The 55,520-nt window shown below is 66.1% G+C and carries 58 protein-coding genes and 1 pseudogene (2 of these 59 cut by a window edge); 40 read left to right on the top strand and 19 right to left on the bottom strand.

What is annotated here, in order from left to right; translation table 11 throughout:
- The 3 genes from HBE63_RS26130 to HBE63_RS26140 all read left to right on the top strand — a co-directional run.
- Positions 1–168 carry the 3' portion of a TetR/AcrR family transcriptional regulator gene (locus tag HBE63_RS26130; RefSeq protein ID WP_166907536.1) on the top strand. The gene continues 468 nt to the left of window position 1, outside the view, so 168 of the gene's 636 nt are visible here — the last part of the coding sequence; the start codon falls outside the window, past its left edge; the stop codon is at positions 166–168.
- A 72-nt stretch (positions 169–240) separates the two neighbouring features.
- Positions 241–1,203, top strand: coding sequence for an SAM-dependent methyltransferase (locus HBE63_RS26135; protein ID WP_166907538.1), 963 nt, complete (start codon positions 241–243; stop codon positions 1,201–1,203).
- Positions 1,200–2,132: a class I SAM-dependent methyltransferase gene (locus HBE63_RS26140; protein WP_166907540.1), complete on the top strand. Its 933-nt coding sequence runs from the start codon at positions 1,200–1,202 to the stop codon at positions 2,130–2,132. Before HBE63_RS26135 ends, HBE63_RS26140 begins: the two co-directional genes overlap by 4 nt.
- A 67-nt stretch (positions 2,133–2,199) precedes the next feature.
- On the opposite strand, the gene HBE63_RS26145 is transcribed toward HBE63_RS26140, so the two are convergent.
- Together HBE63_RS26145 and HBE63_RS26150 are read right to left on the bottom strand one after the other, a co-directional pair.
- A complete protein-coding gene (locus tag HBE63_RS26145) occupies positions 2,200–2,397 on the bottom strand; it encodes a hypothetical protein (protein WP_166907542.1) in 198 nt (65 codons plus the stop codon).
- Positions 2,398–2,515: 118 nt separating this feature from the next.
- Positions 2,516–2,695 carry a hypothetical protein gene (locus HBE63_RS26150; RefSeq protein ID WP_166907544.1) on the bottom strand — a complete coding sequence of 60 codons (180 nt, stop codon included), beginning with the start codon at positions 2,693–2,695 and terminating at the stop codon, positions 2,516–2,518.
- Positions 2,696–2,921: 226 nt separating this feature from the next.
- Between HBE63_RS26150 and HBE63_RS26155 the strand changes: the two genes are divergently transcribed.
- The 6 genes from HBE63_RS26155 to HBE63_RS26180 are packed head-to-tail and all read left to right on the top strand — an operon-like array spanning position 2,922 to position 7,253.
- Positions 2,922–3,785: an SDR family oxidoreductase gene (locus HBE63_RS26155; RefSeq protein ID WP_044514433.1), complete on the top strand. Its 864-nt coding sequence runs from the start codon at positions 2,922–2,924 to the stop codon at positions 3,783–3,785.
- A gap of 5 nt (positions 3,786–3,790) precedes the next feature.
- Entirely contained in the window at positions 3,791–4,762 is a 972-nt protein-coding gene (locus HBE63_RS26160; protein ID WP_166907545.1) for an NADPH:quinone oxidoreductase family protein, read from the top strand.
- Positions 4,763–4,795: 33 nt separating this feature from the next.
- Complete coding sequence (locus tag HBE63_RS26165) at positions 4,796–5,491, top strand: haloacid dehalogenase type II (RefSeq protein WP_166907547.1); 696 nt, start codon at positions 4,796–4,798, stop codon at positions 5,489–5,491.
- Positions 5,492–5,500: 9 nt separating this feature from the next.
- Positions 5,501–6,223, top strand: coding sequence for a methyltransferase domain-containing protein (locus HBE63_RS26170; RefSeq protein ID WP_166907549.1), 723 nt, complete (start codon positions 5,501–5,503; stop codon positions 6,221–6,223).
- Positions 6,220–6,726 (top strand): DUF456 domain-containing protein, encoded by a 507-nt coding sequence (locus tag HBE63_RS26175; RefSeq protein ID WP_166907550.1) that lies wholly within the window; start codon positions 6,220–6,222, stop codon positions 6,724–6,726. The genes HBE63_RS26170 and HBE63_RS26175 overlap by 4 nt, the downstream gene beginning before the upstream one ends.
- A complete protein-coding gene (locus tag HBE63_RS26180) occupies positions 6,723–7,253 on the top strand; it encodes a YceI family protein (RefSeq protein ID WP_208301214.1) in 531 nt (176 codons plus the stop codon). The genes HBE63_RS26175 and HBE63_RS26180 overlap by 4 nt, the downstream gene beginning before the upstream one ends.
- A gap of 82 nt (positions 7,254–7,335) precedes the next feature.
- Here HBE63_RS26180 and HBE63_RS26185 read toward each other — a convergent pair whose 3' ends face one another.
- Both HBE63_RS26185 and HBE63_RS26190 read right to left on the bottom strand, forming a co-directional pair.
- Positions 7,336–8,142: a tyrosine-protein phosphatase gene (locus tag HBE63_RS26185; RefSeq protein ID WP_166907553.1), complete on the bottom strand. Its 807-nt coding sequence runs from the start codon at positions 8,140–8,142 to the stop codon at positions 7,336–7,338.
- Positions 8,139–9,383, bottom strand: coding sequence for an acyl-CoA dehydrogenase family protein (locus HBE63_RS26190; protein WP_166910221.1), 1,245 nt, complete (start codon positions 9,381–9,383; stop codon positions 8,139–8,141). Before HBE63_RS26190 ends, HBE63_RS26185 begins: the two co-directional genes overlap by 4 nt.
- Positions 9,384–9,438: 55 nt before the next feature.
- On the opposite strand from HBE63_RS26190, the gene HBE63_RS26195 reads away from it, so the two are divergent.
- The gene (locus HBE63_RS26195) at positions 9,439–9,900 is read left to right on the top strand and encodes a nuclear transport factor 2 family protein (protein WP_166907555.1); all 462 of its coding nucleotides are present in this window, start codon (positions 9,439–9,441) and stop codon (positions 9,898–9,900) included.
- On the opposite strand, the gene HBE63_RS26200 is transcribed toward HBE63_RS26195, so the two are convergent.
- Together HBE63_RS26200 and HBE63_RS26205 are read right to left on the bottom strand one after the other, a co-directional pair.
- Complete coding sequence (locus HBE63_RS26200) at positions 9,846–11,120, bottom strand: MFS transporter (protein ID WP_243858297.1); 1,275 nt, start codon at positions 11,118–11,120, stop codon at positions 9,846–9,848. The two genes, HBE63_RS26195 and HBE63_RS26200, sit on opposite strands and share 55 nt — an antisense overlap.
- Positions 11,121–11,166: 46 nt before the next feature.
- The gene (locus HBE63_RS26205; protein ID WP_166907557.1) at positions 11,167–12,048 is read right to left on the bottom strand and encodes a LysR family transcriptional regulator; all 882 of its coding nucleotides are present in this window, start codon (positions 12,046–12,048) and stop codon (positions 11,167–11,169) included.
- A 43-nt stretch (positions 12,049–12,091) separates the two neighbouring features.
- On the opposite strand from HBE63_RS26205, the gene HBE63_RS26210 reads away from it, so the two are divergent.
- Together HBE63_RS26210 and HBE63_RS26215 are read left to right on the top strand one after the other, a co-directional pair.
- Positions 12,092–12,742, top strand: coding sequence for a response regulator transcription factor (locus tag HBE63_RS26210; RefSeq protein ID WP_166907559.1), 651 nt, complete (start codon positions 12,092–12,094; stop codon positions 12,740–12,742).
- Position 12,743: 1 nt separating this feature from the next.
- Positions 12,744–13,910, top strand: a complete 1,167-nt coding sequence (locus tag HBE63_RS26215) for a sensor histidine kinase (protein ID WP_166907561.1) — start codon at positions 12,744–12,746, stop codon at positions 13,908–13,910.
- Positions 13,911–13,916: 6 nt separating this feature from the next.
- Here HBE63_RS26215 and HBE63_RS26220 read toward each other — a convergent pair whose 3' ends face one another.
- On the bottom strand, positions 13,917–15,548 hold the full coding sequence (locus HBE63_RS26220) for an LCP family protein (RefSeq protein WP_166907563.1): 1,632 nt from the start codon (positions 15,546–15,548) through the stop codon (positions 13,917–13,919).
- Between the two features lie 91 nt (positions 15,549–15,639).
- Between HBE63_RS26220 and HBE63_RS26225 the strand changes: the two genes are divergently transcribed.
- A complete protein-coding gene (locus HBE63_RS26225; RefSeq protein ID WP_166907565.1) occupies positions 15,640–16,554 on the top strand; it encodes an alpha/beta fold hydrolase in 915 nt (304 codons plus the stop codon).
- Here the strand turns inward: HBE63_RS26225 and HBE63_RS26230 are convergent.
- Together HBE63_RS26230 and HBE63_RS26235 are read right to left on the bottom strand one after the other, a co-directional pair.
- A complete protein-coding gene (locus HBE63_RS26230) occupies positions 16,529–17,668 on the bottom strand; it encodes an acyl-CoA dehydrogenase family protein (RefSeq protein ID WP_166907567.1) in 1,140 nt (379 codons plus the stop codon). The two genes, HBE63_RS26225 and HBE63_RS26230, sit on opposite strands and share 26 nt — an antisense overlap.
- A 105-nt stretch (positions 17,669–17,773) precedes the next feature.
- Positions 17,774–18,934, bottom strand: a complete 1,161-nt coding sequence (locus HBE63_RS26235; RefSeq protein ID WP_166907569.1) for an ROK family transcriptional regulator — start codon at positions 18,932–18,934, stop codon at positions 17,774–17,776.
- A gap of 123 nt (positions 18,935–19,057) precedes the next feature.
- Between HBE63_RS26235 and HBE63_RS26240 the strand changes: the two genes are divergently transcribed.
- On the top strand, positions 19,058–21,874 hold the full coding sequence (locus HBE63_RS26240; protein ID WP_166907571.1) for an Ig-like domain-containing protein: 2,817 nt from the start codon (positions 19,058–19,060) through the stop codon (positions 21,872–21,874).
- Positions 21,875–21,948: 74 nt separating this feature from the next.
- On the opposite strand, the gene HBE63_RS26245 is transcribed toward HBE63_RS26240, so the two are convergent.
- The 5 genes from HBE63_RS26245 to HBE63_RS26265 form a co-directional block, all read right to left on the bottom strand.
- Positions 21,949–22,329 (bottom strand): RidA family protein, encoded by a 381-nt coding sequence (locus HBE63_RS26245; protein ID WP_166907573.1) that lies wholly within the window; start codon positions 22,327–22,329, stop codon positions 21,949–21,951.
- 163 nt (positions 22,330–22,492) lie between these two features.
- On the bottom strand, positions 22,493–23,932 hold the full coding sequence (pntB, locus tag HBE63_RS26250) for a Re/Si-specific NAD(P)(+) transhydrogenase subunit beta (RefSeq protein ID WP_166907575.1): 1,440 nt from the start codon (positions 23,930–23,932) through the stop codon (positions 22,493–22,495).
- A gap of 35 nt (positions 23,933–23,967) precedes the next feature.
- Positions 23,968–25,491, bottom strand: a complete 1,524-nt coding sequence (locus tag HBE63_RS26255) for a Re/Si-specific NAD(P)(+) transhydrogenase subunit alpha (protein ID WP_166907577.1) — start codon at positions 25,489–25,491, stop codon at positions 23,968–23,970.
- A gap of 117 nt (positions 25,492–25,608) precedes the next feature.
- Positions 25,609–26,622, bottom strand: coding sequence for a magnesium transporter CorA family protein (locus tag HBE63_RS26260; protein WP_166907579.1), 1,014 nt, complete (start codon positions 26,620–26,622; stop codon positions 25,609–25,611).
- Complete coding sequence (locus HBE63_RS26265; RefSeq protein WP_166907581.1) at positions 26,619–27,281, bottom strand: TetR/AcrR family transcriptional regulator; 663 nt, start codon at positions 27,279–27,281, stop codon at positions 26,619–26,621. The genes HBE63_RS26260 and HBE63_RS26265 overlap by 4 nt, the downstream gene beginning before the upstream one ends.
- Before the next feature lie 122 nt (positions 27,282–27,403).
- Between HBE63_RS26265 and HBE63_RS26270 the strand changes: the two genes are divergently transcribed.
- From HBE63_RS26270 to HBE63_RS26290, 5 genes are all read left to right on the top strand, one after another.
- The gene (locus HBE63_RS26270; protein ID WP_166907583.1) at positions 27,404–28,717 is read left to right on the top strand and encodes a cytochrome P450; all 1,314 of its coding nucleotides are present in this window, start codon (positions 27,404–27,406) and stop codon (positions 28,715–28,717) included.
- A 55-nt stretch (positions 28,718–28,772) separates the two neighbouring features.
- Positions 28,773–29,387: a DUF3159 domain-containing protein gene (locus tag HBE63_RS26275; protein ID WP_166907585.1), complete on the top strand. Its 615-nt coding sequence runs from the start codon at positions 28,773–28,775 to the stop codon at positions 29,385–29,387.
- Between the two features lie 147 nt (positions 29,388–29,534).
- Positions 29,535–30,398: an ABC transporter permease gene (locus HBE63_RS26280; RefSeq protein WP_166907587.1), complete on the top strand. Its 864-nt coding sequence runs from the start codon at positions 29,535–29,537 to the stop codon at positions 30,396–30,398.
- Positions 30,395–31,426 carry a glycine betaine ABC transporter substrate-binding protein gene (locus tag HBE63_RS26285; protein WP_166907589.1) on the top strand — a complete coding sequence of 344 codons (1,032 nt, stop codon included), beginning with the start codon at positions 30,395–30,397 and terminating at the stop codon, positions 31,424–31,426. The genes HBE63_RS26280 and HBE63_RS26285 overlap by 4 nt, the downstream gene beginning before the upstream one ends.
- Positions 31,407–32,204, top strand: coding sequence for an ABC transporter ATP-binding protein (locus tag HBE63_RS26290; RefSeq protein WP_166907591.1), 798 nt, complete (start codon positions 31,407–31,409; stop codon positions 32,202–32,204). The genes HBE63_RS26285 and HBE63_RS26290 overlap by 20 nt, the downstream gene beginning before the upstream one ends.
- Here the strand turns inward: HBE63_RS26290 and HBE63_RS26295 are convergent.
- Positions 32,126–32,800 (bottom strand): annotated as a pseudogene (locus tag HBE63_RS26295) (alpha/beta fold hydrolase). The gene HBE63_RS26290 and the pseudogene HBE63_RS26295 overlap by 79 nt on opposite strands.
- Here HBE63_RS26295 and HBE63_RS26300 point away from each other — a divergent pair.
- Positions 32,770–32,991, top strand: a complete 222-nt coding sequence (locus tag HBE63_RS26300; protein ID WP_371814821.1) for a CGNR zinc finger domain-containing protein — start codon at positions 32,770–32,772, stop codon at positions 32,989–32,991. The pseudogene HBE63_RS26295 and the gene HBE63_RS26300 sit on opposite strands and share 31 nt — an antisense overlap.
- Here the strand turns inward: HBE63_RS26300 and HBE63_RS26305 are convergent, their stop codons facing one another.
- Positions 32,992–33,102, bottom strand: a complete 111-nt coding sequence (locus HBE63_RS26305; protein WP_088305440.1) for a hypothetical protein — start codon at positions 33,100–33,102, stop codon at positions 32,992–32,994.
- A gap of 126 nt (positions 33,103–33,228) precedes the next feature.
- Between HBE63_RS26305 and HBE63_RS26310 the strand changes: the two genes are divergently transcribed.
- Together HBE63_RS26310 and HBE63_RS26315 are read left to right on the top strand one after the other, a co-directional pair.
- The gene (locus HBE63_RS26310; protein WP_166907595.1) at positions 33,229–33,906 is read left to right on the top strand and encodes a TetR/AcrR family transcriptional regulator; all 678 of its coding nucleotides are present in this window, start codon (positions 33,229–33,231) and stop codon (positions 33,904–33,906) included.
- 3 nt (positions 33,907–33,909) lie between these two features.
- Positions 33,910–34,683 (top strand): SDR family oxidoreductase, encoded by a 774-nt coding sequence (locus HBE63_RS26315; RefSeq protein ID WP_166907597.1) that lies wholly within the window; start codon positions 33,910–33,912, stop codon positions 34,681–34,683.
- Here the strand turns inward: HBE63_RS26315 and HBE63_RS26320 are convergent.
- The gene (locus tag HBE63_RS26320; protein WP_166907599.1) at positions 34,676–35,056 is read right to left on the bottom strand and encodes a DoxX family protein; all 381 of its coding nucleotides are present in this window, start codon (positions 35,054–35,056) and stop codon (positions 34,676–34,678) included. The genes HBE63_RS26315 and HBE63_RS26320 overlap by 8 nt on opposite strands.
- A gap of 79 nt (positions 35,057–35,135) precedes the next feature.
- Here HBE63_RS26320 and HBE63_RS26325 point away from each other — a divergent pair, with 79 nt between their 5' ends.
- Positions 35,136–36,020, top strand: a complete 885-nt coding sequence (locus HBE63_RS26325) for a sigma-70 family RNA polymerase sigma factor (RefSeq protein WP_166907601.1) — start codon at positions 35,136–35,138, stop codon at positions 36,018–36,020.
- Between the two features lie 9 nt (positions 36,021–36,029).
- Positions 36,030–37,748, top strand: coding sequence for an acyl-CoA dehydrogenase (locus tag HBE63_RS26330; RefSeq protein ID WP_166907603.1), 1,719 nt, complete (start codon positions 36,030–36,032; stop codon positions 37,746–37,748).
- 8 nt (positions 37,749–37,756) lie between these two features.
- Here the strand turns inward: HBE63_RS26330 and HBE63_RS26335 are convergent, their stop codons facing one another.
- On the bottom strand, positions 37,757–38,848 hold the full coding sequence (locus HBE63_RS26335) for an alcohol dehydrogenase catalytic domain-containing protein (protein WP_166907605.1): 1,092 nt from the start codon (positions 38,846–38,848) through the stop codon (positions 37,757–37,759).
- 36 nt (positions 38,849–38,884) lie between these two features.
- Here HBE63_RS26335 and HBE63_RS26340 point away from each other — a divergent pair, with 36 nt between their 5' ends.
- Together HBE63_RS26340 and HBE63_RS26345 are read left to right on the top strand one after the other, a co-directional pair.
- Positions 38,885–39,349, top strand: a complete 465-nt coding sequence (locus tag HBE63_RS26340) for a thioesterase family protein (RefSeq protein WP_166907607.1) — start codon at positions 38,885–38,887, stop codon at positions 39,347–39,349.
- Positions 39,318–39,758, top strand: coding sequence for an SRPBCC family protein (locus tag HBE63_RS26345; protein WP_166907608.1), 441 nt, complete (start codon positions 39,318–39,320; stop codon positions 39,756–39,758). The genes HBE63_RS26340 and HBE63_RS26345 overlap by 32 nt, the downstream gene beginning before the upstream one ends.
- Before the next feature lie 80 nt (positions 39,759–39,838).
- Here HBE63_RS26345 and HBE63_RS26350 read toward each other — a convergent pair whose 3' ends face one another.
- Complete coding sequence (locus HBE63_RS26350) at positions 39,839–40,531, bottom strand: GntR family transcriptional regulator (protein WP_166907610.1); 693 nt, start codon at positions 40,529–40,531, stop codon at positions 39,839–39,841.
- Between the two features lie 126 nt (positions 40,532–40,657).
- Here HBE63_RS26350 and fadD5 point away from each other — a divergent pair, with 126 nt between their 5' ends.
- From fadD5 to HBE63_RS26420, 14 genes are all read left to right on the top strand, one after another.
- The gene (fadD5, locus tag HBE63_RS26355) at positions 40,658–42,247 is read left to right on the top strand and encodes a fatty-acid--CoA ligase FadD5 (protein ID WP_166907612.1); all 1,590 of its coding nucleotides are present in this window, start codon (positions 40,658–40,660) and stop codon (positions 42,245–42,247) included.
- A 304-nt stretch (positions 42,248–42,551) separates the two neighbouring features.
- Positions 42,552–43,289 (top strand): ABC transporter permease, encoded by a 738-nt coding sequence (locus HBE63_RS26360; protein ID WP_165610635.1) that lies wholly within the window; start codon positions 42,552–42,554, stop codon positions 43,287–43,289.
- A 1-nt stretch (position 43,290) separates the two neighbouring features.
- A complete protein-coding gene (locus HBE63_RS26365; RefSeq protein WP_166907614.1) occupies positions 43,291–44,160 on the top strand; it encodes an ABC transporter permease in 870 nt (289 codons plus the stop codon).
- A gap of 4 nt (positions 44,161–44,164) precedes the next feature.
- On the top strand, positions 44,165–45,385 hold the full coding sequence (locus tag HBE63_RS26370) for an MCE family protein (protein WP_166907616.1): 1,221 nt from the start codon (positions 44,165–44,167) through the stop codon (positions 45,383–45,385).
- Positions 45,382–46,413 (top strand): virulence factor Mce family protein, encoded by a 1,032-nt coding sequence (locus HBE63_RS26375; protein WP_166907618.1) that lies wholly within the window; start codon positions 45,382–45,384, stop codon positions 46,411–46,413. The genes HBE63_RS26370 and HBE63_RS26375 overlap by 4 nt, the downstream gene beginning before the upstream one ends.
- A complete protein-coding gene (locus HBE63_RS26380; protein ID WP_166907620.1) occupies positions 46,410–47,987 on the top strand; it encodes a virulence factor Mce family protein in 1,578 nt (525 codons plus the stop codon). The genes HBE63_RS26375 and HBE63_RS26380 overlap by 4 nt, the downstream gene beginning before the upstream one ends.
- A gap of 9 nt (positions 47,988–47,996) precedes the next feature.
- A complete protein-coding gene (locus tag HBE63_RS26385; RefSeq protein WP_166907622.1) occupies positions 47,997–49,640 on the top strand; it encodes a virulence factor Mce family protein in 1,644 nt (547 codons plus the stop codon).
- Between the two features lie 35 nt (positions 49,641–49,675).
- Positions 49,676–50,827 (top strand): virulence factor Mce family protein, encoded by a 1,152-nt coding sequence (locus tag HBE63_RS26390; protein ID WP_166907624.1) that lies wholly within the window; start codon positions 49,676–49,678, stop codon positions 50,825–50,827.
- 6 nt (positions 50,828–50,833) lie between these two features.
- Positions 50,834–52,384 (top strand): MCE family protein, encoded by a 1,551-nt coding sequence (locus tag HBE63_RS26395; protein WP_166910225.1) that lies wholly within the window; start codon positions 50,834–50,836, stop codon positions 52,382–52,384.
- Entirely contained in the window at positions 52,354–53,010 is a 657-nt protein-coding gene (locus HBE63_RS26400; RefSeq protein WP_166907626.1) for a hypothetical protein, read from the top strand. The genes HBE63_RS26395 and HBE63_RS26400 overlap by 31 nt, the downstream gene beginning before the upstream one ends.
- Positions 53,007–53,984, top strand: coding sequence for an RDD family protein (locus HBE63_RS26405; protein WP_166907628.1), 978 nt, complete (start codon positions 53,007–53,009; stop codon positions 53,982–53,984). The genes HBE63_RS26400 and HBE63_RS26405 overlap by 4 nt, the downstream gene beginning before the upstream one ends.
- On the top strand, positions 53,981–54,541 hold the full coding sequence (locus HBE63_RS26410; protein WP_166907630.1) for a mammalian cell entry protein: 561 nt from the start codon (positions 53,981–53,983) through the stop codon (positions 54,539–54,541). Before HBE63_RS26405 ends, HBE63_RS26410 begins: the two co-directional genes overlap by 4 nt.
- Complete coding sequence (locus HBE63_RS26415) at positions 54,508–55,422, top strand: mammalian cell entry protein (protein ID WP_166907632.1); 915 nt, start codon at positions 54,508–54,510, stop codon at positions 55,420–55,422. Before HBE63_RS26410 ends, HBE63_RS26415 begins: the two co-directional genes overlap by 34 nt.
- 16 nt (positions 55,423–55,438) lie before the next feature.
- Positions 55,439–55,520 carry the 5' portion of a YoaK family protein gene (locus HBE63_RS26420; RefSeq protein ID WP_166907634.1) on the top strand. The gene runs 605 nt beyond the window's last position, so the window shows 82 of its 687 coding nt (coding positions 1–82); its start codon is at positions 55,439–55,441; the stop codon falls past the right edge of the window.

Genomic DNA, 55,520 nt, shown 5'->3' on the forward strand with positions numbered 1-55,520 from the left:
GAGCTGACCACCGACACCGACATCCCGGCCATCGTGGAGATGCTGGTGGCGGTGATGTGGGGGATGGGCTTTTATGCCGGCTACGTGGGGCAGCGTGACGAGGTGGCCGTCATCGTCGACAAGTTCGAGCTGCTGATGGCGAACAAGCTCTGGCAACTGCGCGATTGAGGCGTCGGCGCCGTGAGGTGCCCCACATCACCGCATAGCCTGCCTAACTTAGTCGGTAGCATTGTTTGGCAAATGACTGATCTGAGCGATGTACGGCCGGGTCGGGCCGAAGGCGACAGTTGGGACATCACCGAGAGCGTCGGGGCGACCGCGCTGGGGGTGGCTGCCTCCCGTGCTGCCGAGACGGCGCAACCCGAACCCCTGGTTCGCGACGAGTTCGCCTTCCTGCTGGTGGCGGCCGCCGGTCCGGCGTGGGCGCAGTTGGCCGGTAGCGAACCGCACTGGATCGGTGACGATCCGGAGGCCCGCCGCATTCACGACATGGCCCGCAACTACCAGGCCGTGCGCACCCACTACTTCGACGACTACTTCACCGAGGTCACCCACGACGGCATCCGCCAGGTCGTGATCCTGGCCGCGGGCCTGGACTCGCGGGCGTTCCGGCTGGACTGGCCGACGGGCACCACGGTCTACGAGATCGATCAGCCCAAGGTGCTGCACTACAAGACCGAGACGCTGCGGGCCCACGAGGCCGTCGCCCGCGCCGAGCAGGTCCCGGTGCCGATCGACCTGCGTGAGGACTGGCCCGCCGCCCTGGTCGAGGCGGGCTTCGACCCTGAGCAGCCCACCGCGTGGCTGGCCGAGGGGCTGCTGCCGTACCTGCCTGCCGAGGCCCAGGACCGGCTGTTCGAACTCGTCAGTGCATACAGCGCACCCGGCAGCCGCGTCGCGGTCGAGGGCTTCGTCATGGATCCGGCGCGCTACACCCCGGAGAAGCGCACCGCTCGACGGGCCCGCGGCGAGCACATGCGTACCTCGCTCGGGCTCGACATCGATGTCGACGCCCTGATGTACACCGGTGACGAGCGGGCCGCCGCTGCCGAATGGCTCGCCGCGCACGGCTGGGAGGTCGACGCGGTGGCCAGCACCGACGAGATGGCCCGGTTGGGTCGCGCGGCCGACGCCGACGAGCTGGCTGAACTCGGCTTGGACAGCGTGCTGTTGCGCGCCCGATTGGACGGAGAAACCCGATGAGCTCACTGCGAAGTCACGACGACACCTGGGATATCGCCACCAGCGTGGGGTCGACGGCCGTGATGGTCGCCGCTGCCCGGGCCGGGGAGACCGGACGCGAGAACCCGTTGATCCGTGATCCGTACGCGGCGATCCTGGTGGCCGGAGCGGGGACGGGCTTTTGGGAGACGCTGCTTGATCAAGATGTCGCCGCCAAGATCGCGGAGGTCGATGACGAGGCCGCCAAGATCTTCGAGCACATGGGCAGCTACCAGGCTGTGCGCACACACTTCTTCGACGAGTACTTCACCGATGCCGCCAAGGCGGGCATCCGCCAGATCGTCATCCTGGCTTCTGGCCTGGATTCCAGGGCGTACCGGCTCGAGTGGCCCGCCGACACCACGGTGTTCGAGATCGATCAGCCCAAGGTGCTGGAGTACAAGGCCGAAACCCTGGCCGCCCACGGCGCGGAGCCGACGGCGCAGCGCCGCGAGGTGGCCATCGACCTGCGCCAGGATTGGCCGAAGGCATTGCGGGAAGCGGGCTTTGACGATTCTCAGCCGACCGCGTGGCTGGCCGAGGGCCTGCTGATGTACCTGCCCGCCGATGCCCAGGATCGGCTGTTCGAGCTCGTCACCGAGTTGTCGGCACCGGGCAGTCGGATCGCCGCCGAGACCGCCGGGGTGACCGCGAGCGAGCGCCGCGAGGAGATGCGCGAGCGTTTCGAACGCTTCGCCGCGCAGTTCAACATGGAGCAGGCGCTCAACATCCAGGACCTGATCTACGAAGATCCCGACCGTGCCGAGGTGACCGAATGGCTCGGTGCCCATGGCTGGCGCGCGGACGGAGTGCACTCGCTCGATGAGATGCGCCGGCTGGGTCGCTACGTCGAGATCGAGCATGACGACAACCGGGCGTTCTCCACGTTCGTCACCGCTGAAAGGCTCTGAGCCCGACCTCTGACATAGCGAAAGGGGCGCCCCGATTGCGGGGCGCCCCTTTCGTTTTCGTTGCCGATCAGCGGTTCGACGTCGCCTTGGTGCGATTCACATGGGTGTGCTTGACGGTGGTGTCGACCTGGGGAGCGGTCGCCTTCTGGTGCATCTGATCTACCCAGAGGTGGTGGTCCACTCCGGCTGAGGCGGGTGCAGCCAGGCCCAGGAGGGCGGTGGCGAGTCCGCTGACGAGCACTGCGGGAATTCCGAACTTTTTCATTAACTTCTATCCTTTTGGGAACACATTCCACCGTGAGTCAACCTGCTGACCTGGGGGTTTATTCCTACTAAACGCCGGCGGGCGGGGTGACAGTGGTCACCCCACAGTCGGCGGAGCCTCAGTGGCTCTGGTGCACAGTGGTGTCGACGTGCGGCACGGTCACGTGCGGGCCGATTTGATTCAGCCAATCGTGGTGGGACACATCGGCCGAAGCCGGGCCGGCCAGGCCCAGGACTGCGGCGGCCAGACCGCTGGCGACAACTGTTCCGATCCCAGCCCTAATTCCGAACTTCTTCATTCTCACTACCTCTTTCCGATCTCTTTTCTTGATTAGTTCAACTAAAGCTGAAGGCGGTTGATTTCCCGATCGGCGACGTTGGCGGCAATTGACCGCTCGCTGGCAGAAACACGTCAGCCGGACCCGAACGGGCGGTAGCCGACCCGGTTGACCCGTAGTTATTCGCCCGCCGTATACAGGAGGGGAGTTGTGCCGTTTTGTGGCCCGTTATCGAGGAGGAATCCCCATGCCAGGAGTGCAGGATCGCGTCGTCGTCGTCACCGGAGCCGGTGGAGGATTGGGCCGTGAATACGCCCTGACGCTGGCCCGTGAGGGCGCCAGCGTCGTCGTCAACGACCTCGGCGGTGCCCGTGACGGGTCCGGCGCCGGCCACAACATGGCCGATGAAGTGGTGGCCGAGATCAAGGCCGCCGGTGGCCGGGCCGTCGCCAACTACGACAGCGTCGCCGAGCAGGCCGGCGCCGAGAACATCATCAAGACTGCGATCGACGAGTTCGGCAAGGTCGACGGCGTGGTGAGCAACGCGGGCATCCTGCGTGACGGCACCTTCCACAAGATGACGTTCGAGCAGTGGGACGCTGTCCTCAAGGTTCATCTCTACGGTGGCTACAACGTCATTCGGGCCGCGTGGCCGCACTTCCGTGAGCAGAGCTTTGGCCGCGTCGTCGTCGCCACCTCCACCAGCGGCCTGTTCGGCAACTTCGGTCAGGCCAACTACGGTGCCGCCAAGCTCGGCCTGGTCGGCCTGATCAACACGCTGGCCCAGGAAGGCGCCAAGTACAACATCAAGACCAACGCGGTCGCGCCGATCGCGGCCACCCGCATGACGCAGGACATCCTGCCGCCCGAGGTGTTCGAGAAGCTCACCCCCGAGTACGTCGCTCCGGTGGTGGCCTACCTGATGACCGAGGAACTGCCCGACACCGACTCGGTGTTCATCGTGGGCGGCGGCAAGGTCCAGCGCACCGCGCTGTTCCAGAACGACGGCATCACCTTCACCGAGGTGCCCTCGGTCGATGACATCGCCGCCAAGTGGGGCGAGATCACCGATCTGTCCGCCGCTCAGCAGGCCAGTTTCAAGCTGGGTTAGAGCGAGTGAAAGCGCTGGTAGCGCAGGCACTTACCGGTACATCCGGGCTGGTGTACGCCGACTTGGATGATGTGGCTGACCCTTCGGGAAATATGGTGGTCATCGACGTCGGCGCCGCCGGCGTCTGTTTCCCCGATCTGCTGTTGTTGCGCGGTGAATACCAGCTGCGGCTGGAACCGCCGTTCACCCCCGGCATGGAGGTGGCCGGAACGGTGCGCTCGGCACCCGAGGGCTCGGGATTCACACCGGGACAGCGGGTGTCCGCGATGACGATGCTGGGCGGTTACGCCGAGCAGGTGGCGGCCCTGCCGGCCAACGTGATCCCCACCGCCGACGGGCTTGATGACGGCCAGGCAGCGTCGCTGCTGGGCAACTACTACACGATGCAGTTCGCGCTGGCCCGTCGCGGCGGTCTGGTGCCAGGGGAGACCGTCCTGGTTCTCGGCGCGGCCGGCGGCATCGGTGCTGCGTCGATCCAATTGGCCAAAGCCATGGGCGCCAAGGTCATTGCGATGGTGCACCGGTCCGGGGCCGAGGAATTCGTGTCGTCGCTTGGTGCCGACGTGGTGTTGCCGCTGACGGACGGCTGGCGCCAGGCGGTAATGGACGCCACCGGAGGTGAAGGCGTCGACCTGGTGGTGGACCCGATCGGCGGCGCGCCCTTCGACGACGCCATCCGGGTGCTGGCACCCGAAGGTCGGCTGCTGGTCATCGGATTCGCCGCCGGCGGCGGGATCCCGACGGTCAAGGTCAACCGGCTGCTGCTGCGCAACGTCAGTGTGGTCGGGGTCGGCTGGGGCGAGTTCGTGCGTCGGAGGCCGGCCGCCCAGGCTCAGGTCGGGGCCGAGCTGACGAGGTTGGTGGCCGCCGGGCTGCGTCCGCCGCCGCCGGTGCGGTTCCCGCTGTCCGAGGGTGCGGCCGCACTCGATGCGCTGGCCAACGGGCAGGTGCGCGGGAAGTTGGTCCTGGAGCCCTGATGAGCGCTTGCGCGAAGAACATCGAGCCCTAGCATGAAAGCCCTCGCCTTCGATGTGTTCGGGACCGTCGTGGATTGGCGGTCCAGCATCATCGGTGAGCTGGAAGCTTTCGGCAAAAGCCACGGGCTGCATGGGGATTGGCCGGCTTTCGCCGACAATTGGCGGGCCGGCTATGCCCCGGCGATGGACCGGGTGCGCCGCGGTGAGCTGGCGTGGACCAGGATCGACGATTTGCATCGCGCGATCCTGGTCAACCTGCTCGACGCGGCGGACATCCGGGCCTCCGACGCTGACATCGACCACCTCAACCGGGCCTGGCACCGGCTGGATCCCTGGCCGGATTCGGTGGCCGGGCTGACCCGGCTCAAGCAGCGCTACGTCATCACGACGTTGTCGAACGGCAACGTCTCACTGCTCACCAACATGGCCAAACATGCCGGGCTGCCATGGGATTGCGTGATCTCGGCGGAGCTGTTCCGGCACTACAAGCCCGACCCCGAGGCGTATCTGGGCTGTGCCGACCTGCTCGACATCGCACCTGAGGAACTGACGCTCGTCGCCGCCCATCCTTCTGACCTGCGCGCGGCTCGCGCGGCCGGGCTCGGGACCGCCTATGTGGCCCGGCCCCTGGAGTTCGGGCCCGATGGGGCACCGCACGACGTCGCGTCCGACGACTTCGACATCATCGCGACGGATTTTGTCGACCTCGCCGACCAGCTCGGTGCGTAGCGTAGGGGTGTGGACACCGCATCGAGTCAGGCACTGCGCAAGGCACTGGATCTCCTGATCGATCCGCCGGCCGAGCCGGACGTCGGCAAGGGGTATCTCGACCTGCTGGGCGACGGCAGCGACGCCCCGAAGAACGCGGGATTCATCCAGAAGGTGTGGGCGTCCCCGCTTGGGTCGAAGCTCTACGACAACGCTCAGGCCCTGGGCCGCAAGCTGATGACGGCGTGGCAGGAACCCACCGAATGGCTCAACATCCCGCCCGGCGGCCTCGCGCTCGATGTGGGTAGCGGTCCGGGCAATGTGACGGCCGCGCTCGCCCGGTCGGCCGGGCTGGACGGGTTCGCGTTCGGTGTGGACATCTCCGAGCCGATGCTCGCCCGCGCGGTCGAGGCCGAAGCGGGCCGTCAGGTCGGTTTCCTGCGCGCCGACGCCCAGAAGCTTCCGTTCCGGGACGGCGTCTTCGATGCGGTGACGTCGATCGCGGTGCTCCAGTTGATTCCCGATGCGGAGGCGGCACTGGCGGAGATGGTGCGGGTGCTGCGTCCCGGCGGGCGGATGGCGATCATGGTGCCCACGGCGACGAACCGGGGGCCGGCGCGGCTGTTGTCGAAGGGCGGCGCGCGCTTCTTCGCCGAAGATGAGCTCGCCGATCGGTTCGAGGAGCTGGGTCTGGAGCGGGTGCGGTCCAAGTCCATGGGCACCATGCAGTGGGTGCGTGGGCAGAAACCGTGAGCACTCTCGGCGTTGTTCTTGTCGCATTGGTGATCGCTGTCGGACTTCTCGGCATCGTGCTGCCCGTCCTGCCCGGTGGCGGATTCTTGGTCTTCGCCGCGATCGCGGTGTGGGCGATCTGGGAGGCCAGGGCCAGTACAGAGAACGCCACCGTCGCTTGGGTGACGCTCGGGGTCGCGGCGGTGTTCTTCGTGACCGCCGAGGTGATCAAGTACGTCTGGCCGGTACGCCGGATGCGGGCCGCCGAGGTGGGGATCTGGAGCCTGATGGCCGGTGGGGTGCTGGGCCTGATCGGGTTCTTCGTCATCCCCGTGATCGGGTTGGTGATCGGATTCGTCGCGGGCGTGTATCTGGCCGAGTTGGCCTCGCGTCGCGATTACCGGCGGGCCTGGACGTCAACTGTGCACGCGCTCAAGGGAGTTGCACTGTCAGTCGGGGTCGAGTTGACCGGAGCACTGTTGGCCACCATCACGTGGGTGGTGGGTCTGGTGATCGCCTCGTGACGCAGTGGGACCTGGGCCCCGATTCGGGCGAGCTGCTGCTCCGTACCGGTGTGACGGGCAGCGCGTCGCGGATGGGTCATCGGTTGACCATCGCGATGCGCTCGTGGCACGCGACGGTGGAATGGGATGGCGAAGAGCCGGCGGCGGTGGAGGTGACGGTCGACCTCGATTCCCTGGACGTGCTGCGCGGCGAGGGCGGGATGACGCCGTTGACCGGCGCCGAGAAGGTGCTGATCCGTTCCAATGCGTTGAAGACGTTGCGTGCAAAGAAGTTTCCGCAGGCTCGTTTCCGGTCCACATCGATCGAGCGCTCCGGTTCTGTGGTCCGGCTCGTGGGGGTTCTCGACCTTGCCGGCCGCTCCGCTGAGCAGACCGTCGAGGTTGAGGTGGTTTCCGACGATTCCTTGACAGGCGCGGCTTCGGTGCGGCACAGCGATTTCGGCGTCAAGCAGTACTCGATGCTGATGGGCGCGATGAAGGTGGCCGATGAGGTCGGGGTGAGTCTGGCGGTGACCCGCCCGGCCTGACGGTGGCGAGTCACAGCTGTCACAGATTTCGACGCGTGTCCCAGCGCCGCGACTCCTGTGACTCCTGATCACCGACCGGCCGCTAGCCAACCAGGCTGGCCCGCAGCGCGGCGAGTTCCTCAGCGGACACCCCCGACGCCTCGAGAAAACCTTGCACCGACCCGTAGGCCGCGTCGAGCTTCCGCCACGCCGCGTCGAGGTACTCCTCACGCACGCCCAGCACATCGTCGGACAACCGGGCCTCGGCAAAGGTGATGGCCTCGGCCGAATCCGCGCGGGCGCGCACCGATTCCATGATGCGTTCCCGCAGGGCGAAGGTCGCGTCGTTGCTGCGCAGGAAATCGGTGATCACCGCGTCACGGTTCACGCCGACAGCGGTGAGCACCGTCGCCACGGTGAACCCGGTTCGGTCCTTGCCTGCGAAGCAGTGCGCGATCACCGGGCGATTCGCCCCGAGCAGCGAAATCACCTGCCGTACCGCGGTATGCGCGCCGGGCAGGCCGGGGAACTCCTCGTAGACCTCGGTCATGTAGCGGCGCGCCGAGGCGGAGACGTCCTCGCCATCGGGTGACTCGGACATCACCCGCTGAAACGTCGACTCGTGTGGCGCATCCTGATTGGAGTCGTCGTCCGGGTGGAACGGCAGCATATGCACCACGACGCCGTCGGGGACCTGTCCCGGCCCGCGCCGCGCGACCTCCTGATGTGAGCGCAGGTCGGCGACGTCGGTGATGCCGAGCCCGCGAAACGCCACGCGGCCGTCATCGGTGAGCCGGCTCAACTCACTGGAGCGGTACAGCAGGCCCGGTCGGATTCCGGCGATCTCGGCGACGTCCCGAAAGTTCCATGCCCCCGACAGTTCGCCCAGGTCGGTGCCGTTGCTGGTCATTTCGCTGTCACCGCCGCCGTGCCCGATTGGCGGCTCGCCGCCGAAGCCAGCGCGGATTTCTCCCGGCCCAGTTCGGCACGCGCGATGGTGCGCATGTGCACCTCGTCGGGCCCGTCGAACAATCGCATCGCGCGGTGCCAGCTGTAGAGCCGCGCCAGCGGCACATCGTCGCTGACCCCGGCCGCGCCATGAACCTGGATGGCTCGGTCGATGACATTGCAGGCGATCTGCGGGGCCACCGACTTGATCTGGGACACCAGCACGTGGGCGGCCTTGTTGCCCTCCTGGTCGATCATCCACGCCGCCTTCTCGCACAGCAGCCGGGCCTGATCGATCTCGTTGCGGGACTTGGCAATCGACTCACGTACCACACCCTGCTCGGCCAGCGGCTTACCGAAGGCGACGCGCGTCTGCACCCGGTCGACCATCAGCGCCAACGCCCGCTCGGCCGCACCGAGCGCCCGCATGCAGTGGTGGATACGGCCCGGCCCCAACCGGGCCTGGGCGATCGCGAACCCGCTGCCCTCCTCGTGAAGCAGGTTCTCCGCCGGCACCCGGACATTGTCGAACACGATCTCGCAGTGCCCGTGCTGATCTTGCCAACCGAACACCGGCAGCGACCGCTGAATATCCACCCCGGGGGTGTCCACCGGCACCAGGATCATCGACTGCTGCTGATGTGACGCCGCGTCCGGGTTGGTGCGGCCCATCACGATCAGGATCTTGCAGCGCGGATCGGCCGCCCCGGTGATCCACCACTTACGCCCGTTGATCACATAGTCCGCCCCGTCGCGCAGCATCGTCGTCTCGATGTTGCGGGCATCGCTGGACGCCACCGCCGGCTCGGTCATCGCGAAGGCACTACGGATCTTGCCGGCCAGCAGCGGCTCCAGCCACTGCTTGCGCTGCGCCTCGTCGGCGAACAGGTGCAGGGTCTCCATGTTCCCGGTGTCCGGCGCCGCACAGTTGAGAGACTCAGGGGCGATCTCCAGGCTCCACCCCGACAGTTCGGCCAGCGGCGCGTACTCCAGATTGGTCAGGCCGGACTCCGAGGGCAGGAAGAGGTTCCACAGGCCCGCGGCCTTCGCCTTGACCTTGAGCTCCTCGACCACCGGGGGCACCGTGTGGTCCTTCGGCCCTTTCTCGTCCCGGTAGGCGTGGTAGGCGGCCTCGGCCGGCAGCACATGTTCGGTCATGAAGTCGGTCAACCGGGAGTGGTAATCAGCCGCTTTGGCCGACATCGCGAAGTCCATGCGAGCCACGATAGCCACATGGTTAGACAGGTAGAAAGGTGGTATGACCGACAGTCGCCCGCCGTTCCCGCCCTTCACTCTCGAAACAGCCCTGCAGAAGGTCCAAGCCGCCGAGGACGCGTGGAACACGCGTAACCCGGAGAAGGTCAGCCTGGCGTACACGCCCGATTCGCAGTGGCGTAATCGTGACCTGCACATCGTCGGACGCGAGCAGATCGTGGAGTTCCTGACCGCGAAATGGGAGCGCGAATTGGACTATGTATTACGGAAGGGGCTCTGGTCTTTCAGCGAGGACCGGATCGCAGTGCGGTTCCAGTACGAGTGGCATGACGCACAGGGCCAGTGGTACCGAAGCTACGGAAATGAGTTGTGGCAGTTCACACCCGAGGGTCTGATGGCCCGGCGGGAGGCCAGTATCAACGATGTCGCGATCGAGGAGTCGCAGCGGCGCTACTTTGGTCCGCGTCCGCAAGCGGAGTACGGCCGGGACATCGAACTCTGGTAGTTGCGCGGCTCGCCGCGGTGGTACTCACGCGTGGCGAGCGTCAAGGCCAACACCCCGGCCAGTACGGCCAGACCGATCACGGTGCCGGCCACGGCGGGCCACCCCGCGGCGTCGAACGCCAGCCCGCCGACCCAGCCGATGACGCTGGATCCCGCGTAGTAGAAGAGGTTGTACAGCGAGGACGCCTGGGCCTTGCCGTCACCTGCGGCGGCGCCGACCCAGCCCGAGGCGATGGCATGCGCACCGAAGAACCCGGCGGTGGCGATCACCAGCCCGATCAGCACCACGAAGACATTGCCGGCCAGGGTGATCGCGACGCCGGCGATCATCGTGGCGATCGAGCCGAGCAGCACGCTCTTGCGGCCGAACCGGCTCGCCTCGGCGCCGGCCCGTGCCGAGGCCCAGGTGCCGGCCAGGTACGCCAGGAACACCAGGCTGACCACGGTTTGCGGCAGGTTGAACGGGGCGGCCATCAACCGGAATCCGAGGAAGTTGTACATCGCCACGAAGCCGCCCATCAGCAGGAAGCCCTGGCTGTAGAGCACCAGTTGACGAGGTGAGCGCAGGTTCTCGGCCAGTCGACGGCCCAGGCCACGGCTGCCGGACGGGGTGAAGCCCCGGGCCGGCGGGGCGAGTTTGACGAATGCGAACGCCGACAGACCGCACAACACCGCGACCACGAGCACGCCGACGCGCCAGCCGGCGAACTCGGCGATCGGTCCGGTCACGAGGCGCCCGGCCAGCCCGCCGATGGTGGTGCCGGCGACGTAGGTGCCTGCCGCGCGGGCGGCGTGCCCGGCGTCGATCTCCTCGGTGAGATACGCGATGGCCACTGCGGGCACCCCGCCCAGCATCAGCCCTTCGAGGAGCCGGCCGGACAGAAGTAGGGCCGTGCCCGGTGCCAGGGGCACGATCAAGCCGAGAATCGTTGCCGCGGTGATGGATATCGTCATGGCCTGGACTCGGCCGATGCGGTCGGCCAGTGCGGACCACGGGATGACGCCCAGCGCCAGGCCGACGGTGGCCGCAGAGATCGTCAGTGCGGCATGAGCGGCTCCGGTGCCCAGGTCCTGGGCGATCAGCGGGAGAACGGCCTGGGGGGAGTACAACTGCGCGAAGGTCGCGACGCCGGCGCAGAACAACGCGGCCAGCAACCGTCGGTACTCGGTCGAGCCACGGGGATGCCCCTGCCATTCAACGGAGGTCAGGGAGGTGGACACTCAGACGACGGTAGGACGCCGGCAAAGATGTGTCCAATGCATGATTTCAGTCAAAGTCATGAACATTATGCATGATGAATTCCGCCAGACGCGCCGCGGCGGGAGGCAGCGGGCGGTCGGCGTTCCACGTCAGCCCGATCTGACGTTTGGCCGAACTCTCCGACAGCGGCACGTACGCGGCCCCGGGTTCAGCGCGTTCGGGCCGGGGCACCGGGACGACCGCGACCCCGAAACCCGCGGCCACCAGCCCTTCCATGGTCGGGATCTCCATGGCCTCGAACACCACCGGTGGTGAGATACCGGCCTCGGCGCACAGTTCGTCGGTGAGCTGGCGCAACCCGAAGCCAGGTGCCAGAGCAACGAAGGGCTCGGCTCCGGCGTCGGCCAGCCGGATCCTGGAACGGCGGGCGAAACGGTGCTCGCGCGGCACCGCCAGGCACAACCGTTCCATGTACAGCCCGCGCCAGCGGTATCCGTCTGGCCGCGGCGAGGTGATCGCCAGGTCGGCCTCGCCGCCGGCCAGGCGTTCGACGATCTCGTGGGCCGCGCCCTGGAACAGCTCGAAGCGCACCAGCGGAGCCTCGGTCCGGAACCGGCGCAACAGATCCGGCACGTACCAACCGGCCTGCGAGTGCAGGAAGGCCAGCCGCACCGTTCCGGTATCGGGATCACGCAACTCGGCGATTCGCTCGCTGGCCGTGCGGATTTCGGCGATGCTGCGGCGGGCGTGCTCCAACAGGATGTGTCCGTAGGCGTTGAGCCGAAGCCGCCGGTTCACCCGATCGAACAGCGGAACCCCCACTTGCTCCTCGAGCCGGGCCAGTGCGCGCGACAGGGTGGGCTGGCTGATGCCGAGTTCGGCTGCGGCGTCGGTGACGTGCTCGGTTTCGGCGAGCACCACGAACCACTGCAGCTCGTCCAGATGCATACCGCCGACTCTAAACGCGCTGATCACCGACCCGCGCTGTGCCATGCTGTGGCGCATGGCCGAAAAGGTGCGGGTGGTCGTGGGTGATGACCACCCGATGTTCCGCGAGGGTGTGGTGCGCGCCTTGACCTCCAGTGGCGAGATCGACGTGGTGGCCGAGGCCGACAACGGTGCCGACGCACTGGAATTGATCAGGACCCACCAGCCACAGGTCGCCCTTCTCGATTACCGGATGCCACAACTCGACGGGGCCCAGGTGGCCGCGGCGGTCAGCCGTGACGAGTTGCCCACCCGGGTGTTGCTGGTCTCAGCGCACGACGAGTCGGCGATCGTGTACACCGCGCTGCAGCAGGGCGCGGCCGGGTTCCTGTCCAAGGAGTCCACCCGCAGTGAGCTGGTGAACGCCGTGCTGTCGTGTGCCAAGGGCCGCGACGTGCTCGACCCGAACCTGGCGGCCGGGCTGGCCGGCGAGATCCGTCGTCGCAACGAACCCGACGTCCCCGTGCTCAGCCCGCGCGAACGCGAGGTGCTCGACCTGATTGCCAAGGGCCTTTCCATCCCGGCGATGGCCAAGGAGCTGTACCTGGCCCCGTCGACCGTGAAGACCCACGTGCAACGCCTCTACGAGAAGCTGGGCGTGAGCGACCGGGGCGCGGCGGTCGCGGAGGCGATGCGCCGCCGGCTGTTGGACTGACATGGCAGGCGGGCGCGTCGTCGAATTTTTCACCACCCAACCGGTCCGGGTCTCGGCGCTGCTGCGGCTGCCACTGATCGGCCTGATCGTGGTGCTGGTCTCGGTGTGGGACGTCGACCACTGGTTGCCCGTCCTGTACGCGGTGATCCTGAGCGTGTACGCCGCCGTCGCGGTGCTGTGGTTGGTGGTGGTGTTCCGTGGGCCCATGCCGCCGTGGGCCGAGTGGGCCTCCACCGCAGTCGATGTGCTGGTGCTGGTCGCCCTGTGCGCGGTGTCGGGCGGGGCCACCGCGGCGCTGCTACCGGTGTTCTTCCTGTTGCCCATCTCCGTTGCGTTCCAAGACCGTCCGTGGCTGACCGCGCTGCTGGGAGCCGGCACCGCACTCGGGTACCTGGCGGTGTGGATCCTGTATTCCAAACGCGACGACAACGTGGGTCTGCCCAACATCGTCTACATGCACGTCGGCTTTCTGGCGTGGCTGGCGGTCGCGTCGGCTGCCCTGTCGTTTGTGCTGGCACGCCGCTCGGCACGGGTGCGGACGTTGATGGAGGTGCGTCGCCAGTTGGTATCGGAATCCACCCGGGCCGACGACCTGCGCAATGCCGAACTGGCCGAACACCTTCACGACGGGCCGCTTCAGACCCTGCTGGCCGCGCGCCTGGATCTCGACGAGATCCGCGAACGCATCCCGGATCCCGGCCTGGACCGGGTGCACGCCGCGCTGCAGGAGACCGCGGTCGGACTGCGCACCACGGTTACCGCGCTGCACCCGCAGGTGCTGGCGCAGCTGGGGCTCACCCCCGCGGTACGGGAACTGTTGCGGCAGTACGAGACTCGGCCGGATATCGCGGTGCGGGCGGACCTGGAGGACGTCGGGCGCCCCGTTGGGCAGGCGCTGCTGTACCGCGCCGCTCGCGAACTGCTGGCCAACATCAACAAACATGCCGGGGCAACCACGATTTCCGTTGGCCTCTACCGGTCGGGGGAGCGCGTCGTGCTGACCGTGGCCGACAACGGTAAGGGGTTCGACCCGTCGATATTGGCCCAGTCCGTCGCCGAGGGGCACATCGGGCTGGCCTCGCTGCAGGTGCGTATCGACGCCATGGGCGGGTCGATGGCGATCAGCTCGGCGGCCGGGTTCGGCACCCAGGTCCGGGTCACGCTGTAGCTGCGACTATTTCACGCAGGGAATGCCGGAGACCTTCATCTGGCTCAGGTCGGTGGGCGCCGGGGTGTAGGTGCCGGTCGCGGTGGCCGCCACCGTCGTCACCGGGGTGCTGGGCGTGGTCTCCTCCGTCGTCTCGCCGCTCGAGTCCCAGGTGGAATCCGACCCGGATTCCGACTCGGACCCCGACGACGATGTCGTATCGCTGGATCCGGACAGGTAATCGTCGCCGGGGAAATCGGTGCCCACCGTCAACTGCACCGTGCCGGGCACCACCTCCGACGACGGGTTCGCGATCACGCCGAGATCATCGGCCAGCGACTGGGCGGCGGCTTCGGCGCCGGTCCCGTAGTCGATCGTGGTGGTGGCAGCCAGCGATTCGCCGTCGCCGATCTGTCCCTCAGTGAATCCATGTGCGCCGAAGGTGGTTTCGAGTTGGGCGGCCAGTCCGCTGTAGGTGGACGCGTTGATCACGTCGAGCACCGCACCGTGACCATTGAGCGTCTGAGCCTTGCTGGAGGGGGCCGATGACGACGTCGCGTCGTCCTTGGAGACGAGGTCGTGCACGATCTTGCGGATCGTCGGTACATCCACGATGTTGATGTCCTCGCCGGAGGAGTTCTGGCTGAACTCCTTGATCGGCAGGGTGTAGAGCGTCGGGGGTTTGTCGGTCAGCGCGGAGGCACGTCGGGCAAAACTGGGCAGGTCGAATCCCGCATCGAGCGCGACGTTCTGCTTGACCACGCCCAGCAGGCTGCGCAATCCGGTCGGGCTGTTCAGCGTTCCACTCTTGCCCAGCGCCGATACCAATGCGGCGATGAACGCCTGTTGACGGCGGGTGCGGTCGAGGTCGGTGAAGTTCTCGTCGTTGACGTCGCGACGCTGACGCACGAAGGCCATCGCCTGGGCCGCGTCGATTTCCTGGACACCCTGGTGAAAGTCCGCCCCGGAGTAGGGGTCTGCGGTGTCGGCATTGAGGCAGACCGTGATCGGTGCCACGGCCTTGGCGATTTCGAAGAATGCGCCGAGAGTGACCTCGACGAAATGGTCGATCGGAATGCCGAGCAGGTTTCGGACCGTGGCGATCTCTGCCTTGCGGCCCGCCTCCCGGGCCTGCTGCTCATTCGCCGACGGATTTTCGGAGTCGGCCTCCAGCGATTCCATCTCGCGCTGATAGGCCCAACCGTAAGCCTGTTTGACCTTGCCCTTGCACGGAGAGATGTCGCACCCGGCCAGGTCCACATAGTCGTCGCGGGGAATGGAGAACGCGGTGGCCGGGCCGCCGTCACCGGGCAGGTGCACCACGATCAGCACATTGGCGTTGTAGCCGCCGACAGTCTCGTCACCGGCGTGCAGGGCCTGGTACACATCCTCGGGCAGCGGGTTGCCGTGCTGATCGAGCCGGCTGTCCAACCCCATGATCAGGATGTTCTCGGTGTCACCCGAGGAGACCGGACCACCATCGAGTGCATTGGAGGTGGTGATGCCGTCCAGGGCGCCGTGGTAAGTCACCCAGCCCGCACCGGTACCGGCCAGCACCGACGCCGCAACCAGGCCGACTGCGGCGCGTCGGGCCGCGCGCACGCCCCGACGCGGCATCCGGTGCCGGGGGGCGTTGGCGGCGTGGACAGGTGTGTTCATGGCACTGTCATTATGGGGCCGTTCGCTGGGACTCCGACCACCGGGGAAAATTGCTGGTCAACACCGATGTCTCGGCATTAGCGTGCACCAGGTGAAATTGCGCATGGCCGTGGGCGTGCTGGTGTTGGCAGTGTTGGCGTTGCTGCTGAACGAACTGGTGGTGGCCAAGGAGCATCGCCAGGCCGAGCCGTTCGCAGGCGGGCACGTGCTTGACCTGGACGGTCCCGACCTCAACGTGCGGGAGTACGGGCCGCCGGGGGAGCGAGCGGTGGTGTTGCTGCACGGCTACTCGTCCTCGATCGAGTGGTGGGAACGGGTGGCCCCGCAGCTGGCCCGCGATCAGCGGGTGATCGCGATCGATCTGGTCGGCCACGGCGGCTCGGAGGCGCCCGATGACACCGCCGCGTACCGCTCGGATGCGCAGGCCACGGCGGTACATGCCGCGCTGGTGCAACTCGGTGTGCGGCGCGCGGTACTGATCGGGCACTCGATGGGCGGAGCGGTCTCGGCCGAACTGGCCCGGCAGTATCCGGACCTGGTGGAGCGGCTCGTCGTCTCGGATACCCCCGGCGCCGATGATCTGGTCAGCATGCCGCTGCTCGGAAAGATGGTGTGCTGGCCGGTGATCGGACCGGCGCTGGACCTCTTCCGGGGCGTCGACGCGATCAGCGAGGATTCACTGCAGACCGGGTTCGCCGCGGACTACACCGTGCCCGACTACGCGCACCGCTCGTTGGAGCGGCTCACCTACACCGGCTTGTGCGACTCCACCGAGGGCCCACATCCGACCGTGGAAACGCTTGCCGCACTGCACAAGCCGGTGCTCGTGCTGTGGGGTGACGAGGATGCGCTGACCCCGACCGCGCCGAATGTCGCGCGTTACACCGCGGCCGGGTTGGCCCCCGTGGTGATCAAAGGGTCCGGGCACACGCCGATGGTCGAACAGCCGGATCGGTTCCTGGCCGCTGTGGCGCCGTTCGTCAGGACCCCAGTCCCCGCGAGATGACCAGGCGCTGAATCTGATTAGTGCCCTCGAAGATCTGGGTGATCTTGGCCTCGCGCATGTACCGCTCGACCCGGAAGTCGCGGGTGTAGCCGACACCGCCGAACACCTGCACGGCATCGGTGGTGACCTTCATGGCGGCGTCGGTGGAGATCAGTTTCGCGACGCTGGCCTGCGTCGAGTAGGGCAGTCCGAGATCGCGACGGCGCGCGGCATCCAGATAGGTGGCGCGTGCGCTGACCACCGCTGCGGCCATGTCGGCCAGCAGGAAGCCGAGGCCTTGATGGTCGATGATCTTGCGGCCGAACGTGGTTCGCTCATTGGCGTACCGGACCGCTTCGTCCAGGGCGGCCTGCGCGATGCCGACCGCGACCGCGGCGATTCCGAGCCGGCCGGAGTCCAACGCGGAGAACGCGATCGACAGGCCCTGCCCTTCGGTGCCGATCAGCCGATCGGCGGGCAGGCGAGCGTTGTCGTAGAACGCCGAGGTGGTCGGGACCGCGTGCAGACCCATCTTCTCCTCGGGTTTCCCGAAGCTCAAGCCCTCGAGATCGGCGGGGACCAAAAAGCACGAGATGCCCTTGGAGCCCTCGCCGGTGCGGCCGAACAAGGTATAGAAGTCGGCCTTACCGCCGTGCGTGATCCACGCCTTGGACCCGTTGAGGACGTAGCTGTCGCCGTCGCGGGTCGCCTTGCAGTTCAGTGCCGCGGCATCCGAGCCGGCCTGGGGTTCCGACAGGCTGTAGGCACCGATCTGGTCACCCGAGAGCATGCCGGGCAGCCAACGCTTCTTCTGCTCCTCGGTGCCGTAGGCGAGCAGCGGGTGCGACGAGAGGCTGTGCACGCTGACCGCGACGCCGATGGCCGCCCACCGAGCGGCGATCTCCTCGAGTACCTGCAGGTAGACCTCGTAGGGCTGACCGCCGCCGCCCCACTCCTCGGGCTGGGGCAGGCTCAGTAGCCCGGCCGCGCCAAGTTGGGCCATGACGCCTTCGGGGTACTTCTCGTCGCGCTCGTACTCGTCGACGATCGGGTCGAGGACCTTGTCGGCGACATCGCGGGTCAGCGCGATGAGGTCACGAGCGTCGTCAGAGGGCAGGAGGCGATCAACCGGCATAGTTGCACATCCTAGTTTCTCGGCGAGCAGACGTAGGTTCGCGTAGTTCCCGCCCGAAAAGTGCGAGTCTGTGTCTGCTGGGCAGGAAAGGTGATCGCTGGCGCGCTACGAACTCTGGGTGCGCAACAATCCGGCGATGTCGGGATCGAGTTGCTGCAGGGCGACGATGACCGCCACCCGGTAGTCGCGACCGATCTGTGAGCGCACGGTGGTGGTGCGGCCACGCCTCTCGGGTGGTCTGATCTCGTCGATACGCGCTTCGAGGGCGACGGTGAGTTCCTCGAACTCAGTGATGAGCCCGGAGAGGATCAGGATCTCCGGATCGAGGAGCGCTTCGATGAGGATTGCCGTGTGCGCGATCCGGTCGATCACGTCGCTGATGATCTTCTGGGCGACCGGGTTTCGACTCGTTTCCTGCGCCACTGCCTTGAGGTCGATGTCCCTCAACGGCACACCTTCGGTGTGCGGGGCGACCGGTTGCATGGCGTGCAGCGACATTGTGGCGTTGACGCACCCGACTTGCCCGCATGTGCACTTCGCGTTGCTGCCGGCGATGGGTACGTGCCCTATTGCGCCGGCAACTCCGGTTGCGCCCGCATACGGTCGTCCGCCGATAATCAGGCCTGCGTCGAGGTGACCTCCGCAATTGAGCACCAGTGCCGAGCGGACCTCCCTGGCCTTGCCTGCGATCGTTTCGGCAAGCGTCATGGCCTGCGTCGTGTCCTGCACGGCGGTCGGTATTCCGAGCGCACGGGATACCGACTTGCCGAGGTCCACGTCAGACCAGCCGAGCACTTTCGACTCGATCACGAATCCCGTTGCACTGTCGATGAATCCCGGTAAACAGATGCCCGCGGCAGCCACCGAACCGCCCGCGGGTTCGTCGATCAGTTTTTTGGCTATCCGGATGATCGACTTGATCACGGCTGCCGACGTTCGTCCGGCGGTGAGTGTCTCGTCTTCTCGGGAGATGTTGCCCGTTGCGTCAGCGACGGCGATGCGCGCGCGACGTTCGTCGATCCAGATGCCGAGGACCCGCCGTGCCTGCGGGTTGCAGCCGAGAAGTTTGCGAGGGCGGCCACGGTAGCCAGGACCCTCGACGCGCGAGTCCAGTTCGATCAAGGTCCCGTCATCGATCAGTTCACTCACGATGGCCGTGATCGACGGTCGGCTCAGACCGAGCCGATCAGCCAGGTCGGCCCGGGCCAACGGACCCTCGGTCCGCAACAGGTGAACGACCCGTTGGCGGTGCAGCAGGTGCAGCACCTGCGCCTCCTGACGTGTCGATTCTGACCGTTTCAGCAGAACCTCCTTGACGGGCTCAACAGTATGCTGCTATTAAGTTCGTCACACAAATTAAATAGGTACCTAGGGCATCGGAGCCACGCCATGACCGCTAGTAATCCCCTCATCAACCCCCTGTTCGCCTCGTCCTCGTCGAGTGCGCCGGCACGGGCGACCGTGTCTCGGACAACAACTCAAACTACCGCGAAGATCGGCGCGTACAGCGGCGTCGTGGTGGCGGGATGGCTGGTTGCTGCGGTAGCCAGCGGCTATGGCGTCGCCGCGGCCGACACCACCGGTACGTCCTCGGCGGATTCCGCTACGTCCAGTTCAACGAACTCGACGTCAGCGGGTGAGGGTTCCACTGGCGCTCAGGTGAAGCCAACGGCGGGCACCGGCTCCGACGACGGGGCGAAAGGCGGATCCCCGTTCGGCAAAGGCTGGGCCAAGAAGGTCGCCAAGCCGAAGCGGGCCGGCAAGACGTCGTTGACCAAGGAGCTGGCGCCAGGTGTGACGGTCAGCAGCAGTGGCGGCGCACGGGCGAACGATGCTGATCCCTCTTCCGATGCCGAAAGCGCCGGGGCACAGAAGGAACCAGGCAAGCAGACGGTGATCGCCGAGGTGATTGACGCGCCCTCGAAGGCTCTGTCGTCGATACCTGACAAGGTTCGGTCGACAGTGCTGGAGCTGACCGACGGCAAGGGCGCGCCGGGGCTGTCGTTGCCGGAGCTGCCCGCGCCGGCTGTCGCGTCGCCGCGCACCTCGGATACCGCGCAGTCCCCGGCGCCACTGAACCCGGTGAACCTCAATGACACGGTCAAGCGGTCTTTCGAGCGGGTGGAGCAGGTCACCGGCACGATCACCGAGAAGATGACGGAGCAACTCAGCGAGAGGCTCAGTGCGTCACATGTGGCTGCCGCCGCGAATGAGACCAAGGCGCTTGCCGTGTCGACTGCACGCAATGCGCAGATTGCCACTGCGGCCGTGGTCGCTCCGAAGAATCCGGTCGCCGATCCCACGGATGATCCGGCTGGGGTGCTCAACGGGATTGTCACCAATCTGCTCAATCCGTTCCTCGCGCCGTCTCCGGATTCTCCCGAGCCGTTTACCCCGATGGCATGGGCGGTGTTGGGGTGGGTCAGGCGCAATCTGTTCAACCAGGCGCCGGTGGTCAGCAACCCGACCACCACGGTGCAGACGGGGCAGACCGTAACGGGCAACATCGGCGTCACCGATGCCGAGGGTGACGCGTTGACGTACACGGTCACGAAGGCGCCCGAGCACGGCACCTTGACGATCGATCAGGAGACGGGTGAGTTCACCTACACCCCGGACGACATCAACTACGATGTGGCGCAGACGGACTCGTTCACCGTGTCGGTCACCGACGGGAACAGGATCAACCTGTTGGCCCTGTTCAAACCGCGCACCGCTCAGAATGACGTCGACCTCACGGTGCTCAGCCCGACGATCGAGCGGGTGATCCTGGACCTCCCTGATGGCATCAAGAACCCGAACACCCCGCGGTTCTCCGAAGACGGTCAGTCCGTCTACTTTGGGGCGACACCGGCGGAAGGCGGCCGTCAGGAGATCTATCGGATCAGCGTCGGCGGCTCAGACGTCGAGTGCATCACCTGCGGTGTGTCCACCGAAGTCACCGCCGGGCTCTCGAGAGTCGTTCCCTTCCAGGATGGTTCGGGGCGGCTCATGATCCAGGTCACGACGAGCCCGAACTCCTACGTCGTGTACGAAGAGACAGCTGACGGCAAGCAGCTGGTCCCTGTCATCACCCCACCGGCGGGGGCACGCGTCCTCGATCCTCAGCGTGAGATGCGAATCTCGCCCGACGGGACACACGTGTTGTTCAGCCAGATCCAGATGAGCCCACAAGGTCTCATCACCGCGGTACCGGTGGTGGGCCGGCTGGAGCGGACGGACGCCGGCTATGAGATCGCCGATGCCCGAGTGGTTTACCCCGTCGGTGAGGGAAAGCAGTGGACCCCGGACGGCAAGGGCGTGATCATCCTCGGTGGGCGATATGAGGCGGGCAATGTCGACGACATCGTCGTCGACCTGGAGACGGGAGAGGTGACTCGCCTGACCGGCAACCTCGACTACGACGAGGACACAGACCTGTCCCCCAACGAAAAGTGGATCGCAATCGGCAGCACCCGCGGATACGACGCGCTGACGCCGATGTCGCGGATTGTGCGACCGGCGTTCCTACCGGCGGACATCCAGGGAGCGGTGTATCAGGCCTATGCCGGAACCTCGGATGGCCAGAATATTTCGAACCAGGAGTGGATCCTCGCCGTCGAGGATGATCTCAAGGGCGAGAACGGTATGCCGGCGTTCGTCGACGGCGACGGCTACACCGCCCGCAGCATGGCGAGCTGGAACAACACCGGCGACGCGGTCACGTTCTGGGAGGCCAGTCCGACCGGTGAATCCCGGCTGGTCATCGCCAATCTGAAATACACGACCAGTGTCGGGCCGGTAGAAGGCGATCGGGTGACCCCGGATCCAGCCTGGGCGCCGGAGCTCAAGACCTACGTTCCCAGCGCGGCGCCGTTGCCGCCGACCGGAACCTATGCCGGTGCACAGGGAGGTACTGCCGTGGTCAGTGAAGTCACCGACGCCGCCGGCCACACGGTTCGCACTGTCACCTACACCGATTACGTCAACGAGCAGGGAATGATCCTCAACGGCACCGAATCGACCGGCACCACGGCCAGCCAGTCATCCATCCATTACCTCGCCGATATCACCGTGACAGGCGAGCACACCGGATACCTCAAGGCGGACGCCAACATCAACAAGCTGCAGCGCACGATAACCGGCCACATCACCTCTGACCTCGACGGTGATGTTCAGAACGTCATCGACCAGAACAAGATCGACGAGGATCGGGAAAACATGTAATCCCTCAATGCGCTGTGTACGCCTACCGCTCCGACCCGCTCACCTCACGGTGCGTTAGTCGGAGCGGTTGGCGTTCAAGGGATCCGGGCGATGATCTGGATCTCGGCCAATGCGCCCAGGACCAGCTCGGTCACGCCGACCGCGGTCCAGGCCGGGTACGGGGCGGGCACGAATTCGTCCTTGACTGCGCCAAAAAGCTGGATATGTCGCTGTAGGTCGACGTGATAACTCGTGATGTCGGTGACATCGGCAAACGTCAGCCCCGCCTCTGCGAGTAGCCCGCGAAGGTTCTCGAAGGCCAGCGTGAACTGTGCCCGCGGTTCCTCCGGCAGCGTCATGTCCGGCCGGATGCCCATCATTCCGGAGCAACGCAGGTGCTCGCCGTCGATCACCGCGGGCGAGAAATGGTGGGCGTCGTACATCGGTTGCATCCACTGCGGGACAACTATTTTCATACATTGCTCCTGGTTGAGTGCACTCACGTCGTGCTCGAAATTAGGCTTCGGGTCGGGCGCCGGGCGATAGACCATCTGACCGTGAACAGACACAAAACTGCCCCTTTTCGCGCGAAAAGGGGCAGTTTTGTGTCTGCTCGCCGGAGAAATCCGGCAGAGGAATCTAGACGCGCTCCGCGGCGGGCAGCGCCGCCAGGATGTCGTTGACGCGGTCGCGGGCGTCGCCGAACAGCATCTGCGTGTTCTCGCGGAAGAACAGCGGGTTCTGCACACCGGCGTAGCCCGAGGCCATGGAGCGCTTGAACACGATGACGTGGTCGGCGTTCCACACCGTGAGCACCGGCATGCCGGCGATCGGGCTGGTCGGATCCTCGGCGGCGGCCGGGTTCACGGTGTCGTTGGCGCCGATCACGAGTACGACGGAGGTGCCGTCGAAGTCATCATTGATCTCGTCCATCTCGAGCACGATGTCGTAGGGCACCTTGGCCTCGGCCAAAAGCACGTTCATGTGGCCGGGCAGGCGTCCCGCGACGGGGTGGATACCGAACCGGACGTTGACGCCGCGCTCACGCAGCTTGCGGGTCAGGTCGGCCACACCGTACTGGGCCTGCGCCACGGCCATCCCGTAGCCGGGGGTGATGATCACCGAGTCGGCGTGGCTGAGCAGTTCGGCCGCGCCTTCGGCGTTGATCTCGCGGTGCTCGCCGTAGTCCTTGTCCTCGGCCGGTCCGGCTTCGATTCCGAAACCGCCGGCGATCACCGAGATGAACGACCGGTTCATGGCCTTGCACATGATGTAGGACAGGTACGCACCGGAGGAGCCGACGAGTGCGCCGGTGATGATCAGCAGGTCGTTACCGAGCAGGAAGCCGGATGCGGCGGCGGCCCAACCCGAGTAGCTGTTGAGCATCGACACCACGACAGGCATGTCGCCGCCTCCGATCGAGGCGACCAGGTGCCAGCCCAGCAGCAGCGCGAGCACGGTGACCACGATGAGCAGCCACAGGTGCGGCTCGATGACGAACCAGACGGTCAGGGCGCAGAACGCCACCAGCGCACCGATGTTGAGGAAGTTCTTGCCGGGCAGCATCAGCGGTGCGGACTTGATGCGGGCCGACAGCTTGAGGTTGGCCACGATCGAACCGGTGAAGGTGACCGCACCGATGAAGACGCCGATGAACACCTCGGCCGAGTGGATGCCGAGCATCTTCTCGCCGACGAGCTTCACAGCTTCCCCGCCGCCGAGATTGTTCTCGACATGCAGGTAACCGTTCCAGCCGACCAGCACCGCGGCCAGACCGACGAAGCTGTGCAGCAGCGCGATCAGCTCGGGCATGCCGGTCATCTCGACGACCTTGGCGCGCCACAGGCCGATCGCGGCGCCGACGATCATGGCGCCGATCAGCAGGGCCAGGCCCAGCGGCTCGATCTTGCGGTCGACGGCCAGCGCGATGGTGGCGATCAGGGCGACCGTCATGCCGACCATGCCGAAGGTATTTCCGGCCCTTGATGTCTCGTGCTTGGAGAGGCCGGCCAGCGCGAGGATGAACAGCAGGGCCGCGACGACGTAGGCGGCCGAGGCAACGTTTTCTAGGGTGAACATGGAGTCCGTTCCAAAATCTCTATGGGTAGGGAGCGTCAGCTGCGGGAGAACATCGCGAGCATGCGACGCGTCACCGCGAAGCCGCCGAAGACGTTGATACTGGCCAGCAGGATGGCTACGAAGGCCAACGAGGTGATCGCGACGTCGCCCTGACCGATCTGCAGAAGAGCACCCACCACGATGATTCCCGAGATCGCGTTGGTCACCGACATCAGCGGGGTGTGCAGCGCGTGGTGCACATTGCCGATCACGTAGTAGCCGATCACGATCGCCAGTGCGAACACGGTCAGATGGACCTGTAGCGCTGCCGGCGAGATCGCGATCAAGGCGAACACAGCGGCCGCGGCGGCGAAGGTGACCCCGAGCCGACGCCCGGTCGACATGGGCTGCTTCTCCGGCTTGACGACCGGGGCGGCGGCGGGCTGCGCGGCCGGCGCGGCCGAGACCTGTACCGGCGGCGGGGGCCAGGTGGTCTCGCCGTCGCGCACGACGGTCATCGAGCGCTGCACGACGTCGTCCCAGTCGAGAACGACCTTGCCGTCCTTCTCCGGGGTCAGCAGCTTGAGCAGGTTGACCAGGTTGGTGCCGTACAGCTGGGAGGCCTGGGCGGGCAGGCGGCCGGCCAGGTCGGTGTAGCCGATGATCGTCACGCCGTTGTCGGTGACGATCGCCTGGTCCTTGACCGTGCCCTCGACGTTGCCGCCGTTGGCCGCGGCCATGTCCACGATCACGCTGCCCGACTTCATCGAGGCCACCATCTCGGCGGTGATGATGCGCGGCGCCGGACGCCCCGGGATCAGCGCGGTCGTGACGATGATGTCGACGTCCTTGCACTGCTCGGCGTACAGGGCCGCCTCGCGGGCCTTGTAGTCGTCGTCCATCTCCTTGGCGTAGCCGGTGGCCGACACCTCGGCCTGCTCGTTCGCGACGGACAGGTACTCGCCGCCCAGTGAGGCGACCTGATCGGCGACCTCGGGCCGGGGATCGGTGGCCCGCACGATCGCGCCGAGGCTGCCGGCAGCGCCGATGGCGGCCAGACCGGCCACACCGGCGCCCACCACGAGCACCTTGGCCGGTGGGACCTTGCCCGCCGCGGTCACCTGACCGGTGAAGAAGCGGCCGAATGCGTGGGCTGCCTCGACCACGGCCCGGTAGCCGGCGATGTTGGCCATCGACGACAGCACGTCCAGTGACTGAGCGCGCGAGATACGCGGCACCGCGTCCATGGCCAGCACGGTGATCGGCCGGGTGGACAGCTTCTCGACCAGCTCGGGCTTGAGCCCGGGTGAGATCAAGCTCACCAGGGTCGCTCCGTCGCGCAGCTTGCCGATCTCGGCATCATCAGGCGCATTGACCTTCAGCATGACGTCCGCGTCCCACACGTCGCCGATGTCGGCGCCGGCCTCTACGTAGGCGGCGTCGGAGAAGCTCGAGGCAGCACCGGCGCCGGTTTCTACGACTACCGCGTAGCCGAGCTTGATGATCTGCCCGACTGTCTGCGGTGTGGCGGCGACGCGCGTTTCCCCAGGTAGGGACTCGCGCGGGATCCCGATGAGCATCGAATCCGCTCCGTTCTGTGTGTTCAGGCCTCTTCGTTCAGCCTGGAAGAGTGTCGCATTTGTGGTCAGATAACGCCCATGCCCCTTTTGGGGGATGTGAGCCTTGGCGCAGTTTTGCTACAGCCAGTCACGACGTTTGAACATCACATACAACAGGATGACGAGCACAACAATCAAAGCAGTGCTGGCGACGAACCCGACGACGGTGTTGATCCCGGGGTAGACGACGTTCTGGCCGTAGAAACCGGTGATGGCGGTGGGCACCGCGATGATGGCGGCCCAGCCGCTGAGTTTCTTCATCACTGTGTTGAGCCGCGCGTCCTGCAACGACAGGTTGGTCTCGAACACCGTGGTGACCATGTCCCGCAGAGATTCGGTCCACTCCGAGGCCCGCAGTACGTGGTCGTACAGGTCGGCGTAAAGCGGGTCGAGGTCGGGCGAGGTGGACGAGTCGAGTCTGCGGTGCTGGATGGTGCTGACCACCTCCCGCATGGGCAACACCACCCGGCGCAGCTCGACCAGGTCCTTGCGCAACTGGAAGGTGCGGCGTTGTAGGCCGCGTTGTGGACCGCCGTCGGCGAACAACTCGTCTTCGAGTCCCTCGATGGCGTCGTCGAGTGCCTCGACAGCTTCGAAGTGCCCGTCCACCACGACGTCGAGTAGACCGTGCACCAGGGCGCCGACGCCGTACAGCTGGCCGCCGAGGTCATCGAAGCGTCGTGACACCTCGCTGATGTCGAACTCGGTGCCCGCACCGTTGGCATTGGGGATCCGGACCGTGATCAGGCCGCGCGGCAGGACGAATGCCGAGATGCGGTGTTTCACCAACAGCGATGTGTCGGGTGCGGCGTCCTCGTCGGGCACCCGGGTGTCGACGGCGTACACCGTGAAGAACGTATGGGATTGGTACACCGAGGTTTTGGTGCGTTCCTTGGGGGCGACGGCGTCCTCCACCGCCCAGATGTTGAGCCCGAGTTCCTTGGCCAACTCACGGAGCGCCTCGTGATCGGGGTCGTAGATGTCGGCCCACACCAGGGTGTCCTCGTCGGCCAGACAGTCCGAAATACCTTCGAACGTGAAGCCGTCAACCGGCTTTCCGTGGCGCCAGACCCGCCCCTGCACCTGTCTCACGAGGCGGCCACCATCGGGAGCAGATACCTGCGCACGTACTCACGAGTGTCTTCCAAGCTGGTCAGTTTGATGCCGGTGTGCGGAGAGACGATGAACGACAACGTAAGTCGGGTGTGCAGCTCGGCGACGGTACGGATGTGGCGCTCCTGGGCCGGGGTGGTGTCGGCGGTCCCGTAGAGGTCGGTGCGCAACTGTGCGGCCGAGTATTCCGTCGCGAAATCGATGATGGCCCCGCCATCGACGGTGAGGCTGGGCAGGATCGTCTCAGGTTCGGTGCGCAGCAGCTTTTTGAGCAGAGCGTGGTCCCGCAGGAACGTCACTGTGAAGACGGTGCCATAGACGAGGCGGTCTTCCAGGGTTTCGGCGTGCGCCCGGGCCTGGGCGCTGCCGTCGAGGTAGCGCCGCGCCTCGGACAGCACGAGGGCATCGATGAGGGCGTCCTTGGTGGGAAACCGCCGGTAGAGCGTCGCGCGGCCAACACCGCTGCGGCGGGCGACGTCTTCCATCGTGGTACGCCGGATGCCGACGAGTTCGGCCTGTTCGAGCGTCGCGGACAGGATCCGGCTGCTGATCGGGTCGGGTTCGCGCACGCGGGCCAGCACAGCAGGGTCCGGTTCTGCGAGGCGCCGCACGAAGTCCGCTGTTCGCGTCGATGTCACCGAACCACCCCTTGCCTGCATGCGCCTGTCGTCGTAGCCTAACCATCGAGACGATAGAGACGATGAGTGTCTAAATGTCTCACACGTCTCATTCTAATGATCGGTCCGAGCGAGGGGCGCAGATGGACATCAAGTTGTGGACACGCTGGATGGCGCTGCATGCCGTACCGAAGGCGTTCATGTCGTTTCAAGGCCGGACGGGTAATCCGATGGGTGCGCTCATCTCCAGCCACGGCAAGGGCATCGACCCGTATCCGCTGATGGAGCAGATCCGACGACGCGGCCCACTGGTGAAGACTCCGTTCGTCTGGGTCACCGTCGACCACGAGGTCGCTCGGGAAATACTGCGGGACAAGCGGTTCGGGGTCACCCCGCCGACTGGGATGGGGATGCCGAAACCGGTTCAGAAGCTGCTGGACCGTACCGATCCGAAAGTGGCCAATCCGGTGGAGCCGCCGGCGATGGTCATCGTCGACCCGCCGGCGCACACGCAATACCGGCAGCTGGTGGCGCAGAGTTTCACCCCGCGCGCGATCGACAAGCTCGACGCCAGGGTGGCCGAGGTGACCGCGGAACTCATCGACCGGCTCGCCGGCGCATCCCACCCCGACCTGATCGCGGACTTCGCCGCCGTCCTTCCGGTCGCCATGATCGCCGAGATCCTCGGGTTGTCCGGCGAATCCCATGCGCAACTGCTCGAGTGGGGCCACGACGGGGCGCCGCTGCTCGATGTCGGGATCCCGTGGCGGACCTACCGGCGTGGCATCGACGGGATGCGTGGTCTCGACGGATTCCTCGCCGACCTCTTCGACAAGGTCCGCGCCGGAGCCGCAGAGGACAACCCGTTCACCAAGATGGCCGCCGACCACACGCTGAGCGACCACGAACTCGCCGCCAACGCAGCGCTTCTCATCGGCGCCGGCTTCGAAACCACCGTAAACCTCATCGGCAACGGGATCGTGCTGCTGCAGCAGCACCCCGATCAACTCGCCCTGCTGCGCGACAACCCAGACCTGTGGCCCGCCGCGGTCGAAGAGATTTTGCGCATCGAAAGCCCGGTGCAGATGACCGCGCGCACCGCGCAGTGCGAGGTCGAGATGGCCGGGCAGCGGCTGCCGGCCGGAGCCATGGTCGCGGTTCTGCTGGGTGGCGCCAACCGGGATCCGTGGATGTTCGCCGAGCCGACACGCTTCGACATCACCCGCCCCAACGCCCGTGACCACCTGGCCTTCGCGTCGGGCATCCACGTCTGCCTGGGCGCGGCACTGGCCCGTATCGAAGGCGCCACCGCTCTACGTGCGCTGTTCGAGGCCTACCCCGACCTGCGGCTGACCGAGGCTCCCCGCCCGAGAGGGCTGGTCAATCTGCACGGATATGTGAAGCTGCCGGCCCTGCTGGGGACCAGGCGCACGGAGCCGGCCGGCCTGGTCTGCTGAGCTCGGTACTCTCGGTGGGGACCTGCCAGATCTTGAACGCGAGGCCCACACTCTCATGACGGATTCCCCACTCGACGGACTGATGGCGCGCGTCGGCGGTGTGAGCGGCCTGGTCTATTCGGCGCTGCCGGTGACCGTGTACGCGACGGTCTCGGCGCTCTCGGGGCGGATGCCTGCGATCATTTCCGCCTTGGCGACAGCGGCCGCAGTATTCGGTTGGCAACTGCTGCGCCGCGAATCGGTCAGGCCCGCGCTGTGGGGATTCGTCGGGGTGGCGGGCTGCGCGCTGCTGGCTCTGGTGACTGGGCAGGCCAAAGACTTCTATCTCCCGGGTATCTGGATGTACTTGGCCTCGGCCGTCGTGATGACCGGTTCGATCCTCGTCAGACGCCCGCTGGTCGGGGTCATCTGGGCCTGGGCCACCGGCCGCGACGGCTCCTGGCGCCGGGTGCCCGGGGTGCGGGTCGTCTTCAACATCGTCACCGCCGTCTTGGCGACGGTGTCCTGGTCGCGGTTCCTGGTGCAGAACTACCTCTACGACACGGGTCAGGACGGGCTGCTCGCGGTGGCGCGCCTGGTGATGGGCTGGCCGTTGTTCGTCGTCACCACCACGCTGGTCCTGCTCAGTGCCCGCTACGCGATCCGGGCGCTGCCACGCTCGGCAACCTGACCGGCCAATAAACTCTCCGCGATTCCAGCCCTTCTCGCATCGGGCTGATATCGGTACCAATACCCGGGTGAACCGAACGCTGCCCGGCTGCTGTCGTCGCTGAAGCCAATCGCCGCCCCCTGCCTCAGCAACAGAAAGCTGCCCACAGTGTCTGTGTTCGTCGACATCGTTTCCGGCGAGACCGAAACCGGTCCGCCACGTCCTGCCCTGCCGCCCGACCGTTGGCGCAGGCGGGTGACCAGGTCCGCCTTGCCACTGCTGTCGGTCGTGGTGTTCTTCGTCGTGTGGCAAGTCGTCGCCTGGGCCGGTATCTGGAACCAGACGTTCGTGCCCTACCCGTCGGCGGTCTGGCGTGCCTTCGTCGACGTCTCGACCACCCATGACGGGGCCCGCGGCTACGCGGGCTACCTGCTCTACGAGCACCTCTACATGACGTTGCGCCGCGTGCTGGCCGGTGTCGTGATCGGCGTGGTCGTCGGGGTCGGGCTCGGCCTGCTGATGGGCTCGGTCGGATGGCTGCGCAGCGTGCTCGAGCCGTGGCTGACCTTCCTGCGCGCCCTGCCGCCGCTGGCCTACTTCTTCCTGCTGGTGATCTGGCTGGGTATCGACGAGGCGCCCAAGATCACGCTGCTCGCGCTGGCCGCACTGCCCCCGGCCGCAGTGGCGACCACCGCGGCCGTCGTCGCCGCACCCGTCGGTCTGCAGGAGGCGGCCCGGGCCCTGGGGGCAAGCCGGGCGCAGGTCATCCGCGACGTGGTGGTGCCCTCGGCGCTGCCGGAGACCTTCACCGGGATCCGCCTGGCCGTGGGCATGGCCTACTCGTCGGTGGTGGCCGCCGAACTGTTCAACGGCATCCCCGGCATCGGCGGATTGGTCAAGGACGCAAGCAATTACAACAACACCCCGGTCGTGCTGGTCGGGATCTTCGCCATCGGGATCTCGGGTCTGGTGATCGACGGCGTGCTGCGGGCTGCTGAACGGCGGGCCGTCCCTTGGAGAGGAAAGATATGAGATTCAAGTCGTTGCTGGCGGCTGCCGCGCTCTCCATGGTCACGTTGGCCGGCTGCGCGGTGGATCATTCCGGGGAGAACTCATCGAAGCCCACCATTCGTCTTGGCTACCAGTCCTTTCCGAGTGGGGACCTGATCGTCAAGAACAACAAGTGGCTCGAAGAGGCGCTGCCCGACTACAACATCAAGTGGACCAAGTTCGACTCCGGGGCCGACGTCAACACCGCGTTCATCGCCAAGGAGCTCGACTTCGGTGCCCTGGGCTCGAGCCCGGTGGCCCGCGGTTTGTCGGCTCCGCTGAACATTCCGTACAAGGTGGCGTTCGTACTCGACGTCGCCGGTGACAATGAGGCCCTGGTGGCTCGTGACGGCGCCGGCGTGAACTCGATCGCCGATCTTCGGGGCAAGCGCGTCGCCACGCCCTTCGCGTCCACCGCGCATTACAGCCTGTTGGCGGCACTGGCGCAGAACGGCTTGTCGGCCAAAGACGTTCAGCTGATCGATCTGCAGCCGCAGGCCATTCTGGCGGCCTGGGAGCGCGGCGACATCGCCGCGGCCTACAGCTGGTTGCCCACGCTGGACCAGCTCCGCAAAACCGGCAAGGATCTGATCACCAGCCGGCAGCTGGCAAAGGACGGCAAACCCACGCTGGACCTCGCCGCGGTGTCCGACGAGTTCTCCACCGCGCATCCCGAGGTCGTCGATATCTGGCGCCAGCAGCAGGCCCGCGCGCTGAACGTCATCAAGAACGACCCGCAGGCCGCGGCCAAGGCGATCGCGGCCGAGGTTGGGCTCAGCCCGGAAGATGTTGCCGGACAACTCAAGCAGGGTGTCTACCTGACGCCGGCCGAGGTGGCCTCGCCCGAGTGGCTGGGTAGTGACGGCGCACCGGGCAACATCGCCGCCAACCTGCAGAGCGCCTCGCAGTTCCTGGCGGACCAGAAGCAGATCCCCGAGGCCGCGCCGCTTGAGGCTTTCAAGGGCGCCATCTACACGAAGGGGTTGCCAGATGTCATCGCCAATCAGTGACAGCAGTGACGCCTCCGGCGCTCTGAAGATCAAGAATGTCGCGCACCGCTACGGGCGCGGTTCGGACGAGGTGACCGCGCTCGGCCCGGTGGATCTCGACGTCGAACCCGGCTCGTTCCTGGTCCTGGTGGGCGCGTCGGGGTGCGGCAAGAGCACACTGCTGCGCCTGATCGCCGGGTTCGAAACCCCATCCGAGGGGGAGGTCGAGGTGTCCGGTTCCCGCCCGACACCCGGGGTCACCTCAGGCGTGGTGTTCCAGCAGCCGAGGCTGTTCCCGTGGCGTACCGTCGGCGGCAATGTGGACCTGGCGCTCAAGTACGCCAACGTGCCGCGTGAGCGACGGGCGGAGCGGCGAGAAGAACTGCTCGAGCGTGTCGGGCTGGAAGGCACTGCCAAACGCAGGATCTGGGAGATCAGCGGCGGGCAGCAGCAGCGCGTCGCGATCGCGCGGGCGCTGGCCGCCGAGACTCCGCTGTTCCTGTTGGACGAGCCGTTCGCGGCCCTTGATGCGCTGACCCGCGAGCGGTTGCAGGAGGATGTCCGCCAGGTGAGCGCGGAGTCCGGTCGCACAACGGTTTTCGTGACCCACAGTGCCGACGAGGCCGCATTCCTGGGTTCGCGGATCGTGGTGCTGACGCGGCGGCCTGGGAAGATCGCCCTGGACCTGCCGGTGGAACTGCCGCGTGCCGGCGTCGACGCTCACGAACTGCGCCGCTCGCCGGAGTACCTCAAGTTGCGGACGGATGTGAGTGAGGCGGTCAAACTAGCCGCCGCGTAGAAGTGTCCGCCGTCGAGCAGGTGAATCTCGGCGTCGATTGCGTCTTTGCCGAAGGCTCGGGCTCCGTCGGGACCGAAGATCGGATCACCCTCGCCCCACACGGCCAGCACGGGAACCCTACTGGTGCGCAGGTATTCGTGCAGTGCTGGGTATAGCGGGGCATTGGTGGCTTTGATGCCGTCGACGCTCAATGCGGTCCGCACTCCCGCCTCGGTCTCGGGGGTCTGCTCGCGCTGGTAGGCCCATACCCGGGTCCAGAAGCTCTCGACGAAACCTTCGTCGTAGCCATTGGCGCCGTAGTCCTGGACGTAGATCGCGTATCGGGACACCCCCGAGGTGGTTCAGCAGCCCGTCGGTGAGGTCGGCCAGGGCGTCGAAGGTGTAGTCGAACTCGGTGACCGCCGGCGCATCGGAGTGCCCGTAGCCCAGTTGATCGGGCGCGATGACGTGGTAGCGCCCGGCCAGCCGCGGGATGAGTCGCGGAACATGTACGAACTCGTCGGCAATCCGGGCGCGCGTGACGGAGAACGGCGTGAACTGGGAACTGGATGTCGGCGACGATGCGATGCGCGGCGCCCCGCGGGCCATCCTGGCATGGGATGCGCTGCGGGTCGCGAGTCCGGGGCGACTACGTGCGTGCGCAAACCCGGATTGTCAGCTCTTCCTGATAGATCGGACGAAGCCGAACACAAAACGGTGGTGTTCGATGGCTACCTGCGGAAACCGCATGAAGGCGCGCCGGCATCACCAGCGCGCGAGGACTGCGAAAACTGACGAACAGTCCTGATTACACCGGGGGATAGGCCGGCGGCGGGTAGACGCCACGCAGACCCCAGGCCAGCCACGGAAAGAAGAAGTCGCTCTCGTCGCTGACGTCGTAGTCAGGATTCGGATCCATTCCCGCAGTCTAGACGTAGGACGGCGGGCCGGAACAGGGTCAGGAAAGGAATTGCCTACACTGATCAACCATCTAGTTGATTGATTTCCTGGGCAAGGTCCGGGCGATGCTGATAGTGAGTGTGCTATGTCATCCGATGCAGAGGGCGGCCGGGTCCGCGGAGGCGCGGCTGCCAACGGGAGCTCCCGCCGCGACGAGCTGCTGACCGTCGCGGCCAAACTGTTCGCCGCCCGCGGCTATCACGGCACCCGGATGGACGATGTCGCCGAGGCCGTCGGACTGAACAAGGCCACGGTCTACCACTACTACTCGAGCAAGTCGCTGATCCTCTACGACATCTACAAGGGCACCGCGGACTTCACCGTCGAGGCCCTGCATGATGACCCGACCGCTTCGGCACGGGAAACCATCTACAACTTCACCCGGCGGCTGATGGTGGGCATCGCCACCGACCTGGAACGCGCCGCGGTGTACTTCCAGGAAGGCCCGTACATCGCGGAATGGTTCACCGAGGAGCAGGTGGCCTACATCCGTCGTGCTGAGACCCAGGTCTACGAGCATGTCCGCGACGTGATCGACCGCGGTATCGCGAGCGGTGAGTTCTACGACTGCGACTCCCACGTGCTCGCCCTCGGCTACATCGGCATGACGCTGGGTTCCTACCGCTGGTTGCGACCGCACGGCAGGAGGAGCGCCCAGGAGATCGCCGTCGAGTTCAGCACGGCGCTGCTGCGCGGGCTGATCCGTGACGAGACGGTCCGCAACGAATCCCCGCTGGGGGTCGAGATCGAGGAGAAGGCCTAGAACGTGACTGATCTGTTCCGACTGGACGGCAAGGTCGCCGTCGTCACCGGGGGTGGTCGGGGCATCGGGCTCATGATGGCCCGAGGCCTGCTGCAGGCGGGGGCGTCCGTGTACGTCTCGAGCCGCAAGGAGGCCGAGCTGGCCGCGGCGGTGGACGCGTTGTCCCCACTCGGCCGGATCTCCGCAGTGCCTGCCGACCTTGGAACCGCCGAGGGCGTTGCGACACTGGCGACGGCAGTCGCCGAGCGTGAGGACGCGATCCACGCGTTGTTCAACAACGCGGGCGCCGCGTGGGGCGCACCGTACGAGGAGTTCCCGGAATCCGGGTTCGACAAGGTCTACGACGTCAACGTCAAGGGCGTGTTCCTGCTGACCCGGGCGCTCACCCCACTGCTGAATTCCGGTGCCACCGAACAAGACCCGGCACGCGTCATCAACACCGGCAGCATCGACGGCATCGTCGCGCCCGGTAAGGGCCGCGACAACTTCTCCTATAGCGCGAGCAAGGCCGCAGTGCACATGCTGACCAAGCATCTGGCGGGTGAACTCGCCCCGCGGATCCTGGTCAACGCGATCGCGCCGGGGCTCTTCGAATCTCGGATGACCAAGGAGATGCTGCGGGCCGGATCCGAAGCTGTGGGGTCGGCCCTGCCGCTCGGTCGCATCGGAGCGCCTGACGACATCGCCGGGATCTCGGTGTTCCTGGCCAGCCGGGCCAGCGCGTACATCACCGGTGCGGTGATCCCGGTCGACGGCGGCGTGAGCAGCATCAGCTGACGGGCAGGGTGAACCAACCCCAGGCCAGGTAGGCGAACACACCGATGAACACGATGTCGCCGGCCATGTAGAGCCATTCGCTGCGCCGGAATCTGGTCGTGGCGGCCCCGGCCATGAACAGTGCCAGGCCGCAGGCGGCCAGCGGGGTCAGCACCGGTGCGATGCCCACCGCGGCGGGCAGCACCAGGCCGACCGCGCCGACCAGTTTGATGGTCGCGATCGCCGTGAGGTGGCCGTCACCGAAGTCGTCGACCCAATGCTGGTTGTTGCCCAGTGATCGGTACCTCTGCCGCGACATCGCGAGCAGGGTGGTCCCGCCTGCGGCGTAGGCCGCCGCGGCGATGACGGTGACGATCCAGAGAGTGGTGTGCATTCCTCGCTCCTTTCGTGGTTACGTCGGGTGGTGCCGACTCGTCACTCTTATGACGGATCCGCGCGACGAGAGGTAACGCATGACGCCCGAGGGAGCACTGGCCGAGATATTCGAGCAGCAGCGCCCGCGACTGCTCGCGGTTGCCCACCGGGTCCTCGGCTCGCGGGCGGACGCCGAGGACGCCGTCCAGGAAGCGTGGCTACGTCTGTCCCGGCAGGACGCGAACTCGGTCGACAACGTTGCCGGATGGTTGACGACCGTGGTGGGCCGCATCTGTATCGACACGTTGCGGGCACGCAGCAGCCGCGCCGAAGTGTCAGCCGCCGCCGATATTCCAGAACTCGTCGTCACCGAGGACGTCGATACACCGGAGGACGCCGCGGTACTCGCGGACTCGGTCGGTCTGGCGATGCTCGTCGTGCTGGGATCGCTGCGCCCCGACGAACGTCTCGCCTTCGTCCTGCACGACATGTTCGCCGTGCCGTTCGCCGAGATCGGCCAGATCCTCGACAGGTCGAGCGATGCCGTCAAGATGATGGCCAGCCGGGCGCGCCGGAAGGTGCAGGACGTGCCGCCGCCCACCGCGGACCGCCGCCGCAAGCAGGAGCAGCGCGAGGTCGTCGACGCCTTCCTGGCGGCCGCCCGTGATGGTGACTTCGACGCACTGCTGCGGGTTCTGGATCCCGACGTCAGCTGGCAGCGGTACACGGCCGCCGGCGTGACCGTCGGGACCGGGCCGGACGCTGTCATCGCTGCGGCCCGGCGCGGCCAAGGGACCCGCGTCGTGGCGCGGCGGGTGTCGGTGAACGGAGAGCCAGGGATCCTGGCGTGGGGGCCGACCGGTCATCCGCTCGGCCTCATGGCCTGCACCGTGGACGGGGGCCGGCTGGTCGGGATCGTGTCGATCGTCGATCCGCGACGGCTGGCCCGGATGTCGCTGCCCGAGCCGCCCGCCGACGATTAACCTGACTGGATGAAGTCGACGATCCTCTCGCGGCGCGACCTGGACTTTCTGCTCTACGAGTGGTTGGACGTCGAAAAGCTCACGGCATTGGACCGATTCACCGAACACTCCCGCGAGACTTTCGACGGGGTGCTGGATCTGTGCGAGCAACTCGCGACGCGCTACTTCGCGCCCCACAACAAACTCAGCGACGCCAACGAGCCGACGTTCGACGGGCAGACCGTCACGCTGATCCCCGACGTCAAAGAAGCGTGGGATGCCTTCGCGGCGGCCGATCTGATCGCGATGGGGATGGACGCGGAGGTCGGCGGCGCGCAACTGCCGGTCACCGTCGCGCAGGCCGCGTTCGCCTGGATCGCCGCGGCCAACGTGTCGACCTCGGGCTATGTGATGCTGACCATCGCCAACGCCAATCTGGTGGCTCACTTCGGTACTCCGGAGCAGATCGACACTTTCGTCAAACCGATGCTGGCCGGCCGGTTCTCGGGCACCATGGCGTTGTCGGAGACCCAGGCCGGATCGTCGCTGGCCGACATCACCACCCGCGCCGAGCAGCAGCCCGACGGCACGTACCGGCTGTTCGGTTCGAAGATGTGGATATCGGGGGCCGAGCATGAGCTCACCGAGAACATCGTGAACCTCGTCCTGGCCAAGATTCCCGGTGGTCCGGCCGGCACCAAGGGCATCTCGCTGTTCATCGTGCCCAAGTACCTGGCCGACGGCGCCCGCAACGGCGTGGCCATCTCCGGGCTCAATCACAAGATGGGGCAACGCGGTATTACCAACACCGTGCTCAACTTCGACGGCGCCGTCGGCTACCTCGTGGGTGAGCCGCACCGCGGCATCATCTACATGTTCCGCATGATGAACGAGGCCCGACTGGGTGTCGGGATGGGCGCCGTGGCGCTCGGCTATACCGGCTATCTCAAGTCACTGGAGTACGCGCGCGAGCGTCCGCAGGGCCGGCCGCTGGGCGTCAAGGACCCGTCGACCCCGCAGGTGCCGATCATCGAGCATGCCGACGTCAAGCGAATGTTGTTGGCGCAGAAGGCCTATGTCGAAGGGGGGCTTGCTCTGCTGCTGTACTGCGCCAACCTCATAGACAGGGATGCCACCGGTGACAGTGCTGTCCTCGACATTCTCACGCCGGTCGCCAAGAGTTGGCCGTCGCAGTGGTGCGTGGAGGCCAACAGCCTGGCGATCCAGGTCCACGGTGGCTACGGCTACACGCGTGAGTACGACGTCGAACAGCATTACCGGGACAACCGGCTGAATCCGATCCACGAGGGCACCCACGGCATTCAGAGCCTGGACCTGTTGGGCCGCAAGGTGACCCAGAACGGCGGGGCCGGCCTCGCCGCACTAGGGGAGCGGATCGCGGCGACGGTCACGGCGGCTTCGGGTGCGGCTCCTGAGTTGGCCGCCCAGCTGGACGCGACCTGGCAGCGCCTGGTTTCGGTCACCGGCGCGATGTTCGGCTCCGGTGACGTCGAGGCCGCGATGGCCAACAGTGCGGTGTACCTCGAGGCGTTCGGGCACATCGTCGTCGCCTGGATCTGGCTCGAGCAGTTCCTGGCCGCCTCGGGGCGCGACGGCGATTTCTATGACGGCAAGCGGCAGGCCGCCCGGTATTTCTTCCGCTACGAATTGCCCAAGACCGCACCGCAATTGGACCTGCTGGAGAGCCTGGACCGAACCACGCTCGAGATGCGCGACGACTGGTTCTGACAAGTTGGTTAGTTGAAGCTGATGATCTGCCGCACCGCCCGGCCTTCGGCCAACTCGTCCATGCCCGTGTTGATGTCCTCGAGCGCGATGGTCGACGACACCAGTTGCTCCACGGGCAGGCGGCCCGCGCGCCACAACTCGACGAACCGGGGGATATCGCGAGCCGGCACCGCCGAGCCCAGATAACTTCCGATCAACGATCGACCTTCGGCTACGAAACCTAACGGCGACACCGAGATTCGGGCATCCGGACGGGGCAGGCCGACGGTGATCGTGCGCCCGCCCGGCCCGGTGAGTGCGATCGCGGTCTCCAGCGCCGCGGGATGACCGGCCGCCTCGATCACCACCCGCGCTTTGAGGTCGGCAGCCTGTTCGGGCGTGTAGGTCTCGTGCACGCCGAGTGCGCGGGCCCGGTCCAACTTGTCCGATAAGTTGTCCACCCCGATCACCCGCACGTCGTTGTGTGCGAGCGCAGTGAGCGCCGCAGCCATGCCGACTCCGCCCAATCCGACCACGATCACGGTGTCGCCAGGCCGTGGCTTACCCACATTGAGCACGGCGCCCCCGCCGGTGAGCACCGCACACCCCAATAAGGACGCGACAACTGGGTCAACATCTGGGGGGACGGGCACCACCGAGCGGCGGTCCACGACGGCGTAGGTGGCGAAGCCGGATACCCCGAGGTGATGGAACACCGGTTGGCCGTCGCGGGTCAGCCGGATGTCGCCGTTCATCAAGGTGCCCGCGCCGTTGGCGGCCGACCCGGGGCCGCACGGTGTCAGGCCGTCGCTGGCGCATGCGGGGCAATCCCCGCAGCGCGGCAGGAACGTCATCACCACCCGTTGGCCCACCGGCAGATCGCTGTCACCGGCCTCGACGATCCCGGCGGCTTCGTGGCCCAACAGCATCGGGACCGGGCGTACCCGGTTGCCGTCCACGACCGACAGATCGGAGTGGCACAGCCCCGCGGCCTCGATGCGCACCAGCAGTTCGCCCGGGCCTGGTGCGGCGAGGTCGAGGTCGCTCACCTGGATCGGTTGCGATGTGGCGTACGGGCGGGAGAGGCCGATGTGCTCGAGGACGGCTCCGCGGATCTTCATACGCACCAGCCTGTCACCTGCTGTCAGACTTCAGCCATGACCGACGCAGCCGACCTCACCCGCGATGATTTTCCGCTGCACTGGCCGGTGCTGACCAGATGGACCGACAACGACATGTTCGGTCACCTCAACAACGCGGTGTACTACGAGCTGTTCGACACCGCGATCAACGGGTGGATCAACACCAACTGCGACGTCGACCCCGTGACCGCGCCGTGGCTGGGTGTGGTGGCCGAGTCCGGGTGCCGTTACTTCGCGGAGTTGAAGTTCCCCGACCCGTTGGTCGTCGGTCTTGCGGTGGCCCGGCTGGGGAACAGCAGTGTCACTTACCGGCTCGGGCTGTTCGAGCCGGACGGGCCGGTCGCGGCAGTCGGCCATTGGGTGCATGTATATGTGGACCGGACCTCGCGCAGTCCGGTACCGATTCCCGGCGTGATCCGCGACCTGCTGCAGTCGATATGCTCGCCGGATGCCACTCGTGAGCAAGACCGTCGAGGTTGAAGCCCCTGCCGAGAAGATCCTGGCGATCGTCGCCGATTTCGAGGCGTACCCGCAGTGGAACCCTGAGATCAAGGGCTGCTGGATCCTGGCCCGCTACGACGACGGCCGGCCCAGCCAGCTGCGGCTCGACGTCGAGATCCAGGGTCAGGCCGGCTCATTCATCAACGCGGTCTACTACCCGGCGGAAAATCAGATCTTCACCGTGCTGCAGCAGGGTGACCATTTCACCAAGCAGGAGCAGCGGTTCTCGGTCGTGCCGCTCGGGGAGAGCAGCACGCTGCTCCAGGTTGACCTCGAGGTCGAGGTCAAGCTGCCGATCCCGGCCATGATGGTCAAGAAGCTCATCGGCGACACCCTGGACCACCTGGCCAACGCCCTCGTCGCCAGGGTGCAGCAGCTGTCCGCCTAGGCCGCGCGGTCCGCGGCTGCCGCGCGCAGTTCCAGCACGCGATTGCGGACGCGGCACCCGGCGGCTCCAGCGTCAGCACATCAGTCCCACATTCCGATGTCGTTGAGCCGTGTGATGAGCCGTTGGGCGGCGTCGGTGAACTGGTTTGCGTTGAGCTCGACTGCGGCCGCTGCGTCTCGCCGGCGCAGCGCGTCGATCAGCAACCGGTGATTCTCCACGGCCTCGGTGCCCCATTTCGGATCCGTCGAATAGATCAGGGACGGCAGATACCGCGCGACGTGCAGGAGGAACCAGGCCAGCTTGATCCGGCCGCTGGTGTGGTTGAAGGCCCGGTGAAAGGCGAATTCGGCCGACGAGATCGCCCCGGGATCCTGGTCGTGGACGGCGGCGGCGAGTTCAGCGTTGAGCTGCTCCAGCTCGTCGACCTGCGCCGGGGTGATGCGGGTCGTGACGGTAGCGGCCAGCTCACGGGCGATGGTGGCCTGCAGCCAGAAGATGTCTTCGACGTCGGCGCGGGTCAGCGGCACCACGACGTGTCCGCGGTTCGGCTCCAGCTGGACCATGCCCTCGCCGCGCAGGGTGCGCAGTGCCTCCCGCACGGGGGTGATGCTGACCCCGAGTGCCGCCGCGGTCTCGTCGAGGCGGACGAATGTCCCGGGCCGCAGGACGCCGGTCATGATCTCGGCCCGCAGTTGGGCGGCGACCTCGTCGGAAAGTTGCTCGCGCCGTCCTCCGCGACGACGTTGCACGGCCGCTCTGGCAGGTGCATTCACGCGAATCCGGTCGCCTTTCTGGTGGGCTTGTCGCCGAGGCGCCGAGGCCATAGTGTGACCGGGGCAACCCCATGTTTGATCAAATATAAAATTCGTGCAACTCGATACCGATGGAGTACAGATCCGTTGACTGCCGAGCCGTTCCCCACCGAGCAGCCGTACCTGGCCCGTCGCCAGAACTGGGCCAACCAACTGACCCGGCATGCCCTGATGCAGCCCGACAAGACCGCGCTGCGGTTCCTGGGGCACACCACCACGTGGCGCGAGCTCGAACATCGGGTGAGCAAATTGGCCGGCGCCCTGAGCCGGCGCGGGGTCGGCTTCGGCGACCGCGTGCTGATCCTGATGCTGAACCGGCCCGAGTTCGTCGAGGCGATGCTGGCGGCCATCAAGCTTGGTGCCGTCGCGGTGCCGGTGAACTTCCGCATGACTCCGCCTGAGGTGGCTTTCCTGGTCAGCGATTGCGAGGCTCGCGTGATCGTCACCGAGCCCGTGCTCGCCGGAGTCGCCACGGCGGTACGCGATCTCGATGCCACGCTGTCGACGGTCATCGTGGCCGACGCACCCACCGAGGATGGCGTCCTGGGCTACGGGGACCTGATCGCCGAAGAAGGCGACCCCGCGCAACCGGTTGACATCCCCGGCGATGCCCCCGCGCTGATCATGTACACCTCGGGCACGACCGGCCGGCCCAAAGGCGCAGTGCTGACCCACAACAACCTCGCCGGGCAGGGCATGACCAACCTGTTCACCACCGGCGTCGACATCAACAACGATGTCGGCTTCATCGGCGTCCCGCTGTTCCACATCGCAGGTGTCGCCGGAAACGTGAACACTGGTCTGACGCTCGGCCTGCCGACGGTCATCTATCCGCTCGGCGCATTCGACCCGGGTGCGTTGCTCGACGTGCTGGCGGCCGAGAAGGTCACCGCGATCTTCCTGGTTCCTGCGCAGTGGCAGGCGGTTTGCGCTGAGCAGAAAGCCAACCCGCGGGACCTGTGTCTGCGGGCCCTGTCATGGGGCGCTGCGCCGGCTTCGGACACGTTGCTGCGCGCAATGGCCGAGACGTTCCCGGGCAGCCAGATCCTTGCTGCGTTCGGCCAGACCGAGATGTCGCCGGTCACCTGCATGTTGTTGGCGGACGATGCAATTCGCAAGCTCGGCTCGGTCGGTCAGGTGATCCCCACCGTTTCGGCCCGCATCGTGGACGAGAACATGAACGACGTCCCGGTCGGCGAGGTCGGCGAGATCGTCTACCGCGCCCCAACTTTGATGGCGGGCTACTGGAACAACCCCAAGGCGACCGCGGAGGCGTTCGCCGGTGGCTGGTTCCACTCCGGTGATCTGGTTCGTCAGGACGACGAAGGCTACATCTGGGTCGTCGACCGCAAGAAGGACATGATCATCTCCGGTGGCGAGAACATCTACTGCGCGGAGGTCGAGAACGTCCTCGCCGGGCATCCCGTCATCACTGAGGTCGCCGTGATCGGCCGGCATGACGAGAAGTGGGGCGAGGTTCCGGTTGCAGTGGTGGCCATCAGCAGAGGCGACGCACTGAACCTTGGGGATCTCGACGGCTTCCTCACCGAACGCCTGGCGCGCTACAAGCACCCGAAGGCGCTGGAAATCGTTGATGCCCTCCCCCGCAACCCCTCGGGCAAGGTGCTCAAGACCGAACTCAGGGAACGTTTCGGCTCACCGATCAGCGCCCACTAGGGTTGACGGTTGCGAAAGTAACTCAGTATCAACGGTTTCTGCAGGTCGCGACCAGAGTTTGCTGTCTTTGCATGCCCTTGTTAACGGTTGATGGCACAATCCTCCCGATGCAGTGCACGGCCCGGTTTTTATCGGGTACAGTCCGGTGGTCTCAATTACTACTCGCGAGTAGGGAGAGACGGATCACACAAGCTGACAGGCGACGAGGAGGGGGCGTGCGACACGTCCAGGGGGCGCACCGGTGACGGCGCCTGCCGACGGTCTCGTCGGCTACGTACGTGGTCAATTGGAGAAGCCGCTGGCTATGGTCGGTGGCTTCTTCAAGATGACTGTGCTCACTGGAAAGGCCTTTCTCACACGGCCTTTCCAGTGGAAAGAGTTCGTGTTGCAGAGCTGGTTCCTGATTCGGGTGGCCTTCCTGCCCACGCTCGCGGTGTCGATCCCGCTGACCGTGCTCATCATCTTCACGCTCAACATCCTGTTGGCGGAGTTCGGTGCGGCTGACGTCTCGGGCGCCGGGGCCGCACTGGGTGCGGTTACGCAGCTCGGTCCTCTGGTGACGGTGCTCGTGGTGGCCGGTGCCGGATCGACCGCGATTTGCGCAGACCTGGGTGCCCGCACCGTGCGTGAGGAGATCGACGCACTCGAGGTGCTGGGCATCGACCCCATCGAGCGGTTGGTCGTTCCCCGTGTGGTGGCGTCTACGTTCGTGGCCTTCATGCTCAACGGCGCCGTGATCACCATCGGCCTGATCGGTGGCTTCTTCTTCGGTGTCTATGTCCAGAACGTGTCCGCCGGTGCCTACGTGTCCACGCTGACCCTGCTCACCGGGTTCCCCGAGGTGATGATCTCGGTCATCAAAGCCACCCTGTTCGGCCTGATCGCCGGACTCGTCGGCTGCTACCGGGGCCTGACGGTGGCCGGTGGGTCCAAGGGCGTCGGCACCGCGGTGAACGAGACCCTGGTGCTGTGCGTGGTGGCATTGTTCGCAGTCAACGTCGTGCTCACCACCATCGGTGTGCGGTTCGGAACAGGGCATTGACATGAGTACCGCAACAGTCCTTCGCTCCCGGTTCCCGCGGGCTTTCTCGCGCACCTCCGACATCGCGGGCACGCCGGCCCGGTTCCTCGACAGCATGGGCCACGTCGCGTGGTTCGTCGTCCAGGCCATCGGCTCCATCCCGCATGCGTTCCGGCACTACCGCCGTGAGGCTCTGCGGTTGGTCGCCGAGATCGGTATGGGTACCGGCGCAATGGCCGTCATCGGCGGCACCGTGGCCATCATCGGCTTCGTCACGCTGTCGGCCGGCTCCCTCATCGCCATCCAGGGCTTCGCCTCCCTGGGCAATATCGGTGTCGAGGCGTTCACCGGCTTCTTCGCCGCCCTGGCAAACATCCGCGTCGTCGCCCCGGTCGTCACCGGTCAGGCGCTGGCTTCCACGGTCGGCGCCGGTGCGACCGCCGAACTCGGCGCCATGCGCATCAGCGAAGAGATCGATGCGCTGGAAGTCATGGGCATCAGGTCGATCTCGTATCTGGTGTCCACCCGCCTCATCGCCGGGTCGATCGTCATCATCCCGCTGTACGCCGGGGCCGTCCTGCTGTCCTTCCTGTCTGCGCAGTTCGTCACGACGATCTTCTACTCGCAGTCGGTCGGCACGTATGAGCACTACTTCCACACGTTCTTGCGCGTCGACGACGTAATGTGGTCCTTCCTCCAGGTCATTGTCATGTCCATCGTGGTCATGTTGAACCACTGCTACTTCGGTTATTACGCGAGTGGCGGTGCTGTCGGTGTGGGTGAGGCAGTGGGGAGGTCGATGCGAACCTCGTTGATCGCAATCGTGTTGGTGGTCCTGTTGGCATCGTTGGCGCTCTACGGCACCGACCCCAACTTCAACCTCACGGTGTAGCGGCATGACAACACCTCAAGCATCTCTGAACAAGCCCAAAATCCCGCCGTACAAGTTGGCCGGCTTGGTCCTCGCCCTCGTTGCCGTGGTGATCCTGGCGTTGACGTGGATGCAGTTCCGCGGGACGTTCGAGAAGAAGACGCAACTGACGGTTTTGTCCGGACGGGCCGGCCTGTCGATGGACCCGGGCTCGAAGGTCACCTTCAACGGGGTGCCCATCGGGCGGCTGGCATCGGTCGACGTCGTCACTGTCGACGACAACCCCGAGGCCAAGCTGACCCTGGACGTCAAGCCCCAGTACCTGAAGCTGATCCCGGAGAACGTGAGTGCGGAACTGCGGGCCACCACGGTGTTCGGCAACAAGTACATCTCGTTCCTGTCGCCGCCGAACCCGTCGAAGGAGCGGTTGTCGCCGTCCACGCCGATCCGCGCGCAGGGTGTGACGACGGAATTCAACACGCTGTTCGAGACCATCACCGCGATCTCCGAGCAGATCGACCCCATCAAGCTGAACCAGACACTGACCGCGACCGCGCAGGCGCTCGACGGTCTGGGTGACAAGTTCGGCCAGTCGATCGTCAACGGCAACGACATCCTGTCCGACCTCAACCCGCGCATGCCCCAGATCCGCCGGGACATCTCCGGTCTGGCCGATCTGGGCGAGGTTTATGCCAACGCCGGGCCAGACCTGTTCGACGGCCTGACCAACGCCGTCACCACTGCCCACACGCTCAACGAGCAGCGCGGCAACCTCGACCAGGCCCTGGTGGCCGCGGTCGGCTTCGGCAACACCGGCGGCGACATCTTCGAACGCGGCGGCCCCTACCTGGTCCGCGGCGCGCAGGACCTGCTGCCGACCTCGGCACTGCTCGACAAGTACAGCCCGGCACTGTTCTGCACGATCCGCAACTACCACGACGCCGGCCCGAAACTTGCGGGCGCACTTGGTGGTAACGGTTACTCGCTGCAGACCCAGTCGTTGGTGATCGGCGTGGGCAACCCGTACGTCTTTCCCGACAACCTGCCGCGGATCAACGCCAAGGGCGGCCCCGAGGGCCGACCCGGCTGCTGGCAGCCGATCACCAAGGACCTGTGGCCCATGCCGTACCTGGTGATGGATACCGGCGCATCGATCGCGCCATACAACCACCTCGAGATGGGACAACCTCTCGTGGCCGAGTACGTGTGGGGACGCCAAGTGGGGGAGAACACGATCAACCCATGAGCATCAAGGGCACGATTATCAAGCTCGGCATCTTCTCACTGGTGCTGCTCACCTTTACTGCGATCATCTTCGTGGTCTTCGGCCAGCTCCGGTTCAACCGGACCTCCGAGTACTCGGCGATCTTCAAGAACGTCAGCGGTTTGCGCACCGGGCAGTTCGTCCGGGCGTCCGGTGTCGAGGTCGGCAAGGTCTCGGGCGTCAAGCTGGTCAACGGTGGCCAGCAGGCCGAGGTCACGTTCAACGTCGAGAAGTCGCTGCCGTTGTTCGATCAGACGACGGCCGCGATCCGCTACCAGGACCTGATCGGTAACCGCTACCTGGAACTCAAGCGCGGCGAGAGCAATACGAAGATTGCGCCCGGTAGTACCATTCCGCTGGAACGCACCGAGCCGGCGCTGGACCTCGACGCACTCGTCGGCGGCTTCCGTCCGCTGTTCCAGTCGCTGAGCCCGGAGAAGGTCAACACCATCTCCCAGTCGATCATCACGATCTTCCAGGGCCAGGGCGGCACCATCAACGACATCCTCGACCAGACGGCGCAGCTCACCTCGAGCATCGCCGACCGGGATCAGGCCATCGGTGAGGTGATCAAGAACCTCAACATCGTCCTGGACACCACCGTTGCGCATCAGCAGCAGTTCAACGACACCCTGAAGAACTTCGAGACGTTGATCACCGGGCTGAAGAACCGTGCCGATCCGATCGGGTCCTCGGTGGCCAACATCAGCAATGCGGCTGGTTCGCTGGCGGATCTGCTGTCCGACAACCGCCCGCTGCTCAAGGACACCATCGGTCAACTCGAGGTCATCCAGCAGCCGCTGATCGACCAGAAGCAGCAATTGAACGACATCCTGGTGCAGTTCCCACAGGCGTTGAAGATCATCGGCCGTGCCGGTGGCATCTACGGTGACTTCTTCAACTTCTATGCCTGTGACCTTTCGTTGAAGCTCAACGGGTTGCAGCCGGGCGGCCCCGTCCGAACCGTCAGACTCAGTTCACAGCCGTCGGGTAGGTGCACGCCGAGATGAGGACACTGCAAGGTTCCGACCGCTTCCGCAAAGGCCTGATGGGCGTGGCGGTGGTGGCGCTGGTGATCGGCGTCGGCTCGACGTTGACGAGTGTGCCGATGCTGTTCGCGGTCCCCACGTATTACGGCCAGTTCTCCGATACCGGAGGCCTGAGCCTGGGTGACAAGGTGCGCATCGCAGGTATGGATGTCGGCACGGTCAAGAGCATGGACATCAACGGCGACAAGGTTGAGATCGGCTACACCCTGGGTGGCAAGACGATCGGTACCGAGAGCCGCGCGGCGATCCGTACCGACACGATCCTGGGTCGTAAGAACATCGAGATCCAGCCGCGCGGCAGCCAGACGCTGCCGCCGCGCGGCATGTTGCCGCTGGGACAGACGACCACGCCGTACCAGATCTACGACGCGTTCCTCGATGTCACGCGCAACGCGTCGGGCTGGGACACCAACTCGGTCAAGGAATCGCTGAATGTCCTGTCGGAGACGGTCGATCAGACCTCGCCGCACCTGAGCGCCGCGCTGGACGGGGTGGCCAAGTTCTCCGAGACCATCGGCAAGCGCGATGAGGACGTCAAGAAGCTGCTGGCCAACGCCAACAAGGTGGCCACGATCCTCGGAGACCGCAGCACGCAGGTCAACCAGCTGCTGGTGAACGCCCAGACCCTGTTGGCCGCGGTCAACGAGCGGGGCCAGGCCGTGAGCATGCTGCTGGAGCGGGTGTCGTCGGTGTCGCATCAGGTCGAAGGCCTGATCAACGACAACCCGAACCTCAACCATGTGCTGGAGCAGCTGCGCACGGTCAGCGACCTGCTGGTCGAGCGCAAGCAGGACCTGGCGGACACGTTGACCGTCGCGGGCAAGTTCATCACCTCACTGGCAGAGGCGCTGGCCTCCGGCCCGTACTTCAAGGTGATGCTGGTCAACCTGATCCCGCCGCAGATCCTGCAGCCGTTCGTCGACTCCGCGTTCAAGAAGCGCGGCATCGACCCCGAGGAGTTCTGGCGCAACGCCGGCCTGCCGTCGGCCCGCTTCCCCGATCCCAACGGCCAGCGCCACGAGAACGGCGCCCCGCCGGCGGCTCCGACACCGCTGGAAGGCACCCCGGAGCATCCGGGACCTGCCGTCCCGCCCGGATCGCCGTGCTCGTACACGCCGACCGCGGCCGGAATCCCGTCCCCGGGCAACCCGATGCCGTGCGCCGGGGCCACCGTCGGGCCGTACGGGGACAACCCGTACGGGCCGAATTACGGTCCACCGGACCTGGCGACCTCCGCGCCGAATCCTGACGGCATCGCGCATTCACCGGGTGTGCCCAGTGGGGCCATTCCCGGCCAGATGCCGCCGGATCAGCCCGGTGCCCCGGTCGAGCTGGCGCCCGGCCCGCCCGGAGCCCGTACCGTTCCCATCGCCCCGTTGCCGGTGGCGCCAGGGCCCATCCCGGGTTACGCACCACACCCGCCGCCATTGAACGCACCCCCGGCACCGCCGGGGCCGGGTCCCGATGCAGGGCCGGTGGGTACACCGCCGCTGCCGGGTAACCCGCCGTTCCTTCCGCCCGGGTCGCAGGGATAGGCCGCAACTATGTCAACTGTTTTCAACGTGCGAAACCTCAAGTTGCCCAAGGCTTCACGGGCATCGATCATCGTCGGCGTGCTGGCGGTGGTGGCGGCCCTGGTGCTGGGCTACTTCGGTCTGAACCTGTACAAGAAGATGACCAACACCACGGTCACCGCGTACTTCCCCGAGGTCCTTGCGCTGTACCCCGGCGACAAGGTCCTCATCATGGGCGTCAAGGTCGGCGCGATCGACAGCATCGAGACCGACGGCGACAAGATGAAGGTCGTCTTCCACGTCAGCAACAAGTACAAGATGCCCGAGAACGCCACGGCGTCCGTACTGAACCCGAGCCTGGTGGCCTCGCGCGTCATCCAGCTGTCCCCGCCCTACACCGGCGGGCCGCAGATGAAGAACAACGCAGTCATCCCGATCGAGAACACCCAGATCCCGGTCGAATACGACGAGTTGCGCAACCAGATCACCCGTCTGCTCGACGAACTGGGCCCGACCGCCGAACAGCCCAAGGGCCCGTTCGGCGACATCATCGAGTCCTTCGCCGACGGGTTCCAGGGCAAGGGTGAACAGCTCAACCGCACCCTCAACGGGTTGTCGGAGGCATTGACCACGCTGAACCAGGGCCGCGGCGACTTCTTCCAGGTCGTCAAGAGCCTGGCGTTGTTCGTCAATGCCCTGCACAAGAGCGATCAGCAGTTCGTGGCGCTCAACAACGATCTGGCGCAGTTCACCAACTCGTTCACCAACACCGATCAGGAGTTGGCAACGGCCCTGCAGGATCTCAACCGGGTGCTCAAGACCACCCGTGAGTTCCTCGACAAGAACGGCGGGGTGCTCGCCCACGACGTGAACAACTTGTCGGAGGCGACGACGGCGATCCTGCAGCCCGAGCCGCGCAACGGTCTGGAGACGGGCCTGCACGCCTACCCGAACCTGGCAGCCAACGTGCTCAACATCGTCTCGCCCAACCAGGGTGGCATCGTGGGTCTGCCGGTTCTGCCGGGCCTGACCAACTTCTCCAACCCGTTGCAGTTCATCTGCAGTTCGATCCAGGCGGGTAGCCGGTTGGGGTACCAGGATTCGGCCGAGTTGTGCGCGCAGTACCTGGCGCCGATCCTCGACGCGATCAAGTTCAACTTCTTGCCGTTCGGCCAGAACCTGGCCAACACCGCGATGACGCTGCCCAAGCAGATCTCCTATTCGGATCCGCGCCTGCAGCCGCCAGGAGGCTACAAGGACACCACCGTCCCGGGCATCTGGTCGCGCGACACCTTGTTCTCGCACGGCAACCACGAGCCGGGCTGGACCGTGGCCCCGGGCATGCAGGGTGTGCAGGTGCAGCCGGCCACTCAGCAGATGCTGACCCCGGAGTCGTTGTCCGAGTTGATGGGTGGCCCGGACATCGTGGCGCCGCCGGCGCCGCCGGCGTTCGGGGCTCCTCCGGGAGGCAACCTGCCGGGACCGCCGAACTCGTACAACGAGACCAATCCGTTGCCGCCGCCGTGGTATCCGCAGCCCGGACCGCCGCCGGCGCCCGCGCCGGGTGTGATCCCGGGTGACCCGATGTCGGGTCCCGCACCGGCCGCAGCTCCCGCACCTGGCCCGGCTCCCGCCGGACCTGCGTTGCCTGCCGAGGCCGGAGGGCAGCCGTGATGATGAGCCGTTTGCGCGAAGAGCAGAGAGGCCGGATGAACGCACGCACATGGGGTCGCGTCGGTAGACGCGTCGCGGTGTTGTCGGCTTCCGCGCTGATCCTCACCTCGTGTGGGCAGTGGCGCGGCGTCGCCAACGTGCCGCTGCCGGGTGGGCCGGGCACCGAGTCCGGTCACACCACGCTGTACGTGCAGATGCCGGAGACGTTGGCGCTCAATGCCAACAGCCGGGTGCGGGTGCGCGACGTCTTCGTCGGCCGGGTCCGCAAGATCGAGCTGATCAACTGGACTCCGACGTTGACCGTCGACCTGGAGCCGGGCATCGTGCTGCCCAAGAACACCGAAGCCAAGATCGGCCAGACCAGCTTGCTGGGTTCGCAGCACATCGAGCTGAACCCCCCGGCGAAGCCGTCCGAGGAGAAGTTGCGCAACGGGGACACCATTCCGCTGGCGCAGTCGTCGGCGTACCCGACCATCGAGCGGACACTGGCCGGAATCTCCGGAATCCTGACCGGCGGTGGCATCCCGAACATCGAGACCATCCAGACCGAGGTGTTCAACATCCTCAACGGTCGCGCCGATCAGATCCGCGACTTTTTGGGCCGGCTCGATACGTTCACCGACGAGCTCAACCAGCAGCGCAACGACATCACCCGGGCAATCGATTCGACCAACCGGCTGTTGAACATCGTTGCGGCGCGCAATGACACGTTGGATCGGGTGCTGACCGAGTTCCCGCCGCTGATCCAGCACTTCGCCGACACGCGCGAGTTGTTCGCCGATGCGGTGACCTCGCTGGGCCGGTTGTCGAAGGCTGCTGACGACACGTTGTCGAACAGCAACGCCAACCTGCACACGAACCTGCAGAACCTGCAGCGGCCGCTCAAGCAGTTGGCGCGCTCGGCTCCGTATCTGGTTGAGGCGCTCAAGCTGATCCTCACGGTGCCGTTCAACATCGAGAACATCCCGAAGGCGGTGCGCGGCGACTACATCAACGTGTCGCTGACGATCGACTTGACGTTGAGCTCGGTGGACAACGCGTTCCTGTCCGGTACCGGTGTCTCGGGCATGCTCCGCGCGCTGGAGCAGGCGTGGGGCCGAGATCCGGCGACGATGATCCCGGACGTGCGGTTCACGCCGAACCCGCACGATGCACCTGGTGGCCCGCTTGTGGAAAGGGGGGAGTGAGATATGGTGCTGACCCGCTTCATCAAGATGCAGCTTGTTCTGTTCACGGTGCTGACGGCGATCGCCCTGGTTGTGCTGGCGCTGATTTATCTGCGGCTGCCGACCTGGGCCGGTGTCGGGATGTACCAGTTGAACGCCAACCTCCCGAATTCGGGCGGTTTGTACGCCACGGCCAACGTGACCTATCGCGGAACGACGATCGGCAAGGTCACCTCGGTGGAGCCCACCGAGCAGGGCGCCCACGTCAAGATGAACATTTACAACCAGTTCCGGGTGCCGATCGACGCCAGCGCCAACGTGCACTCGGTGTCGGCGGTGGGTGAGCAGTTCATCGACCTGGTCTCCAAGGGCGGTGCGAAGGAGTACTTCCGCGACGGTGACACGATCGAGATCGGCACCGTGCCCGCCGAGGTGGGCCCGTCGCTGGACGCCGCGCAGAGGGGCCTGGCAGCGCTGCCGAAGGAGAAGATCGCGGTCCTGCTCGACGAGACAGCGCAGGCCGTCGGTGGGCTCGGGCCGTCACTGCAGCATCTCGTCGATTCCACCCAGGCGATCGCCGGTGACTTCAAGGACAACATCGGGTCGATCAACGACATCGTCGAGAACTCCGGGCCGATCATCGACAGTCAGGTGAATTCGGGCGACGCGATCTCGCGGTGGGCCAAGAACCTGAACACGCTGGCCGCGCAGAGCGCCCAGAACGACGCCGCATTGCGCAGTGGCATCCAGCAGGCGGCGCCGACAGCCGATCAGCTGAACTCGGTGTTCGGTGACGTGCAGGAGTCGTTGCCGCAGACGCTGGCGAACCTGGAAATCGTCATCGACATGCTCAAGCGGTACAACAAGAACGTCGAGCAGGTGTTGGTGGCGCTGCCCCAGGGTGGTGCCGTCGCCCAGACCGCGACGATCTTCGCGCCCAAGGGCCTGCTGCACTTCGGCCTCGGCATCAACATGCCACCGCCGTGCCTGACCGGGTTCCTGCCCGCGTCACAGTGGCGGTCACCCGCGGACACGTCGACGGCACCGCTGCCGTCGGGCCTGTACTGCAAGATCCCCAAGGATGCGCCTAATGCGGTGCGCGGCGCGCGTAACTACCCGTGTGCCGATGTGCCCGGCAAGCGGGCCGCCTCGCCGGCGGAGTGCCACAGCGATGAGCCCTACCAGCCGCTGGGCACCAACCCGTGGTACGGCGACCCGAATCAGATCCGCAACTGCCCGGCCCCGGCCGCGCGCTGCGATCAGCCCGTCGATCCGGGCCGGGTCATCCCCGCGCCTTCGGTGAATAATGGGTTGAACCCGTTGCCGGCAAGTCAGCTTCCACCCCCGGAATCAACGGCGCCGCGCAGCGATCCGCTGACCGCGCCGCGGGGTGGCAATGTGAGTTGTAGTGGACAGCAGCCGAACCCCTGCATCTACACTCCGGCAGCAGGTTCGACCGCTACCTATAGCCCATCCAGCGGCGAGGTGGTCGGTCCCGGCGGTGTGAAGTACTCCGTCACCAACTCGAATAAACCAGGAGATGACGGATGGAAGGAGATGCTGGCGCCAGCCAGCTGAACCTCGCCGACCAGCAGGATCCCCATACCCCCGAACCGCAAGCGGAGGCCGTCACCGAGATCTCTGAGCCGATCTCAGCCGCGGACGCCGAGGAGGCTTCTCAGGAATCCGAGTCACGGCCGTCACGGCTAGGGCGTGGCTGGATGGCGGCGATCCTTGCCGGCCTGCTGGTCCTTGCGGCGGCCGTCGGTGTCGGCGGTTATCTGGCGTTGCGTGCGCATCAGGACAGCGAACGCATCGCCAGCGACGAGGCCGAGGCCTTGGCCGCGGCCAAGGACTGCGTGACCGCCACCCAGGCGCCCGACACCCAGGCGATGATCGCGGCCCAGACCAAGATCATCGAGTGTTCGACCGGTGACTTCGGGGCGCAGGCGGGCCTCTACAGCGGCATGCTGCTGGACGCGTACCAGGCCGCCAATGTGCAGGTGAAGGTCTCGGACCTGCGGGCTGCGGTGGAGAAGCACAACGACGACGGATCGATGGACCTGCTGGTCGCGGTGCGCGTCTTGGTCACCAACAGCGAGAAGTCCGACGAAGAGCAGGGCTATCGGCTGCGGGTGAAGATGGCCCGCGCCGAGGACGGCAACTACAAGGTCGCACGGCTCGACCAGGTCACGTCGTCGTGACCGCTGTGCTGGACAACGCCGGTCCGGTGGCCATCGAGGTCACCGGGACGGACCAGGCGCGGTTGGCGTCGTGGCCGGCTCGGGCCGGGGCGTTGGCCATCGACGTGCTGGCGCCTGCCGGGCTGATCGTCACGCTGATGCTGGTCATCCAGGGAACGGCGTTGGGCGAGTGGTTGTGGTGGGCGGTGTACGCGGGGGCATTGGTCCTGCTGGTCGCCGTTGCCGCGGTGAATCGTGTTCTGCTTCCGGCGCTCACGGGCTGGAGTCCGGGTCGGTCGGTGTTCGGCATCCGGGTGGTGTCCCCGGCCGGTGACGCCGGTCTGGGGCGGCTGCTGCTGCGTGATCTCGTGCATCTGCTGGACACCGCGGCGCTGTTCGTGGGCTGGCTGTGGCCGCTGTGGGATTCGCGCAACCGGACGTTCGCCGATCTGCTGACCGGCACCGAGGTGCGCCGCGTCGTACGGCCTGAACGCAACGTCCGGCGTGGTGTCGGTGCGATGCTGCTGGCACTCGCGCTGCTCAGCGGTATCGCGTGCGGTGTGGGCTACCTTGCCGTGTACCGCCAGGATCGGGCGGTGGATCAGGCCCGCGCACAGATCGCCGAACAGGGCCCGCGCATCGTCGAGGAGCTGCTCAGCTATGGGGTGGATTCCGTCGATGCGGATTTCACCAAGGCGCAGGCACTGGCCACCGAAAACTATCGGCAGCAGTTGGTCACCCAGCAGGACGCGGTGCGTAAGGCCGGGCCGACCACCAACGACTACTGGGCTGTGAGCAGCGCGGTGCTGCCGGGCGTGACCACGGATGCGGCGACCATGCTGGTGGCGCTGCAGGGTCAACGCGGCACCAATGCGCAGGAGCTGAAGTTCATCACCGCGACGGTGCGGGTGGAGTTCAAGAAGTCGGATGATCACTGGCTCGTCGACAACCTCACGGTGCTCAAGCGGCCGGTGTTGAACGGGGGCGGACAGTGAGCCCGCGTCGCCGGATCGAACCGAATCAGCCTGACTACTTCGCGGTCGAGCCGAAGGAGCCCAAGGAACCCATCCGTTGGGGTCTGCCGATCGTCGGAATGCTCTCCGCTCTGCTCATCGCAGCCGCCATTGTGGGCAGCACCCTGATCTTGGTGCGTCACGAATCCGATCGCCGGGCCGAGATCAAGAGTGCCGGCGCGCTCGACTACGTACGCGAGTTCATGACGGTGTACACGACGCTGGATCCGTTCCACGCCAACGACTATGCGGATCGCATCAAGGAGCAGGCGACCGGTGATTTCCGAAAGATGTTCCAGGAGAAGCAGAACGAGATCGTCGTTCAGGTAGCGCGCGCCGAGCCGACGGAGGGCGCCGTGCTCGACGCCGGCATTCAGCGATGGAACGACAACGGCAGCGCCGACGTGCTGGTCGCCACGAAGATCAGCACACGAACCGCGGACGGCAAGTCCGTGATCGAAAGCGGTAGCCGCTGGATTGCGACGACGATTTGGGAAGGACAGCAGTGGAAGATCAGCCAGCTGATTCAGGTGATCTGACCACCGGCGAGCCTGACAAGCCGCGCCGCAGACTGCGTTTCGGGCGGCGTCGCCGTCCCGAAGCGGTGGTGGAGGAATCGGTCCCGGAGTCTGTCTCTGAATCCGACGACGACGCGGATGACGCCCGGGATACGGAGTCCGCTCCGCAGCGTCGGACCCCGACGGGCAAGTCGCGCCGCAAGGCCGTGGCCGCGTCCGAAGGTGACGTCGAAACTGAGTCGGAAGCCGAACCCGACGCGGCTGTCGTAGCCGAGGCCGAGGAGCCGGACAGCGAAGCAGCCGTCGAGACGACGGACGCTGACGCGACCGATACGGAGGAGGCCGACGCTGAACCGGCCGCGGACGAGGTCCTGGTTCCGCACCGCGAGGCCGGCAGGCGCCTGACGTACGTCGTCGCGGGTGCTGCGGTGGTGTTCGTGGCGGCCGGGGCTTTCGGCGGTGCCATGCTCCAGTCGTACCTGGCCGACCGGGCATTGGTGGCGACCAAGCTCCGAGTGGCGCAGACCTCGGCCGACGCCATCACCACGTTGTGGACCTACAACCCGGACAACATCGACAGCCTGCCCGACCGGGCCGAAAAGTATCTGTCGAGCGACTTCGCCAACCAGTACCGTCAGCTGATCGATTCGATCGTGCCCACCAACAAGCAGGCCAAGGTCACCAACAACACCGAGGTGATGGGAACGGCGGTGGAGACCATCGGCGGCGATGAGGCCACCGCGATCGTCTACACCAACACGGTGTCGACGAGTCCGGTCACCAAGAACGTTCCGTCGCTGCGGTATTCGTCCTATCGGCTGACCTTGCAGCGCACCGGTGGGGATTGGCTCATCACCCAGATGCCCGCATTGACCCAATTGGACCTGTCTCCGCAGCTGTAGCGGCGAGGATGTAGGCATGGCCATCGCCTCACCGGTGACGCAGCGGTCAACCGTTGTGGCACTGCTGTTGCTGACGTGTGCGACCGGAATCGTCGACG

This window comes from Mycobacterium sp. DL440 (assembly GCF_011745145.1).
Taxonomy (GTDB): Bacteria; Actinomycetota; Actinomycetes; order Mycobacteriales; family Mycobacteriaceae; genus Mycobacterium.

What these genes read in the sequence shown, in the direction of transcription:
- HBE63_RS26135 (WP_166907538.1), top strand. Translation starts at nt 241, where the DNA reads ATGACTGATCTGAGCGATGTACGGCCGGGTCGGGCCGAAGGCGACAGT.
- HBE63_RS26140 (WP_166907540.1), top strand. Translation starts at nt 1,200, where the DNA reads ATGAGCTCACTGCGAAGTCACGACGACACCTGGGATATCGCCACCAGC.
- HBE63_RS26145 (WP_166907542.1), bottom strand. Translation starts at nt 2,397, where the DNA reads ATGAAAAAGTTCGGAATTCCCGCAGTGCTCGTCAGCGGACTCGCCACC.
- HBE63_RS26150 (WP_166907544.1), bottom strand. Translation starts at nt 2,695, where the DNA reads ATGAAGAAGTTCGGAATTAGGGCTGGGATCGGAACAGTTGTCGCCAGC.
- HBE63_RS26155 (WP_044514433.1), top strand. Translation starts at nt 2,922, where the DNA reads ATGCCAGGAGTGCAGGATCGCGTCGTCGTCGTCACCGGAGCCGGTGGA.
- HBE63_RS26165 (WP_166907547.1), top strand. Translation starts at nt 4,796, where the DNA reads ATGAAAGCCCTCGCCTTCGATGTGTTCGGGACCGTCGTGGATTGGCGG.
- HBE63_RS26185 (WP_166907553.1), bottom strand. Translation starts at nt 8,142, where the DNA reads ATGACCAGCAACGGCACCGACCTGGGCGAACTGTCGGGGGCATGGAAC.
- HBE63_RS26190 (WP_166910221.1), bottom strand. Translation starts at nt 9,383, where the DNA reads ATGTCGGCCAAAGCGGCTGATTACCACTCCCGGTTGACCGACTTCATG.
- HBE63_RS26195 (WP_166907555.1), top strand. Translation starts at nt 9,439, where the DNA reads ATGACCGACAGTCGCCCGCCGTTCCCGCCCTTCACTCTCGAAACAGCC.
- HBE63_RS26205 (WP_166907557.1), bottom strand. Translation starts at nt 12,048, where the DNA reads ATGCATCTGGACGAGCTGCAGTGGTTCGTGGTGCTCGCCGAAACCGAG.
- HBE63_RS26210 (WP_166907559.1), top strand. Translation starts at nt 12,092, where the DNA reads ATGCTGTGGCGCATGGCCGAAAAGGTGCGGGTGGTCGTGGGTGATGAC.
- HBE63_RS26215 (WP_166907561.1), top strand. Translation starts at nt 12,744, where the DNA reads ATGGCAGGCGGGCGCGTCGTCGAATTTTTCACCACCCAACCGGTCCGG.
- HBE63_RS26220 (WP_166907563.1), bottom strand. Translation starts at nt 15,548, where the DNA reads ATGAACACACCTGTCCACGCCGCCAACGCCCCCCGGCACCGGATGCCG.
- HBE63_RS26230 (WP_166907567.1), bottom strand. Translation starts at nt 17,668, where the DNA reads ATGCCGGTTGATCGCCTCCTGCCCTCTGACGACGCTCGTGACCTCATC.
- HBE63_RS26240 (WP_166907571.1), top strand. Translation starts at nt 19,058, where the DNA reads ATGACCGCTAGTAATCCCCTCATCAACCCCCTGTTCGCCTCGTCCTCG.
- HBE63_RS26245 (WP_166907573.1), bottom strand. Translation starts at nt 22,329, where the DNA reads ATGAAAATAGTTGTCCCGCAGTGGATGCAACCGATGTACGACGCCCAC.
- pntB (WP_166907575.1), bottom strand. Translation starts at nt 23,932, where the DNA reads ATGTTCACCCTAGAAAACGTTGCCTCGGCCGCCTACGTCGTCGCGGCC.
- HBE63_RS26255 (WP_166907577.1), bottom strand. Translation starts at nt 25,491, where the DNA reads ATGCTCATCGGGATCCCGCGCGAGTCCCTACCTGGGGAAACGCGCGTC.
- HBE63_RS26270 (WP_166907583.1), top strand. Translation starts at nt 27,404, where the DNA reads ATGGACATCAAGTTGTGGACACGCTGGATGGCGCTGCATGCCGTACCG.
- HBE63_RS26275 (WP_166907585.1), top strand. Translation starts at nt 28,773, where the DNA reads ATGACGGATTCCCCACTCGACGGACTGATGGCGCGCGTCGGCGGTGTG.
- HBE63_RS26285 (WP_166907589.1), top strand. Translation starts at nt 30,395, where the DNA reads ATGAGATTCAAGTCGTTGCTGGCGGCTGCCGCGCTCTCCATGGTCACG.
- HBE63_RS26290 (WP_166907591.1), top strand. Translation starts at nt 31,407, where the DNA reads ATGTCATCGCCAATCAGTGACAGCAGTGACGCCTCCGGCGCTCTGAAG.
- HBE63_RS26300 (WP_371814821.1), top strand. Translation starts at nt 32,770, where the DNA reads ATGCGCGGCGCCCCGCGGGCCATCCTGGCATGGGATGCGCTGCGGGTC.
- HBE63_RS26305 (WP_088305440.1), bottom strand. Translation starts at nt 33,102, where the DNA reads ATGGATCCGAATCCTGACTACGACGTCAGCGACGAGAGCGACTTCTTC.
- HBE63_RS26310 (WP_166907595.1), top strand. Translation starts at nt 33,229, where the DNA reads ATGTCATCCGATGCAGAGGGCGGCCGGGTCCGCGGAGGCGCGGCTGCC.
- HBE63_RS26320 (WP_166907599.1), bottom strand. Translation starts at nt 35,056, where the DNA reads ATGCACACCACTCTCTGGATCGTCACCGTCATCGCCGCGGCGGCCTAC.
- HBE63_RS26325 (WP_166907601.1), top strand. Translation starts at nt 35,136, where the DNA reads ATGACGCCCGAGGGAGCACTGGCCGAGATATTCGAGCAGCAGCGCCCG.
- HBE63_RS26330 (WP_166907603.1), top strand. Translation starts at nt 36,030, where the DNA reads ATGAAGTCGACGATCCTCTCGCGGCGCGACCTGGACTTTCTGCTCTAC.
- HBE63_RS26335 (WP_166907605.1), bottom strand. Translation starts at nt 38,848, where the DNA reads ATGAAGATCCGCGGAGCCGTCCTCGAGCACATCGGCCTCTCCCGCCCG.
- HBE63_RS26340 (WP_166907607.1), top strand. Translation starts at nt 38,885, where the DNA reads ATGACCGACGCAGCCGACCTCACCCGCGATGATTTTCCGCTGCACTGG.
- HBE63_RS26345 (WP_166907608.1), top strand. Translation starts at nt 39,318, where the DNA reads ATGCCACTCGTGAGCAAGACCGTCGAGGTTGAAGCCCCTGCCGAGAAG.
- HBE63_RS26360 (WP_165610635.1), top strand. Translation starts at nt 42,552, where the DNA reads ATGGTCGGTGGCTTCTTCAAGATGACTGTGCTCACTGGAAAGGCCTTT.
- HBE63_RS26365 (WP_166907614.1), top strand. Translation starts at nt 43,291, where the DNA reads ATGAGTACCGCAACAGTCCTTCGCTCCCGGTTCCCGCGGGCTTTCTCG.
- HBE63_RS26370 (WP_166907616.1), top strand. Translation starts at nt 44,165, where the DNA reads ATGACAACACCTCAAGCATCTCTGAACAAGCCCAAAATCCCGCCGTAC.
- HBE63_RS26375 (WP_166907618.1), top strand. Translation starts at nt 45,382, where the DNA reads ATGAGCATCAAGGGCACGATTATCAAGCTCGGCATCTTCTCACTGGTG.
- HBE63_RS26380 (WP_166907620.1), top strand. Translation starts at nt 46,410, where the DNA reads ATGAGGACACTGCAAGGTTCCGACCGCTTCCGCAAAGGCCTGATGGGC.
- HBE63_RS26385 (WP_166907622.1), top strand. Translation starts at nt 47,997, where the DNA reads ATGTCAACTGTTTTCAACGTGCGAAACCTCAAGTTGCCCAAGGCTTCA.
- HBE63_RS26390 (WP_166907624.1), top strand. Translation starts at nt 49,676, where the DNA reads ATGAACGCACGCACATGGGGTCGCGTCGGTAGACGCGTCGCGGTGTTG.
- HBE63_RS26400 (WP_166907626.1), top strand. Translation starts at nt 52,354, where the DNA reads ATGGAAGGAGATGCTGGCGCCAGCCAGCTGAACCTCGCCGACCAGCAG.